Origin of the sequence: Variovorax sp. S12S4 (genome assembly GCF_023195515.1) — a bacterium.
GTDB lineage: Bacteria > Pseudomonadota > Gammaproteobacteria > Burkholderiales > Burkholderiaceae_C > Variovorax.
On sequence record NZ_JALPKR020000002.1, the window covers coordinates 1,155,001 to 1,211,851 of the forward strand.

The 56,851-nt window shown below is 67.0% G+C and carries 47 protein-coding genes and 2 pseudogenes (2 of these 49 running past the window's edge); 20 read left to right on the top strand and 29 right to left on the bottom strand.

The window, feature by feature from the left end:
* A pseudogene (locus tag M0765_RS29400) lies at positions 1-136 on the top strand (ATP-binding cassette domain-containing protein) (it extends 1,770 nt beyond the left edge of the window).
* A 92-nt stretch (positions 137-228) separates the two neighbouring features.
* Positions 229-1,962, top strand: coding sequence for a phospholipase D family protein (locus M0765_RS05955; protein WP_258502546.1), 1,734 nt, complete (start codon positions 229-231; stop codon positions 1,960-1,962).
* A gap of 26 nt (positions 1,963-1,988) precedes the next feature.
* On the opposite strand, the gene M0765_RS28985 is transcribed toward M0765_RS05955, so the two are convergent.
* The 4 genes from M0765_RS28985 to M0765_RS05980 form a co-directional block, all read right to left on the bottom strand.
* Positions 1,989-2,897, bottom strand: a complete 909-nt coding sequence (locus tag M0765_RS28985) for a copper chaperone PCu(A)C (protein WP_274708761.1) — start codon at positions 2,895-2,897, stop codon at positions 1,989-1,991.
* A 37-nt stretch (positions 2,898-2,934) separates the two neighbouring features.
* Complete coding sequence (locus M0765_RS05970; protein WP_258502547.1) at positions 2,935-5,217, bottom strand: TonB-dependent receptor; 2,283 nt, start codon at positions 5,215-5,217, stop codon at positions 2,935-2,937.
* 115 nt (positions 5,218-5,332) lie between these two features.
* Entirely contained in the window at positions 5,333-5,704 is a 372-nt protein-coding gene (locus tag M0765_RS05975) for a DUF2946 family protein (RefSeq protein WP_258502548.1), read from the bottom strand.
* Positions 5,705-5,715: 11 nt separating this feature from the next.
* A complete protein-coding gene (locus M0765_RS05980; RefSeq protein ID WP_258502549.1) occupies positions 5,716-6,966 on the bottom strand; it encodes a TraB/GumN family protein in 1,251 nt (416 codons plus the stop codon).
* A gap of 64 nt (positions 6,967-7,030) precedes the next feature.
* Between M0765_RS05980 and M0765_RS05985 the strand changes: the two genes are divergently transcribed.
* Positions 7,031-7,444 carry a VOC family protein gene (locus M0765_RS05985; protein ID WP_258502550.1) on the top strand — a complete coding sequence of 138 codons (414 nt, stop codon included), beginning with the start codon at positions 7,031-7,033 and terminating at the stop codon, positions 7,442-7,444.
* Between the two features lie 101 nt (positions 7,445-7,545).
* On the top strand, positions 7,546-8,595 hold the full coding sequence (locus M0765_RS05990) for a toxin-antitoxin system YwqK family antitoxin (protein ID WP_258502552.1): 1,050 nt from the start codon (positions 7,546-7,548) through the stop codon (positions 8,593-8,595).
* Between the two features lie 27 nt (positions 8,596-8,622).
* Here M0765_RS05990 and M0765_RS05995 read toward each other — a convergent pair whose 3' ends face one another.
* The 3 genes from M0765_RS05995 to M0765_RS06005 are packed head-to-tail and all read right to left on the bottom strand — an operon-like array spanning position 8,623 to position 11,626.
* The gene (locus tag M0765_RS05995) at positions 8,623-9,597 is read right to left on the bottom strand and encodes a Bug family tripartite tricarboxylate transporter substrate binding protein (RefSeq protein ID WP_258502553.1); all 975 of its coding nucleotides are present in this window, start codon (positions 9,595-9,597) and stop codon (positions 8,623-8,625) included.
* A 5-nt stretch (positions 9,598-9,602) separates the two neighbouring features.
* Positions 9,603-9,833 carry a hypothetical protein gene (locus M0765_RS06000; protein WP_258502554.1) on the bottom strand — a complete coding sequence of 77 codons (231 nt, stop codon included), beginning with the start codon at positions 9,831-9,833 and terminating at the stop codon, positions 9,603-9,605.
* A complete protein-coding gene (locus M0765_RS06005; protein ID WP_258502555.1) occupies positions 9,830-11,626 on the bottom strand; it encodes an FAD-dependent monooxygenase in 1,797 nt (598 codons plus the stop codon). Before M0765_RS06005 ends, M0765_RS06000 begins: the two co-directional genes overlap by 4 nt.
* 82 nt (positions 11,627-11,708) lie before the next feature.
* Between M0765_RS06005 and M0765_RS06010 the strand changes: the two genes are divergently transcribed.
* Positions 11,709-12,542, top strand: a complete 834-nt coding sequence (locus tag M0765_RS06010; protein WP_258502556.1) for a helix-turn-helix transcriptional regulator — start codon at positions 11,709-11,711, stop codon at positions 12,540-12,542.
* On the opposite strand, the gene M0765_RS06015 is transcribed toward M0765_RS06010, so the two are convergent.
* Positions 12,499-13,578, bottom strand: a complete 1,080-nt coding sequence (locus M0765_RS06015) for a fumarylacetoacetate hydrolase family protein (RefSeq protein ID WP_258502558.1) — start codon at positions 13,576-13,578, stop codon at positions 12,499-12,501. The two genes, M0765_RS06010 and M0765_RS06015, sit on opposite strands and share 44 nt — an antisense overlap.
* A 133-nt stretch (positions 13,579-13,711) precedes the next feature.
* Here M0765_RS06015 and M0765_RS06020 point away from each other — a divergent pair, with 133 nt between their 5' ends.
* Both M0765_RS06020 and M0765_RS06025 read left to right on the top strand, forming a co-directional pair.
* A complete protein-coding gene (locus M0765_RS06020; RefSeq protein WP_258502559.1) occupies positions 13,712-14,917 on the top strand; it encodes a DUF3108 domain-containing protein in 1,206 nt (401 codons plus the stop codon).
* A gap of 97 nt (positions 14,918-15,014) precedes the next feature.
* Positions 15,015-15,326 carry a BTH_I0359 family protein gene (locus tag M0765_RS06025; RefSeq protein ID WP_093017097.1) on the top strand — a complete coding sequence of 104 codons (312 nt, stop codon included), beginning with the start codon at positions 15,015-15,017 and terminating at the stop codon, positions 15,324-15,326.
* Between the two features lie 68 nt (positions 15,327-15,394).
* On the opposite strand, the gene M0765_RS06030 is transcribed toward M0765_RS06025, so the two are convergent.
* Positions 15,395-16,456 (bottom strand): AbrB family transcriptional regulator, encoded by a 1,062-nt coding sequence (locus tag M0765_RS06030; RefSeq protein WP_258502561.1) that lies wholly within the window; start codon positions 16,454-16,456, stop codon positions 15,395-15,397.
* Between the two features lie 61 nt (positions 16,457-16,517).
* Between M0765_RS06030 and M0765_RS06035 the strand changes: the two genes are divergently transcribed.
* Entirely contained in the window at positions 16,518-17,357 is an 840-nt protein-coding gene (locus M0765_RS06035; RefSeq protein ID WP_258502562.1) for a ChaN family lipoprotein, read from the top strand.
* 17 nt (positions 17,358-17,374) lie between these two features.
* On the opposite strand, the gene M0765_RS06040 is transcribed toward M0765_RS06035, so the two are convergent.
* Positions 17,375-18,709, bottom strand: coding sequence for an aminotransferase class III-fold pyridoxal phosphate-dependent enzyme (locus tag M0765_RS06040; protein ID WP_258508142.1), 1,335 nt, complete (start codon positions 18,707-18,709; stop codon positions 17,375-17,377).
* A 121-nt stretch (positions 18,710-18,830) separates the two neighbouring features.
* Positions 18,831-20,759 (bottom strand): YadA-like family protein, encoded by a 1,929-nt coding sequence (locus M0765_RS06045; protein WP_258502563.1) that lies wholly within the window; start codon positions 20,757-20,759, stop codon positions 18,831-18,833.
* Positions 20,760-20,890: 131 nt separating this feature from the next.
* Here M0765_RS06045 and M0765_RS06050 point away from each other — a divergent pair, with 131 nt between their 5' ends.
* Entirely contained in the window at positions 20,891-21,886 is a 996-nt protein-coding gene (locus M0765_RS06050; RefSeq protein WP_258502564.1) for a response regulator transcription factor, read from the top strand.
* Positions 21,887-21,934: 48 nt separating this feature from the next.
* Positions 21,935-22,780: a formyltetrahydrofolate deformylase gene (gene purU, locus M0765_RS06055; RefSeq protein WP_126748312.1), complete on the top strand. Its 846-nt coding sequence runs from the start codon at positions 21,935-21,937 to the stop codon at positions 22,778-22,780.
* Between the two features lie 19 nt (positions 22,781-22,799).
* On the opposite strand, the gene M0765_RS06060 is transcribed toward purU, so the two are convergent.
* From M0765_RS06060 to M0765_RS06075, 4 genes and pseudogenes are all read right to left on the bottom strand, one after another.
* The gene (locus M0765_RS06060) at positions 22,800-23,177 is read right to left on the bottom strand and encodes a hypothetical protein (RefSeq protein ID WP_258502565.1); all 378 of its coding nucleotides are present in this window, start codon (positions 23,175-23,177) and stop codon (positions 22,800-22,802) included.
* Positions 23,178-23,297: 120 nt separating this feature from the next.
* The gene (locus M0765_RS06065; RefSeq protein ID WP_258502567.1) at positions 23,298-24,266 is read right to left on the bottom strand and encodes a GDSL-type esterase/lipase family protein; all 969 of its coding nucleotides are present in this window, start codon (positions 24,264-24,266) and stop codon (positions 23,298-23,300) included.
* A gap of 424 nt (positions 24,267-24,690) precedes the next feature.
* A pseudogene (locus M0765_RS06070) lies at positions 24,691-27,989 on the bottom strand (carboxyl transferase domain-containing protein).
* 11 nt (positions 27,990-28,000) lie between these two features.
* Positions 28,001-29,641, bottom strand: a complete 1,641-nt coding sequence (locus M0765_RS06075; RefSeq protein WP_258502568.1) for an AMP-binding protein — start codon at positions 29,639-29,641, stop codon at positions 28,001-28,003.
* A gap of 86 nt (positions 29,642-29,727) precedes the next feature.
* Here M0765_RS06075 and M0765_RS06080 point away from each other — a divergent pair, with 86 nt between their 5' ends.
* The 3 genes from M0765_RS06080 to M0765_RS06090 all read left to right on the top strand — a co-directional run bounded on the left by M0765_RS06080 (position 29,728) and on the right by M0765_RS06090 (position 35,373).
* Positions 29,728-30,432, top strand: a complete 705-nt coding sequence (locus M0765_RS06080; protein WP_258502569.1) for a TetR/AcrR family transcriptional regulator — start codon at positions 29,728-29,730, stop codon at positions 30,430-30,432.
* A 66-nt stretch (positions 30,433-30,498) separates the two neighbouring features.
* Entirely contained in the window at positions 30,499-31,746 is a 1,248-nt protein-coding gene (locus tag M0765_RS06085) for a branched-chain amino acid ABC transporter substrate-binding protein (RefSeq protein ID WP_258502571.1), read from the top strand.
* 405 nt (positions 31,747-32,151) lie between these two features.
* Positions 32,152-35,373, top strand: coding sequence for a bifunctional cytochrome P450/NADPH--P450 reductase (locus tag M0765_RS06090; RefSeq protein ID WP_258502572.1), 3,222 nt, complete (start codon positions 32,152-32,154; stop codon positions 35,371-35,373).
* Between the two features lie 15 nt (positions 35,374-35,388).
* Here M0765_RS06090 and M0765_RS06095 read toward each other — a convergent pair whose 3' ends face one another.
* The 5 genes from M0765_RS06095 to M0765_RS06115 all read right to left on the bottom strand — a co-directional run bounded on the left by M0765_RS06095 (position 35,389) and on the right by M0765_RS06115 (position 39,872).
* Complete coding sequence (locus M0765_RS06095) at positions 35,389-36,162, bottom strand: esterase/lipase family protein (RefSeq protein ID WP_258502573.1); 774 nt, start codon at positions 36,160-36,162, stop codon at positions 35,389-35,391.
* A 93-nt stretch (positions 36,163-36,255) separates the two neighbouring features.
* Positions 36,256-36,891, bottom strand: coding sequence for a TetR/AcrR family transcriptional regulator (locus M0765_RS06100; RefSeq protein WP_258502574.1), 636 nt, complete (start codon positions 36,889-36,891; stop codon positions 36,256-36,258).
* Between the two features lie 41 nt (positions 36,892-36,932).
* Positions 36,933-37,406 (bottom strand): phasin family protein, encoded by a 474-nt coding sequence (locus M0765_RS06105; protein WP_258502575.1) that lies wholly within the window; start codon positions 37,404-37,406, stop codon positions 36,933-36,935.
* Between the two features lie 77 nt (positions 37,407-37,483).
* The gene (locus tag M0765_RS06110) at positions 37,484-38,038 is read right to left on the bottom strand and encodes a hypothetical protein (protein ID WP_258502576.1); all 555 of its coding nucleotides are present in this window, start codon (positions 38,036-38,038) and stop codon (positions 37,484-37,486) included.
* A 139-nt stretch (positions 38,039-38,177) separates the two neighbouring features.
* Positions 38,178-39,872, bottom strand: coding sequence for a WS/DGAT/MGAT family O-acyltransferase (locus M0765_RS06115; RefSeq protein ID WP_258502577.1), 1,695 nt, complete (start codon positions 39,870-39,872; stop codon positions 38,178-38,180).
* A 184-nt stretch (positions 39,873-40,056) separates the two neighbouring features.
* On the opposite strand from M0765_RS06115, the gene M0765_RS06120 reads away from it, so the two are divergent.
* Together M0765_RS06120 and rocF are read left to right on the top strand one after the other, a co-directional pair.
* A complete protein-coding gene (locus M0765_RS06120; RefSeq protein ID WP_258502578.1) occupies positions 40,057-42,108 on the top strand; it encodes a prolyl oligopeptidase family serine peptidase in 2,052 nt (683 codons plus the stop codon).
* On the top strand, positions 42,105-43,028 hold the full coding sequence (gene rocF / locus M0765_RS06125) for an arginase (RefSeq protein ID WP_258502579.1): 924 nt from the start codon (positions 42,105-42,107) through the stop codon (positions 43,026-43,028). Before M0765_RS06120 ends, rocF begins: the two co-directional genes overlap by 4 nt.
* Positions 43,029-43,056: 28 nt before the next feature.
* Here rocF and M0765_RS06130 read toward each other — a convergent pair whose 3' ends face one another.
* From M0765_RS06130 to M0765_RS06145, 4 genes are all read right to left on the bottom strand, one after another.
* Positions 43,057-43,752: a DUF2242 domain-containing protein gene (locus M0765_RS06130; protein ID WP_258502580.1), complete on the bottom strand. Its 696-nt coding sequence runs from the start codon at positions 43,750-43,752 to the stop codon at positions 43,057-43,059.
* Between the two features lie 98 nt (positions 43,753-43,850).
* Positions 43,851-44,504 carry a nucleoside/nucleotide kinase family protein gene (locus M0765_RS06135; RefSeq protein WP_258502581.1) on the bottom strand — a complete coding sequence of 218 codons (654 nt, stop codon included), beginning with the start codon at positions 44,502-44,504 and terminating at the stop codon, positions 43,851-43,853.
* Between the two features lie 30 nt (positions 44,505-44,534).
* Positions 44,535-45,806, bottom strand: coding sequence for a Glu/Leu/Phe/Val family dehydrogenase (locus M0765_RS06140; protein WP_258502582.1), 1,272 nt, complete (start codon positions 45,804-45,806; stop codon positions 44,535-44,537).
* Between the two features lie 159 nt (positions 45,807-45,965).
* On the bottom strand, positions 45,966-48,944 hold the full coding sequence (locus M0765_RS06145; protein WP_258502583.1) for an L-glutamate gamma-semialdehyde dehydrogenase: 2,979 nt from the start codon (positions 48,942-48,944) through the stop codon (positions 45,966-45,968).
* Positions 48,945-49,032: 88 nt separating this feature from the next.
* Here M0765_RS06145 and M0765_RS06150 point away from each other — a divergent pair, with 88 nt between their 5' ends.
* Complete coding sequence (locus tag M0765_RS06150; protein ID WP_258502584.1) at positions 49,033-49,506, top strand: Lrp/AsnC ligand binding domain-containing protein; 474 nt, start codon at positions 49,033-49,035, stop codon at positions 49,504-49,506.
* Positions 49,507-49,519: 13 nt separating this feature from the next.
* Here the strand turns inward: M0765_RS06150 and M0765_RS06155 are convergent, their stop codons facing one another.
* Positions 49,520-50,221, bottom strand: coding sequence for a YggS family pyridoxal phosphate-dependent enzyme (locus M0765_RS06155; RefSeq protein ID WP_258502586.1), 702 nt, complete (start codon positions 50,219-50,221; stop codon positions 49,520-49,522).
* Between the two features lie 51 nt (positions 50,222-50,272).
* Between M0765_RS06155 and M0765_RS06160 the strand changes: the two genes are divergently transcribed.
* The 3 genes from M0765_RS06160 to M0765_RS06170 all read left to right on the top strand — a co-directional run bounded on the left by M0765_RS06160 (position 50,273) and on the right by M0765_RS06170 (position 53,468).
* A complete protein-coding gene (locus M0765_RS06160) occupies positions 50,273-51,316 on the top strand; it encodes a type IV pilus twitching motility protein PilT (protein WP_258502587.1) in 1,044 nt (347 codons plus the stop codon).
* 27 nt (positions 51,317-51,343) lie between these two features.
* Complete coding sequence (locus M0765_RS06165) at positions 51,344-52,480, top strand: PilT/PilU family type 4a pilus ATPase (RefSeq protein ID WP_157616144.1); 1,137 nt, start codon at positions 51,344-51,346, stop codon at positions 52,478-52,480.
* Positions 52,481-52,559: 79 nt separating this feature from the next.
* Positions 52,560-53,468: an NAD(P)-dependent oxidoreductase gene (locus M0765_RS06170; protein WP_157616145.1), complete on the top strand. Its 909-nt coding sequence runs from the start codon at positions 52,560-52,562 to the stop codon at positions 53,466-53,468.
* A gap of 71 nt (positions 53,469-53,539) precedes the next feature.
* Here the strand turns inward: M0765_RS06170 and M0765_RS06175 are convergent, their stop codons facing one another.
* The 3 genes from M0765_RS06175 to M0765_RS06185 form a co-directional block, all read right to left on the bottom strand.
* Positions 53,540-54,304: a BON domain-containing protein gene (locus tag M0765_RS06175; RefSeq protein WP_258502588.1), complete on the bottom strand. Its 765-nt coding sequence runs from the start codon at positions 54,302-54,304 to the stop codon at positions 53,540-53,542.
* Complete coding sequence (locus M0765_RS06180; protein ID WP_258502589.1) at positions 54,301-54,945, bottom strand: SIS domain-containing protein; 645 nt, start codon at positions 54,943-54,945, stop codon at positions 54,301-54,303. The genes M0765_RS06175 and M0765_RS06180 overlap by 4 nt, the downstream gene beginning before the upstream one ends.
* Positions 54,946-55,036: 91 nt before the next feature.
* Positions 55,037-55,402, bottom strand: coding sequence for a YraN family protein (locus tag M0765_RS06185; RefSeq protein WP_258502590.1), 366 nt, complete (start codon positions 55,400-55,402; stop codon positions 55,037-55,039).
* A 45-nt stretch (positions 55,403-55,447) separates the two neighbouring features.
* On the opposite strand from M0765_RS06185, the gene rsmI reads away from it, so the two are divergent.
* Positions 55,448-56,407, top strand: a complete 960-nt coding sequence (rsmI, locus tag M0765_RS06190) for a 16S rRNA (cytidine(1402)-2'-O)-methyltransferase (RefSeq protein WP_258502592.1) — start codon at positions 55,448-55,450, stop codon at positions 56,405-56,407.
* Positions 56,408-56,409: 2 nt separating this feature from the next.
* On the opposite strand, the gene M0765_RS06195 is transcribed toward rsmI, so the two are convergent.
* A protein-coding gene (locus tag M0765_RS06195) for a glutathione S-transferase (RefSeq protein WP_258502593.1) crosses the window boundary here: on the bottom strand, positions 56,410-56,851 show its 3' portion. It continues 287 nt past the right edge of the window; the window shows 442 of its 729 coding nt (coding positions 288-729); the start codon falls outside the window, past its right edge; the stop codon is at positions 56,410-56,412.

Below are 56,851 nucleotides of genomic sequence, written 5' to 3' on the forward strand. Positions count from 1 at the left end.
GCTCGAACTCGACGGCGGCGCGATTTATGCCACGGACGCCTCGCGCGCCGCCGAACTGAGCCAGCGCCACGCCCAGATCGACGACGAGTTGCTGGCCGCCCTGGAACGCCAGGAAGAACTGTCCGCCGGTCGCTAGTTCGTTAGTTCTACATGGAGCTGTCACGCCGTCCCACGCCGGGACGGCGCCGACTGAGCTATATATGCGGCTCCAAATTCCCGGAAAGCCGCATGTCTTCCATCTTCGCGTTCTTCGGCCGGTCCGTCGTGCTCCTGGCCATCGTGCTGCAAGGCGCCTGCGCGCAACTGCCGGAGCATGTCGACCGGCCAGTGTCCAGCGCACTTCCCTCGCCGAGCGGCACCGCCCTGGAAGCCCTGGTCCAGCAGCGGCGAAAGGCCGACGCGGCGCGCTTCGAGTCGGGCTTCCTGCTGCTTGGCGGCCCTCCCGCCGCTTACGGTAGCCGGCTCGCGCTGATCGAAGGCGCGCAGAAGACGCTCGACCTGCAGTACTACGCCATCCATGCCGACGCCAGCACCGGCCGGCTGTTGCGCGGCATCCGGTCCGCGGCCCAGCGCGGCGTGCGCGTGCGCATCCTGCTCGACGATTTCCATAGCACCGGCCGGGATGCGCTGGTGCTGGGCCTGGCCTTCGTGCCCAACATCGAAATGCGGCTGTTCAACCCGCTCGCGGGCGCGCGCGGCTCGTCATTCGCACGCCTTCTCAATTCGGTCGGCGATGCTTCCCGCATCCAGCAGCGAATGCACAACAAGCTTTTTCTTGCCGACAACGTGCTCGGCGTGACCGGCGGCCGCAACCTGGGCGACGCCTATTTCGGCAATGCGCTGAAGGGCAACTTCATCGACGTCGACATTCTGGCGGCCGGCCCCATCGTGCAAGACCTGTCGCGCAGCTTCGACAGCTACTGGAACAACGAACGCGCCTACCCCGTGCAATCGCTGGTCAAGCGCGAAGAATTGAAAGCCATCCGCGAGCGCGCGGCGCAGGCTGACCGCGAGCTGGCCGACGAATCGGCCCGCGCGCAGAACCCACCGCCGACAACCACCGACGGCGAACCGAAACCCGGCACGGCGCCCACGCCCGCGCAACTCGCCCGCGCCTGGGACGAAAAGCCGCTTGATCTGAAGACCGCCCGCTTCGTCTGGGCGCCCGCGGTCATGCTTGCCGACCAGCCCGGAAAGATTCCGGCTGATAGGGGCCCCGAGCAGACAAAGGCGCCCGGCCTGGTGGTGAGCCAGCCTGGCGACGCGGCCGGCTCCTCGCGGCGCGCGGCATCGCTCCAGGCCAGCTCCGACATTGCCGCGGGCAGCGACACGGTCGTCGAAGGTCTGCTGCAGCTGATTGGCCAAGCGCGCAGCGACTTGCTCATCATCTCGCCCTATTTCGTGCCCGGCCCCGACATGAAGCAAGCCTTCGCGGCAGCCCGCGGACGCGGGGTTCGCATCCGGGTGCTGACCAATTCGCTCGCGTCGAACGATGCGCCGGTGGCGCATGTCGGCTACGCGCGCCATCGCGAAGACCTGCTCAAGCTCGGCGTGGAACTCTACGAACTGCGCAGCGAGCAGGCCAGCGTCAGCAACGCATTCGGGTCTTCCGGCAGCGGCAACCTGGGCGAGTCGCGCTCCATGCTGCACTCGAAGGTGCTGGTGATGGACGGCCGGCTGCTGGTGGTCGGATCGATGAATCTCGACTTGCGCTCTCAGTTGCAGAACACCGAAATCGCGCTTCTGGTGCGAAGTGCCGAGCTCTCCCGCGCAGCCTCCGAGCAGATCGAGCGCGGCATGCGCGAAGGCTCGTGGCGCGTCGAACTGAACGATCGTTCATTGCTCTGGCGGGCGCCCGAGGGCAGCGGGCTGAAGGACACATCCACCGAGCCCGACGCCAGCCTGACCCTGCGCCTGCTGCTCAGGCTCTTCGGTCCACTGGCGCCCGACCAGTTGCTGTAAGCGCTTCCCGCCGGGCGCCGGGCGGGTCAGTGCTTGTGCTGGTGAGCCGGTGCCGCCGCATCGGCACCTTCGGGCGCGCCCACCGGCAGCTTCAGCTCGAGCGAGGTCTTCTGCCCCTTGGCATCTTCGAAGCGGAGCGTCACCGGAACGGTCGATCCCTTGGTCAACGGCTGCTTCAGGTCCATCATCATTACGTGGTAGCCGCCCGGCTTGAGTTCGACGGTCTGGCCCGCGGGAAGATCGAGGCCGCCCGGCAGCTCGCGCATCTTCATGGTGTCGCCTTCCATCTTCATCTCGTGCACCTCGGCCACGCCGGCCGCTGGCGTCGCAATGCCGACCAGCTTGGTGCCCGTGGGCGCGGTGAGCTTCATGAAAGCACCCGTGCCGCTCTGGCCCGGCACCGACTGGCGCACCCAGCCGTCGCGCACGTCGACCGTGGCCACGCCCTGCGCCACCACGTCGAGCTTAGCGGCGGGCGTCTTGAGCCCCGCGGTCGAGTTGCCTGTTGCGGGCACTTCGGCCCAGTCGATGCTGCCCACGTCGCAGGTCTGCAGCACCTTGAACCACAACGGTCCGGGCGTGCCGGGCACCTTGCCGCGCAGCACGAATTCGGCGCGTTCGCTGGCGGGCAGCGCGGTTTGCGCGCTTTCGGCGGTCCAGCGCACCTCGCCGTCGCCGGCGTTCTTCTGCACATCGAGCTTCCAGCCCTTGCGCGCCTGCGCGTCGCTCAGGACAAATCCCTTGGGCAGGCGAACGGCCAGGCCCGTGGTGGCCTTGGCGCCTTCGCAGGCATGGCCCACGCGGAACGCCGCGTTGTAGTCGCTGCCGACGGTCGCTCCGCCTCGCGGCAGGGTGACGTGGGCAAAGCCTGTGGTCGCGCTGGCGAGCATGGCACATGCGGCAACGGTCTCGAGGATGATGCGCGGGTGGTTCATTGAGGAAACTCCTTGAAGAAATTGAGAAAAAAGAAAATCAGAGGTCGAACTTGAGCTCGGCCACGAAGGTGCGTTGCGTATAGGGATGGAAAGCCCAGTACTTGTTGTTGTTCAGGTTGTCGATGCCCACGGCGGCGCTCCATTGCCGGTCGAAGCGGTAGCGAATGCGTGCGTCGACCACGAAGAACTTCGAAAAGCCCATGTACGCCGCGCCGTTCGTGTCGCTGTTATCGAGCGTGCCGTACTGCGTGCCGCTGTAGCGCGCGCCCACCGTGTAGCTCCATCTCGCGTCAGGCCGGTAGGTGGCGAGCAGCGTGGCACGCACCTTCGGCACGCGCGGCTGGTCGCGGCCCACGCTGGCGGCAAAACCGCTGTTGGCGGCAATCCTCGACCGCGTCAGCGTAAGGCTGCCGCCCAGGTCCAGCCCCTTGATGCCCACGTCCACCGCATTCAGTGCCACCTCCAGGCCGCGCGTGCGAATTGCATCGACGTTCTGCACCGTGCTCACCAGGTTGGTGAGCGCCTGGCTGTAGAGCGCATCTTTCGTGTTCTCGAAGAACAGCGAGGTGCGCAGCACGCCGTCGACGCCCCAGCCCTTCAGGTCGCGCTCGGCGCTGAGCTCGGTGGTCCACGAGCGCTCCGGCCGCAGGTTCGGGTTGGTATTGACGATGCGGTTGCCTTCGATCGACCCCTGGTAGAGCTCGCTCACGGTCGGCATGCGCACCGCGCGGCCGGTCGAGGCCTTCAACAACCAGTCGGGCGTGGCCTGCCAGGCGATGGCCGCCTTGGGCGAGTCGTAGCTGTTCTTGCGCGGCGCAAAGTCGAGCAGCCTCGTCGCATTGCCGAGCTGGCCGCCGTAGGCTTCCCACCGTTCATGGCGCAGGCCGAGCGTGGTCTTCCAGTTGTCGGCGAAGCGCCAGGTGTCCTGCACATAGAACGACTGCAGCCGCGTGTTGCCGTTGAAGGCAGAGAACGGCGTCACGGGCGGCCCATCGATCCAATCGAGCGTGTTGCCGACGCTGGTGCGCAGCCGCGCCGTGTCCTGCTGAAAGCCGAACTCGACCACATGAGCGCCCACGCCGTCGGCAGAGCCGGTCGGGCGCCAGGTGCCCGCGGCCTTGAATGTGTGCCAGCCGGAACCGCCCATGTCGGTGGTGCGCCCGGGGCCGCCGTTGAAGGCGCCCGGCAACGGTGTGGTCGGCGTGCGCGAGGTGTCGCTCGCATAGTCGAACAGGCTCGCGGCCACCTCCCAGTCGAACACACCGCCGGCGTGGCTCTTGACCGAGAGGCCATGCATGTAGTGCGTGAGCGCGGTCTCTGTCGGCGCGAGCGCGGCGCTCGGCGCGTCGAGGTTGTAGCTGCGCCCGCCGATGTTCACGCGCCCTGAATACACCGGCCGTCCGAGCGCATCGCGCAGGTAGGTGTCGACGCTGCCGTGCGTCGTGTTGTTCCACGCGCCAAGGGTGTAGGTCGCCCGCACCGTGGGCGAAAAGTCGTAGGCCACCTTCAGCTTGGCCTGCTCCTGCATGGTGTCGTAGATGGTCGAGCCGCCCACCAGCCACCATGGCTGGTTCGACGGGTTCAGCCCCAGCACCGCGCCCGTCACCGGTGTGCCCGCATTGCCCACCGTGCCGGCGCTCACCAGCCGGTTGCCGAACACCAGCGCCTGCCCTTTGCTGTGGGTGCGCGACGCGCTGAGCCACCAGGACCAGTTACCGCTGCGGCTCCCCAGCGACAGGTCGAACTGCTGCCCGGCCGGCGACGAGCGGCTGTTGTACAGGTCGAAATTCGAGGCAAAGCCGCTGAGCTTGACGTGCGCTTCGAGCCTGGTGGGCATGCGCGTCACGTAGTCGACCACGGCCCCGACCGAGTTGCCCGGATAGGCGGCGGAGAAGGGCCCGTACAGCACGTCGACCCGCTCGATTTCTTCCGGCGACACCATGCCCCAGCGCGGCGCGTAGGTGGCGCCGTTGCCCAGCGGGTTCGACAGCATGATGCCGTCGGCGAACACCAGCGACCGAGCGCTGTTGCCCGTGCCGGAGGCGCGCGTGGCAAGCACCGCATGGTTGAAATCGCCGATGTAGCGCTTGCGCACCACAAGGCTGGGCAAATATTTGAGCGCGTCCTCGCTGTCGGTCGCATTGACCGTTTCGGAGATCTGCTCGCCCGTCACACCTTCGATGGTGGCTGGGATCTGCGTCGGCAGCGAGGTCGGGCGGCCGTCACTGACCGTGACGGTGCCGAGGGTGCGCACGCCGCCGCTCTCGGGCGGCTCGGGTGCTTCTTGCGCCCACAAGGGCGCGCCAAAGGGGAATGCCATGGCAATTGCCAAGGCCCGGGAATGCTTTTTCACTGGAAACCTGCTCCACGAACTTCAAGCCAGACAGGCCGCACGCACCTGTCGATCGGCGCATGCGGCTACGGTTTTGAAAGCTTCAGGAGAAGGTGGGCGGCCCGCGCGCCGGCAATGGCGCGGCGGTGGCCGCGGCAAGGCGCGCGGCGGGAATGGACTGGACCACGCGGCCCAGCGGCAAGGGAAGATCGAAACCGGCGGGGTCCGCCGAAGGAGGCGGTGCGCCGGTGAGCACGCACAGCGGGCAGTCCATGTGCGAGGCGCCCATTTCCTGCACGCCGTCTTCGGTGTGGACCACCACCTTGACCGAGCCGACGCTCGAGCACACCAGTTCCACGGCCTGTGGGTGCACGATGGGCGACGCCACCGCCACGCCGAGCGAAAGCACAAACCACAGCAGCACCCATCGGCCGACGAGGCCAAGGAAGCGGGGGTGGTTTCGCAGCAGGTGCATGGTGTTGGCGATTATCGGCGCTGTTTGGTCTTCGTGGCCGGCACGCGTTGCGCGGGCTTGGCGCTGGGCTTGGAACCCTTGGCACTGCTGCTGCTCTTTGCGCTACTGCTCTTGGCAGTCTGGCTGCCGCGCGCACCGCGGGCGTCACGGGTATTGCGGGCATTGCGAGCGCCCCTTGCATTCCGGCCCTCCGCCTTGGGCGGTGTCACAGCCGGTGCTGCCGGCACCGCGAGCGGCGGCTGCGCGGACAGCGGCACCGCGGCAACCGTGAACCCCCGGGCCGCCAGCAGCGCAGGCAACCCTTGCGGGCCCACCATGTGCAGCGCACCCACGGCCGCAAACACGCGCCGCCCGCCCGCGTGCATGCGCTCGATGCCGTCCGCGAGCCCCGGATTGCGGTCGTCGAGCAGGCGCTTCATCAGCCGCCGTTCGGCCGGCGTGTTGATGCAGTTGCACCACTCGGGATAACGGCCCAGCTTGTCCGCATCGCCACGGGCCCAGACCTCGGCCAGCTCCTTCATCTGCGTGCGCAACTGGCCCGACTCCAGTTCGTCCAGCGCAGCATCGATCTGTTCCGCCTCTTCGGCTTCGGAATCTCCCGTGAGCATCTTCAATTGCGAGGCCGCGCTTTCCAGCGCGAACACCGGCTTGCTGTTGTTCCGCGCCGAGACGGCCAGCGTTTCGTCGACGCCGAATTCCGGGTACAGGCCATCGGCACGCGCCACCAGGCCCGCCAGCGCAGTGACCTGCAGGATGGGCTGCAGCTCTGACATGGTTCCGGGCGGCACGCAGGCGGCTTCATTCTGGCGCGCCAGCCGCTGCGCACGCTGGCCGCTCAGCAGCCGCGCCACCAGGGCCGGATCCGCCGGCTGCGTCATGGCGCGCATGGTCGCCGGATCGCGCGCGTCGAGTTCCAGCGCGAGCGCGTCGCTTTGCTCCAGCGCCTTTTGCACGGTGGGGCCCGGCCGCACCCACTCGGCTCGGCCGAGATGAATGGTTCCGTAGAGCCAGGAGGTACGCCCGTCCCGGTCGGCGCGCCACAGCAGGCCCCGGTCGACCGCATTCCATTGGCCGACCGCAGAGCCCGGCTTGCCGAGGCTGGCAATGGCCGAAGGCGGGCAGGCGGCATGCGCCGCCACCGCGAGAAGGGAACAGGCACCCGCCAGCACAAGGCGCGGCAGGCGGGCAAGAAACCACTGGCGCGCGGGCGCCTTCAAGTCGAAATTGCGCCCGGGCGCAAAGAGGGTCCGGAGTATCCGCAAGGCTTGCTCCACGATGAAAGAAAGTCCGGCATTCTCACAGCACCGCTGCCCATAATCCGGAACCATGCAGAGCATCTTCCATCTTGCCTTTCACGTTCGCGACCTCGACGCGGCCCGCCGCTTCTACGGAAATGTCCTCGGCTGTGCCGAAGGCCGCAGCACCGACACCTGGGTCGACTTCGACTTTTTCGGCCACCAGATCTCCCTGCATCTTGGCGAACCCTTCGCCACCACGCGCACCGGCCGGGTCGGCAACGCCATGGTGCCCATGCCGCACTTCGGCATCGTGCTCGAATTGCCCGACTGGCAGGCGCTTGCAGAACGGCTCAAAGCCGCCAACACCGACTTTGTGCTGGAACCCCAGGTGCGTTTCGAGGGGCAGCCGGGCGAGCAATGGACCATGTTTTTCTGCGATCCCTTCGGCAACCCGATCGAGGTCAAGGGATTCCGTTCGCTCGCCGCGCTGTACGACAAATGATTCGCCGGCGCGGGGCCGCAACGGCGACCTTGTGGTTATTCACGCTCTTCACTGCCGGCGGCGCGCATGCCGCGCTCGACTGTGAACTCAACGGACGCCGGGTGAACCCCTCCGACGGCAGCACGCTCCTCGGCGCGACAGGCCTCATGCGCTGCAAGGACCGCGCGACCGGCGAGCCCCAGCGCGAGCAGCAGGTGCAGAACGGCGCCTTCACCGGCCTGTCGCGCTTCTATGAAAAAGGCAAGCTCGCCAGGGAGCACATCCTCAATGCCGGTGGAAACATCCATGGCCTCGCCCGCGAGTACGGGCCCGAGGGGCAAGTCTTGCGCGAGGCCACGTACGACGACGGCCAGGAGCGCGGGCTGGTTCGCAGCTTCTATCCCGGCGGCCGGCTGCGCCGCGTCACTTTCTATCCCAGCACGGGAACCGACCGTGCCTTCATCGAGTTCACCGAGCGCGGCCAGTTGTCCGCGCTGCGCTGCGGCGAAACGCCCATGCTCGCGCCGGTGGCCGACGACGCCCGGCTGTGCGGCTTCACCGGCGGCCCCTCGCAGGTCCAGCTGTTCGACGCGCGCGGCTTCCTGCGTTCACGGCTGTCGTACATGCTCGGCAAGCGCGTGCGGTCGCAGGACTTCTACGACAACGGCAAGCCCTCGGTGCAAGACGAGATCAACGGCAACCAGCGCACCGAGCGCCACTTCTCATCCGAAGGGGTGAAGCGCCGCGAAACGGTGTGGCTGCTGGTCGAACGCAGCGCGGTGCGGCAACGCGAGCAGGAGTTCTCCGAAAAGGGCTCGCTGATCCGCGACCAGCGCTGGAACCCCGCGGGCGAGCCGATGCGTGACGACAGCTACTACCTGCATGGCCAGCCCCGCAGCAAGTCCGCCTACAGCGGCTCCGGCGATGCGCGCGCGGTCGAGATCACCGAGTTCTACGAGAGCGGCCAGCGCGCTGCGCATGGGCGCTATCGGGTGGCGGGCCGCGGCCGGCAAGTGCCGGTCGGCAAGCACCAGCGCTTCAGCGAAAAAGGAACGCTGCTCGCCGAATCGAGCTTCGATGCCAGGGGCCGCGTGACGCGCGAGCGCAGCTGGGACGAAAACGGCGAGCTGCAACGCGACGAGCACGTGCTGGAAGACGGCTCCAGGAAATAGCCCGCCGCTGCGAAGCGCGCGGCGAGCTCAGTCCAGCTTGATGCCGGCCTGCTTGATGATCGGCCCCCAGCGCTTCGACTCGGCGCGCGCCAGCGCTTCGAACTGCGCGGGCGTGCCCGGCATGGCTTCCATGCCGAAATCATCGAAGCGCTTTTGTACCGCCGGCGTGCTGAACGCGCGGTTCAGCTCGCTGTTGAGCTTGGCCACCGCGGCGGGCGGAAGGCCGGCCGGGCCCAGCACGCCCTGGAACGCGAACACCTCGGTATTGGGCACGCCCACTTCGGCCAGCGTCGGCACGTTGGGCAGCAGCTTGTTGCGCGCGCCGGAGCCAATGGCCAGCACGCGAACCTTGTTGCCCTGCATGATCGGCAGGCCCGAGGCCAGGTCCAGGAACATGCACGGCACCTGCCCGCCCATCACGTCGGCCATCGCCGGGGCGGCGCCACGGTATGGAATGTGCGTGATGAAGGTGCCGGTGCGAACCTTGAACATCTCCATGGCCAGGTGATGCGGCGATCCGTTGCCCGGCGAGGCGTAGTTGACCTTGCCCGGATTGGCCTTCACATACGCCAGGAACTCCTTGAAGTTCTTGGCCGGAAAGTCCGGGTGCACCACCAGCGCCAGCGGAAACTTGCCGATCGCGCCGACGTAGGTGAAGTCTTTTTCCGGATTGAACGGCAGCTTGCCGAACAGGTGCTCGTTGAAGGCCAGCACGGCGTTGTCGGCCGACATCACGGTGTAGCCGTCGGGCTTGCTCTTTGCGACCAGGTCGGCGCCGATGTTGGTCGAGGCGCCGGGCCGGTTGTCGATAACGATCTGCTGGCCCAGCGCCTGGCGCATGGCCTCGGCGAGCGTGCGCGCAATCACGTCGGTACCGCCGCCCGCGGGATAGGGCACCACCCACTTGATGAGTTGCGTGGGGTAGTCCTGCGCGCTGGCGAACGGGCTTGCGGCCATGGCGGCGCCCGAAGCGAGCGTGGCCAGAAGAGTGCGGCGGTCCATGTGGATCAGTCTCCGGTTTGTTGTGATTGGGTTGCGGACAGCGATGGTACGGGCAGCGCGTCCAGCGCGTCGGCCAATGCGCGGCGGCAACGCGCCTCGTCGCCGACCTGCTCGAACAGCAGCAGCGCGAGCCGCGCGAGAAACAGCGATTCGCGTTCGGGGCCGGCTTCGGTGATGGCGCGCGCGCACTCCGCGTAGATGCGGTCCCGCGCGTCGGGGGCGAGCGATGTGGTCATGCGGCAATCTCCTTTAAAGCAGCGGCGGCGGAGCGGCCCAACGCGCCGGTCAGCGCGCCGCCCGGCAGGTTTTGCCAGCGCGCGGCCACATGGCCGTCGGGCCGCAGCAGATAGAAGGCGCCGTCACGTGCGCCCACCGCCTCGAACACCGCCGCGTCGGCATGTGCATCGGCGCCATCGACGCCGGCACCCGCGATGACGCGAACCGCGAACGGCAGATCGCCGCGCAGCGCCTGCGCCACCTCGTCTTCCGGCAGCAAGGCGGTACCGGCCCGCGGCCGCAGCACGAGCAATGTGAAGACCGGAGCGATCCAGTCGGTCAGGTGCCCCTGCTCAAGCTGCTGCTCGGCCATCACCTCCCCGGGCAACGGGCCTGCCGCCAGCACATCGCCTTCGCTGGAAAGCGCCGAAGCCGCATAGCGCACCGCCTGCGTCTGCCGCGGATTGATCAGCTGCGCAATGCCGCGATGCGCCTCCGACAGCGACAGCGCCGCTTCGCGCATCAGGTCGAAGCCGCGGGAAGGCGGCGACATGAATTCGGTGCTGCGCATCGCGTTCTCGGCATTGACGTGGAAGGCTTCGATTCGCTCCTGCGAATACGAGTCGAGCAGCGCCGCATCCGATAGGCCGCGTGCCACGAACGCCAGCTTCCAGGCCAGGTTGTCGGCATCGTCGAAGCCCGAATTGAGGCCGCGCACACCGAAGATCGGCATCGCATGCGCCGCATTGCCGGCAAAGAGAACGCGGCCGTGCCGGTAGCTCTCGAGCGTCATCGCGCCCGCACGGTAGACCGAGGTCCACACCGTCTTCCACGGCAGGTGGCCTTCGCCAATGGCGTCCAGATGCCGCTGCACGAACTCGGCCACGGCCGCCGGCGTCAGCGCTTCTTCGGTGCTCTGGCCGGCACGCAACTGGTAGTCGATGCGCCAGATGTCATCGGGCTGGCGATGCATCAGCACGGTCGAGCCCGGGTTCCACGGCGGATCGAACCACGCGCGCCGTTCGGTCGGATGCTTGCTGTGCAACTCGATGTCGATGATGACGTAGCGCCCCTCGTAGCCCGTGCCCTCGAGCGAAAGCCCCAGCGACTTGCGCACGAAGCTCTGGCCGCCGTCGCAGGCCGCGAGCCACTGGCCCTGCAATCGGTAGGCGCGTTCGGGGTTGCGCACGTCGAGCGTCACGCCGTCTTCATCCTGCGCAATGCCGACGAGTTCGGTGCCCCAGCGGATGTCGATGAGCCCCGGCGTCGCCTCGTTGCGGCGAAAGATTTCTTCCAGCAGATAGTGCTCGGCGTAGTACTGCTCGAGGTTGATCATTGGCGGCAGCTTCTGCCGCTCGTCGTGCGGCATCTCGAAGCGGAACACCTCGGCCGTCTTGTAGAAGCTGCGCCCGCTGGTCCACGGCAGGCCCTTGGCCAGGAACGCCGGAAGCGCGCCGAGCCGCTCCATGATCTCCAGGCTGCGGCGCGAGATGCAGGCCGCGCGGCTGCCCACGCACACCGTGTCGTCGGCCTCGAGCACCACGCAGCGCACGCCGTGGTTCGCGAGCCCCAGCGCCAGCGCCATGCCGACCGGCCCGCCGCCCGCAATCACCACCGGATGGCGCCCCGGCTCCACGCCGCCCTGCTCCAGCGGCGGCGTCCACGGTTTGTAGCGCGTGTAGTGAAAGGCACCGACCGAAGGCGGCAGCCCGGTCGCGCTGGGCATCGGCGGCACGGGGCCGCTTGCGGCATCGGCGGCAATGGCGCCGGGGGCGGGAGCGGGCGCCTCGGCCGCAATGGTGGGGTTCGTCATGCAGCGGGATTGTCCCGATGCGGGGCCACGCCCGTTGTCATAACTTTGTACGACGTATTTACCCTGAGTCTGGTCTGCTCCCATGAGACGCTGGCGCATTCAACCCACTGCCGACACCACGCTGCCCGCGGCCATCGTCCGCGACGTGCTGGCGGGCATCGGCACGCCGCATCTCGCAGCCAACTGCCTTGCGGCCATGCACCGCGTGATGCCAGCGACCTTCTGCACCGTGTTCGCGGTCGATGCGACCGGCCGCATCGAGGCCGTGTCGGCGGCCAGCAGCTACGGCACCACGGCCGAACGCACCGCCGAGGGCTATGTGGCGCAGCGCTTCGACCTGCTCGACCCCAACATGACCTGGCTCGCGAAGCGCAAGCTGCCCAAGCGCGCGCAGCTGTGGCTGGGCCACCAGCGCGCCGAGGAGGTGGCCGACCCCGCCTACCGCGCCGCCTGCTACGGCGACGTAGGCATTCGCGAACGTGCGTCGGTGCTGCTGCTGACACCCACCGGCCAGCGCGTGGCGGTGAGCTTCTACCGGAGCCTGGCGCAGCCTGAATTCGACGAGCGCGACTTCGCGGCAATCGAGAGCCACGCCACCCTGCTGGCCGAGGCCACGATGGCCCACGGCCGCAGCACGGTGGCGGCAGGGAACACGGTGGCGCCCTCCCTGGCCTCGCGCCTGCTGACCTTGAGCCTGCGGGAGCGCGAAGTCATCGGCCACCTGATGGCGGGCAGCACCGCCAAGCAGACGGCGCGCGAGATCGGCATCGAGCTGACGACGGTGCGCACCCATCAATACCGGGCGTTCCGGCGGCTGGGCATACGGACACAGAAAGAGCTGCTGCGCGCCGCGGCCCCAAAAGTTCTTGAGCCTAGTCTTCAGCCGTATCGGCGGACTGGTCGGCCTGGGAATTGACCAGCGACACCGGCGCCACCTTCGGCCGCCCCGCCACCGACACCACCTCCTGGTCGATCGCGCCGAACAGCGAGTGGCCGTCGAGCCCCTTCATCTCGATGCGGATCGTGTCGCCGAACTTCATGAACTCGGTCACGGGCTCGCCGCCCTGGATGGTTTCGATGCAGCGCTTCTCGGCAATGCACGAATAGCCCTTGGGCCAGTCCATGCGGCCGTTCTTTTCCACGCCCTTGTTGCTCACGGTGCCGCTGCCGACGATGCTGCCGGCGCGCACATTGCGCGTCTTGGCGATGTGGGCGATGAGCTGGCCGAAGTGAAAGGTCATCTCCGGCCCGGCGTCGCACATGCCGACCTTGCGGCCGTTCCAGCTGCTTTGCAGCGTCAGGTGCACCCGGCCGTTCTGCCAGGCCTCGCCGATTTCGTCGAGCGTCACGGCCACCGGGCTGAAGGCGGTGGCGGGCTTGCTCTGGAAGAAGCCGAAGCCCTTGGCGAGCTCGGCCGGAATCAGGTTGCGCAGGCTCACGTCGTTGGCCAGCATCACCAGCCGGATGCCGTCGAGCGCCTGGTCGGGCGTGGCGCCCATCTTCACGTCGCCGGTAATCACCGCGATCTCGGCCTCGAAATCGATGCCCATGGCTTCGTTCGGCACCACGATGTCGTCGGTCGGGCCGAGAAAGTCGTCGCTGCCGCCCTGGTACATCAGCGGGTCCTGATAGAAACTTTCAGGCACTTCGGCGTTGCGCGCCTTGCGCACCAGCTCGACGTGGTTCAGGTACGCCGAGCCGTCGGCCCACTGGTAGGCGCGCGGCAGCGGCGCCATGCACATCGAGGGATCGAACGGAAAGGAATGGCGCGCGCGGCCGTTGTTGACCGCGTCGTACAGGTCCTGCAGCTGCGGGCTCATGAAGCCCCAGTCGTCCAGCACCTGCTGCAGCCGGCTGGCAATGCCGGTGGCGTAGTGGGCGAGCGTGAGGTCGCGCGAGACGACGACGAGCTGGCCGTCGCGGGAGCCGTCCTTCAGGGTGGCGAGTTTCATGGTGGCAATTGCGTGATGAAGGACACGGGGCGAACACGAGAGCCGGCGCCGCGCCCACTAAACTGGGTGAACGGGCGGCAGTGTACCGAGGTGCTCCTTGTGAACCTCGACGCCCGCGCTCACTCCACACCTCATGCCGACGCTTGCCGCCTCCCCGTTTTCGCCCCTTGCGCCCCCGGCACGCCCCTCGTGGCGGGCGCTCGCCGGGCTGACGCTGGCGGTGGGGCTGGTTCACGTTCTGCTGCTGGGGCTGGCGCCCACGGCCATCGGCCCGGATCCCTCGCCTCTTGCGAACAAGTTCACCACCCGGACGATCGTGATCGCGCCGCCCGCACCGGAAAAGCCGGCCGCTGCCGCCGCAGCTGTCGCCCCGGCTGAAGCCAAGCCACCGCCGCCCGTCAAACCGCGTCGGCCGCGCGAGCCTTCCGCGCCCAAGCCGCCGACGGCGCCCGAGCCCATGCCAGTCCCAGCACCCCAGGTTTTCGAAGAGCCTCCGCCGGAAACGCGTGCTCTCACGGCGCAAACCGCTATCGATTCAGGAGCAGCCGCTCCTGAGCCGCCGGCAAGCGCCCCGGCAGGTGCTGCGCTGGGCGGCGCGGGCAGCACAAGCAACGCCGGCATCGGGGACGGAGGAGCCGGAGGCGCCGCGAGCGCAACGGCCGGCAATGTCGTCGGCCCGGAGGCGCTGCGCATTCCCGGCTCGGTCAAGCTCGCCTTCGCGGTCACCGGCCAGCAGGGCTCATCGCCAATGCAAGGCGTTTTCGGCGACCTGGCCTGGCTGCAGGACGGCAGCAGCTACGACGCGCGGCTTTCTCTCAAATTCCTGTTCAGGACAATCCGCAGCCAGCACAGCACCGGCAAGATCGGCCCCACCGGCATCGAACCGGACCGCTTTTCGGAGGCCCGCAAGGGCGAGGTGGCTTCGCACTTCCTGCGCGACCAAGGCCAGGTGATGTTCAGCAACAACGCGCCCAGCGTGCCCCTGCTGCCCGGCGCGCAAGACCGGCTCAGCGTGGTGATGCAGCTCGGTGGCATGCTGGCGGGCGACCCGGGGCGGTATCCGGCCGGGAGCCGCATTTCCATCCAGACGGTCGGGCCGCGCGATGCCGGCGTCTGGGTCTTCAACATCGAAGGCGAAGAGCAAATGACCGTGCCGGCCGGCGACTACGCGGTGCGCAAGCTCACGCGCAGCCCCCGGCGCGAGTTCGACGACAAGATCGAAATCTGGCTCGCGCCGGCCCTTGGGTACCTGCCGGTGCGGATGAAACAGACACAGGCCAACGGCGATTTCGCCGACATGCAGTTGCGCGAATCCCTTCCGGCGGGGCCCTCGAACTAGCGCGAAAGTGGAGGAAACAAGCATAGAAATTAATGCGTTTTCTCTACAAAAAGACAACCGAGCTTGAAACTGGCGCGTTGATTGCTATCTAACCCCCATGAACGCCATCGACATCCTCACAGGCCCCGCAATGAACATGCTCTATGACTCAGAGTCCTTCGTCGTCGTGCACGTGCAGCCGAACGAAAGCGACACACCCGCCCAGCCCAATGTGCCGGTCCTGGAACGCCACGGCTTCGAGATCGTCGACAAGCGCTCGGGCAAAGAGGTCTACCTCGACGGCTCGTGGGCCGAACTGTTCCAGCAGCAAATTGCCGCCTGGCAGCTCAATACGCCCACCCAGGAAGAGGTCGAGGACACGCTCGAAGGCTATGCCGAGCTGGCTCACACGCCGGTGCTGGTGCACTGAGCCCGCCCGCCCCGGATAAAAAAGCGCCTTTCGAGGCGCTTTTTTTGTGCCCACTCAGCCGTGGCCGCTCATTTCCGACCGTAGATCCACCGGTACATCGGCCCCACCAGCAGCAGCACCGCCACCAGCCGGCACACCTGAAACGCCGTGACCACCGGCACCCCCAGCTGCAAGACCTTGGCGGTGATCGACATTTCGGCAATGCCGCCCGGCGAAGTGCCCAGGATCATCGTGGCGGGGTGCAGCCCCGTCGCCCGGGCCAGCAGCCATGCGGCGCCTGCGCACACCACCAGCATGACGACCGTGCCCAGCGCCACCGAACCCAGCCAGCGCGGCGCCGTGTACAAGAACTCGCGGCTGAAGCGCACGCCCAGGCTCACGGCAATCACCAGCTGCGCGGTGTTCGACATCCAGGTGGGCACGGCCGACAGCGCCTGGCCCGCGATGGTGAACCCCATGGCAACCACCAGCGGCCCCATGAACCACGGGTTGGTGCGGCCCAGCGCACGCATCGCAAGGCCGCCGATGCCGGTGGCCAGCGCAAGCAGCAGGAGCCCGCTCGCATTCACCTCGCGCACCATGGGTGGATTGATTTCGAGCCCATGCAACCCGCTCCACTGCATGGCGAACGGAATGGTGATGGTCACCACCACCAGGCGCAGGCTGTGCGCGGCCGCCACCAGATCGGTACGCGCGCCGGCCGATTCGGACAGCAGCGTCATCTCCGACGCGCCGCCGATGGCGCCGGCGAAGTAAGTTGTCGCTCTCATCGATTTCGCCGGTACATGCGGCATTCGCTTGGCGTGCAGCCCATGCAACCAACGCCCGAAGCCCCAGCCGAGCAGCAAGGCCCAGGCAATGGCGAGCGCAATGGCCCACCAGACGCCGGCCACCAGCGCCACCACCTGCGGCGTGAAGTAGAGGCCCAGCGCGGTGCCGATGGTCCATTGCCCGCCGTTGCGCAGCGGCGTGTAGCTCGCGGTGGGGGCGCCGGCAATCGATGCCAGCGACACCGCGAGCAGCGGGCCGATCATCCATGGCAGGGGCGTGTGCAGAGCCAGGCAGACTTCCGCCGCGGCGAGTGCAAGCAACAGCGTGGCCAGCACGCGAACCGGAAAGCGAAGGGACACCACAGGAAAAAAGCGAAATTGGACGGCAAGGCGTGCGGGCGCCAACGCATAGTATGGCGCGATGCAATCCCAACCCTTCCCCGCGCGGGCTCCCCGATTCCTGGTCCCCCTGCTCGCCGCCGTCGTGCTGGCAGGGTGCTCCGCCTTTTCGCCCGGCCCTGATGCGCCCGTGGCAAAGCGCGCCGCGGCGCTGCTGCCGGCGGACGCGCTCATCCTGGGCGAGCAGCACGATGCGGCCGAGCACCACGCCATCGAGCGGGAAACCGTCGAGGCGCTGGCGAGCCAGGGCAAGCTGGCCGCACTGCTGCTCGAAATGGCCGAGGAAGGCAAGAGCACCGCGCGTCTCGACCGCACGGCCACCGAAGCGCAGGTGCAAGCCGCCCTCGGCTGGAACGACAAGGCCTGGCCCTGGCGAAGCTATGGTCCGGCGGTGATGGCCGCCGTGCGCGCCGGCGTGCCCGTCATCGGCGCCAACATGCCGCGCGCGCGAATGAAGAACGCCATGGCCGACGTCTCGCTCGACGTGCAGCTCAACGGCGAGGCCTACACCGCGCAGCAGGACGCCGTGCGCGAGGGCCACTGCAAGCTGCTGCCCGAAGCCCAGATCGTGCCCATGACGCGCATCCAGGTCGGGCGCGACCGCGCCATGGCGCAAGCCATCGTCAAGGCCCGGCAGCCGGGCAAGACGGTGCTGCTGATCAGCGGCGCGGGGCACGCCACCAAGGTGCTGGGGGTGCCGCAGCACCTGCCGACCGATGTTTCGGTCAAGACGGTGCGGCTGCAGGCCGGCGGCGATTCACCCGAGTCGAACGAAGACAACAAGGGCGCCTACGACGCCGTGTGGCGCACGCCCGCCCTGCCGCCCAAAGACTACTGCGCGGGCATGCGGGCACCCGCGTAGCCTGGGCGCCCGGCGGCTCAGGCGAATTTCTTGATCGAATCCGCCAGCGCATTGACCAGCGTGTCGATGTGCTGCTTTTCGACGATGTAGGGCGGCGCAATCACCAGCACGTCGCCCGCGGGCCGCACCAGCGCGCCCTTGTGGAAGCAGTCCAAAAAGATGTCGTAGGCGCGCTTGCCCGGCGTGCCCGCAATCGGCGCAAGCTCCACCGCCGCGGCGAGGCCGAGGCTGCGGATGCCGATCACATTCGGCAGGCCCTTGAATGCGCTGTGGAACGCATCGCCCAGCACCTTGCCCATTTCGCCTGCGCGCGCAAACAGGTTTTCTTCCTTGAACAGGTCGAGCGTGGCAATGGCCGCGGCGCAGGCCACCGGGTGGCCCGAGTAGGTGTAGCCGTGGAAGAACTCCACCACGTGCTCGGGCGCGTCGGTCTTCATCATCGCGTCGTAGAGCTTGTCGCGGCAGATCACGCCGCCGAGCGGAATGACGCCGTTGGTCACGCACTTGGCAAAGTTGAGCATGTCGGGCACCACGCCGAAATAGTCCGACGCGAAGTTGGTGCCCATACGTCCGAAGCCCGTAATGACCTCGTCGAAGATCAGCAGGATGCCGTGCTTGTCGCAGATTTCGCGCAGGCGCTTCAGGTAGCCCTCGGGCGGCAGGTACCAGCCTGCGGAACCTGCCACCGGCTCCACGATGATGGCGGCGATGTTGCTCGGGTCGTGCAGCGGAAGAATGCGCGTCTCGAGCTCGACCAGCGGGTCTTCGGCCCACACCGGCTCTTCATTGTGGATGTAGGCGTGGTTCACCGGATCGTGAATGAAGCGCATGTGGTCCACGCGCGGCAAGAAGGCCGAGCCGAACACCTTGCGGTTGCCCGGAATGCCGCCCACCGACATGCCGCCGAAGCCCACGCCGTGATAGCCCTTCTCGCGGCCGATGAACACGTTGCGGTGCCCCTCGCCGCGCGCACGGTGATAGGCCAGCGCCACCTTCATCGAGGTGTCGGCCGCCTCCGAGCCCGAATTGCAGAACAGCACCTTTTTCAGGTCGCCCGGCGCCAGCGAGGCGATCATCTCCGCCGCCTTGAAAGCCTTGTCGTTGCTGACCTGGAAAGCGGTGGCGTAGTCGAGCGTGTCGAGCTGCTTCTTGATCGCCTCGTTGATCGGCTTGCGGTTGTGGCCCGCGCCCACGCACCACAGCGACGAGATGCCGTCGATCACCTTCTTGCCGTCGTGCGTGGTGAACGTCATGCCGTCGGCCGCCACGAAGACGCGCGGGTCTTTCTGGAAGTGGCGGTTGGGTGTGAAGGGCAACCACTGGTTGCCCATGTTGAAGTCCTGGTAGGCCATGCGTGCTTCCTTCTTGGTCTCGGTGGATGCTGGCCGCCCTTGCGGCGGCCGCCCGTGGCATTCTTGCACTTTTGCCACGGGCCCGCCTCATGGCCTGGCTCTGCCGGCGCTCAGCCCCCGATCACCATTGGTAGCCCGCCTGCAGCCTGCCGCCGAGCTGCGCGCTGTTGCCCGCCGCCGCGCTCAGGCCCGCGCCCACGCTCCAGCGCTCGTCGAGCTGATAGGCAAAGGCCACGCCCAGCGCCGACTGCCCTGCGTAGTGCCCCACCGCCGCGCCCAGCCATTTGCGTCCGGGCGCGAGCATCGGGATCGACGGCATCGCCATGGCCTGCGCCACGCCGCGCGCGGCAAAGTCGCGCGCCTGGCCGTAAGACACGGCCACCGCGCGCTCCATCTGCGCAAGGTTGACCGCATCGCTGGCCGCCACGCCGGGTGCCACGTTGGTGATCTGCCGCTGGTAGCCCGTGGCCGCGTTGCCCACGCTCACGCTGTCGGGCCGGTCGGCCACCGATCCCTGGCCCAGCGCCACCGCATTGCTCGCGCTGGCCGTGCTGCCGTCGCCCAGCGCCATGGCCCCGGCCGCAAGCGCCTTGGCGTTGCGGCCCACGGCAAGCGCACCGTTGCCGGTGGCCTGCGAGCCATTGCCGATCGCCGCCGCACCCGCGCCCTCCGCACGTGCAGCCGCCTGGCCCTGCACCGAGCATTGCAGGGCGCCGCCATTGACGGTGCAGACACCCAACTGGCCATTGACCATGGCCTGTATCTGCACTGCCTGCTGCTCGATCTGCTGTGTGTTCTGCGTGATCTGCTGGGTGTGCTGCGTGATCTGTTGCGCGTGCTCTGCGATCTGTTCGGTGTGCTGAGTGATCTGCTGGGTGTTCTGGGTCACCTGCGTCGTGATCTGCTGCACCTGCGTGCCCTGCTGGCTTGCCAGGTTCAGTGCCTGCTCGGCCGTGCTCCTTACCGCATAGAGCTGGCTTCCGTTGACCGCATCGGTCGAGGTCGCTGTTACCGCGCCGGCGGTAACGCCGCTGATGCGCCCAGCGTTGGTAATACCGCCGCCCAGGTTGTCGATGCTGCCGGAGGTCAGCCGCCCCGCCACCGAAGCATTGCCGTTCACGGAAAGACCGCCGGCGTCGACGTGGCCCGCCGCGCTGATGCCGTCGATGTTGATCAGGCTGCGGCGGTCCGTCGTGCTGCCGAACGAAACGACGTTCTCGCGCCCGCCGTCCGTGCTGCCAGCGCCGATGGCGACCGACCCCGCACCGCTCGAGCTGCTGCCCGTGCCCATTGCCACGCTGTTGAAACCCGATGCGAAGCTTGCCGTTCCGATGGCCAAGGCACCCATGTCGGTCGCCCTTGCGCTGGCGCCAAACGCCAGCGCGAAATCGCTCGTGGCGCGGGCTTCGCGGCCGAGCGCCATTGCGCTGCGTCCCGAGGCGGTAGCCATGTCGCCCAGCGCCGTGCTGCTGTCGCCGCTGGCCTCGCTTTCGCGTCCGAATGCGGCAGATCCGTCACCAGATGCCAGCGCGCGATAGCCCACTGCCGATGCCGCCTCGCCCGTGGCGTTGGCCACGTTGCCCACCGCGGTGGCCGAGCCGCTCGAGGCCACGGTGTTCGAACCTATGGCCGTGGCCGAGTTGGCAGTCGCACTGCTGTTCGAGCCCATTGCGGTGGCGCCGTTGCCGGTCGCGTTGCTGTTCGCGCCGACTGCCGCGGCCGAAACGCCCGCCGCAGTGCTGCCGCGCCCGAGTGCTGTCGCCTGGCCGCCGCTTGCGCTGCTGTCGCGCCCTAGAGCCGTGTTCGCGCTGCTCAGGTCGATGCCGGCCTGCGCGCCCGATCCGCCCGCCATGTTGCTCTGGCAGTCCTGCTGCACGATGTCGCGATGCGCGCTGAAGCCCGAGTACGCGCCCGGGTCGGTGCTGCTGTAGAGCGTGCCGCCGGGGCAGGTGTTGGGGTTGAGCACCTGCGCACCTGCCGGTGCGGCCGCCGCCGCGCAAAAGGCCAATGCAATGCCGGCCCCCAGCCGGCGCCTGCTTCGAAAGCGCATGGTTTCTTCTCCTCGGTCTTGTGTGTGTGAATGCCGCCCGTCCGAAGCCGGAATCGTCCTTCGCGCCCGCCCCCGCCGCCTACCATGGGTTGTGGTAGCCTCCGCCGCCTCGCGATTCGACAAACCGTTCGATGGCGCCCAAGTCCCCGTTCTCTCTCACCGATCCGGACTCCGCGGCACTGGGCCTGCTGCGCCTTGCGCGCACTACTGCCTGCGAGCGCTTTCCGAAGAAACTGCTCGAACGGCTCGTCGGGCTGATGGGCGCCGACCATGGCGCCATCAACATCTGGCATCCGCGCAGCTTCGTGGCCTCGGTAGGCGTTGGCTACGACCTGTCTGGAATGAGCGCCGACTGGTATGCCATCGGCGGCGCCGAGCTCGACTTCACCACCCCCGCCATGCACGCACAGCCCCTGCGGGCGGTGTGCGTGAACGACGACGACCCCCGCTGGAAGCAGAGCCATCCGTCGTGGCGCAGCTTCCAGGCACGCTACGGCATTCACCATCAGCTGGGCGTGTCCATTCCGTTCGAAGGCAGCGAGACCTTCGCGCATTGCTACCTGAACCGCGGGCCCGCATCGCCGCGCTACGGCACAGCCGAGGTCGACGCGCTCACTGCGCTTGCGCCCGGCATCGGCGAGGCCCTGCTCATCAACCGCCTCTACGCCGGTGCGCACCAGGGCCTCGAAGACACCGGCAGCGGAGACCAGCCGCTGGCCGTGACCGACAACGAAGGCTGGATCCTCTTTCCCAATGGCGACTTCTGCCGCGCGTGGCCGCGGCTCGCCGCAATGGCGAAGGTGTCGGAACCGCGCCTGCCCAAGTCATGGCTGGAGGGCGAGCGCGGCGCAATCCGCAAGCTGCATGCGGCCGGATGGCAGTGCGAAGTCACACCCGCACATGGCGGGCTGCGTGTGGCGCTGCGCCGCAATGCGCCAGGCACCGGCGCCATGCTCACGCCGCGGCAAACCGAAATAAGCCGCCTCTATTGCGCCGGCTATTCGGGCAAGGACATTGCCACCCGCCTGTCCGTGTCGCCCGCCACCGTGCGCGTGCACTTGCGTGAAACCTATTCGAAGCTCGGCGTCACGAGCCGCAGCGCATTGCGCAGCGCCCTGGGGCTTTGAACGCGGCCGGCGCCGGGCCTCGGCGCGCGCTGCGACAATCGGGGCCTCATGAGTGCATACATCCTGACCCTTTCCTGCCCGGACCGCGTGGGCATCGTGCATGCCGTTTCGGGCTTTCTGCTCGAGCGCGGCGGCAACATCGAGGAAGCCGCCCAGTACAACGACCACGACACGGGCCTGTTCTTCATGCGCGTGCGCTTTGCCTGCAGCGACCACACCGAGGCGGCGTTGCGCGAACAGCTCGCCACCTTCGGCGCGGGCTTCGGCATGAACCTGCAGCTGCACGCCGCCGCCCAGCCGATGAAGACGGTGATCCTGGTCAGCAAGGAAGGCCACTGCCTGAACGACCTGCTGTTCCGCTGGAAGAGCGGGCTGCTCGCCATCGACGTGCGGGCCATCATCTCGAACCACCGCGACTTCTACCAGCTGGCCGCCAGCTACAACGTGCCGTTCCATCACATTCCCGTGACGGCCGCCACCAAGGCCCAGGGCGAGGCAAAGCAGCTTGAAATCATCGAGGCGGAAGGCGCCGAACTGGTGGTGCTCGCGCGCTACATGCAAATCTTGAGCAACGACCTGTGCAACAGCCTGGCCGGTCGTGCGATCAACATCCACCATTCGTTCCTGCCCAGCTTCAAGGGCGCCAAGCCCTACTACCAGGCGCACGACCGCGGCGTGAAGCTGATCGGCGCCACGGCCCACTACGTGACGGCCGACCTCGACGAAGGCCCGATCATCGAGCAGGACGTGGCGCGCGCCGACCACACCGATACGGTCGAAGACCTCACGGCCCGCGGCCGCGACACCGAAAGCCAGGTGCTGGCCCGCGCGGTGAAGTGGCACAGCGAACACCGCGTGCTGTTGAACGGGCACCGCACGGTCGTGTTCCGCTAGCGGCGCCCCTGCGCCTCAATCAGTTGCGGTTGGGGTTGTTCGGACGACGGTCATGGCGGTTCGGTACGCCGTCGCCGTCACGGTCCCACTGGCCGCGGCGGTATTCCCAGCGGCCGTCGCGTTCGCGCCATTCAGGCGCACGGTAGGCATAGCCAGGGCGGGCACGCACATACATGCCGCGGACCCACACATGGCGTCCACCTCGCCATTCATAGTGCCCCGGGGCCCACACGTAACCACGGCGCGGCGGCGGCGGGCGCTCGTAGCGCGGCGGCGGAGGCGGCACCTCGACGTAGACGCCGGGCTGCGCATGGGCGGCTGTCGGCACCATGAGCGCGCCTCCCGCGGAGAGCAGCGAAGCGGCACCGATCGAAAGCGTGATTGCTAGTTTTTTCATGGGTTGGCCCTCATGAGTTGTTGGAGACTTCATGCTGCCGGGGCCATGTGAACCCCCTGTAAGCCCTACACCGGACTTTGTGTAAACGTGTATCGCGAAAAGTAGTGCTTTGGTTAGCGCTTACTCTTGCAATTCGCGAAGATCCACCGCGGCTGCCATGGCGGCATGGCCCGCTTTGTTGGGATGCAGGTGATCGCCGTTGTCATACAGGGGATTGAGCGCCAGGGGATCGGCGGGGCTGCGAAGCACCGCGTCGAAATCGATCACCGCATCGACGTCCTGCCGGCTGCGGATCCAGCGGTTGACCTCCGCGCGCATCGCCTCGGAAGCGTCGCTCCAGTAGGGCGTGTTCTTGAACGGCGGCACGGTGCCGATCAGCACTTTCACGCCCTTGGCGCGCGCCTGCTTGATCAGCTGCTGCAAGCCTTCGGTGATGCGCTGCGCCGTCGGCACTTCGTGCTCCGGCGTGGGCAGCCGCGCCATGCCGACCAGCACGCTGCGGCCGATGTCGTTGGTGCCCAGCAGCACGACGACATGCGTCACGCCCGTCTGCCCAAGCGCATCGCGCGAAAAGCGGGACAGGCCGCTGGGGCCGATGCCGTCGGTCAGCAGGCGGTTGCCGCCAATGCCCGTATTGATGACGGACACCGGCTGCGTCGCCAAAGGGCTGTTGCGCAAACGCGTGGCAAGCAGATCCGGATACGCGCCCTCGCCCGCCTCGCCGCCGCCGGCGGTGATGGAGTCTCCGAAAGCGACCACCACGCGCACCGGCTGCGTGGTCATGACATCGAGGCCGGTCACGATGTGATTGAGCGGCAGCGGCGCGGCCCCTTGCAATTTGGGCGTGCCGACTGCATTGCCGCCCACCACCCAGCTCGTGTCGGACACCTGTGTGTGAACGGTCGCGTAAGGCACCGTCCGATCGAAGAAGGCGCTCACCGCAACGGCCTGTCCGGCTTCGACTTTCAAGTCGGCACCGTCGCTCCATGCATCGGCGCCCGGCGCAACCACCACGCTGTCGCGGCCGCCGAAGCGCAGCATGCGCAGCGTCGCCGGCGACACCGCGTCCGCGCCGGTGCTGAGCCCCACGCTCGCGGCCGCGATGCGCAGCGGGGCCTTGCCGAACCTGTTGGAAAAGCGGATGCGGATGCGCTCGCCCCCAACGCGGTCTCGAATTGCTGGCGCAGCGTCTGCCCGCGGAACAGGTCACCTCCGGGCTTGGGGGCTGCGGCCTTGGCGAGAGGATTCGCCGTCAGCTCACGAAAGTCCACCGGCGCAACGGCCCAGCTGGTCACCCAATGTGCTTCTACCGGCTGCTTCGGCCTTTCATCCGGCTGAACGGCCTGCACGGCCACAGCAGCGGCCAGCAGCAACAGCCCGACCGCAGTCACGCCATGCCGCAAAACACCTTGGCAAAGAACAGAAAGCCAATGCGAACCCAGTTTCATGCGCGCAAAGCGACTCAGTTTACGGAGCCTCCTTGCCCTCTCGTGTGACGAGGTCTAGTGCATCGTTACCAAGTGTCTACATACGGCGAGGCAGCTTCGACCGACCGGCCGGCCGATGCAAGTCCACGCACCAGCCAGGTGCGCGTTTCGGCAGGATCGATTACCGCGTCGATCTCCAGCGTTTGCGCCATGTGAATCGCTTCGCCGTTGGCGTACTGCTGCGCGACGAGCTTCTTGAACAGTGCATCGCGCTCGGCACCTTCGGGCACCGCGGCCAACTCCTTGCGGTAGCCCAGCCGCACCGCGCCTTCGAGCCCCATGGCGCCGAACTCGCCCGTGGGCCATGCCACCGTGAACACCGGGGCGTCGAAGCCGCCGGCCGTCATCGCCTGCGCGCCCAGGCCATAGCCCTTGCGCAGCACCACGGCAAAGAACGGCACGCGCAGGTGTGACGCCACCATGAACATGCGGCACACGTGGCGCACCTGCGCCTGCGCCTCGATCTCCGGTCCGACCATGAAGCCGGGCGTGTCGCACAGCGAGACGATCGGCAGCCCGTGTGCGTTGCACAGCTGCATGAAGCGCGCGGATTTGTCGGCCGCCTCCACGTCGATGGCGCCGCCCAGGTGATGCGGATTGCTGGCCATCAGCCCCACCGGCTTGCCCTCGATGCGCGCCAGCGCGGTAACGATGCCCGCGCCGAAACCGGCACGCAGCTCGAGCAGCGAGCCGGTGTCGGCCACGCCGCGCATGGCGGCGCGCACGTCGTACACGCGCAGCCGGTTCTCGGGCACCACATGGCGCAGCGCGCGTTGGTCGGCGCAATGCCAGTCGGCCACGGGGCCCTGGAAGTACGAGAGGTATTGCTTGGCCGCAGCCACCGCGGCAGCTTCGTCCTCGACCAGAATGTCGATCACGCCGTTGCGCGACTGCACGCTGCTCGGGCCGATCTGCTCCGGCGCAAAGCTGCCGAGCCCGCCGCCCTCGATCATTGCGGGGCCGCTCATGCCGATGTTGCTTGCCTTGGTGGCAATGATCACGTCGGCGCAACCCAGCAGAGCCGCATTGCCCGCAAAGCAGCGGCCATGCACGATGCCCACCACCGGCACCTTGCCCGACAGCGCCGCAAACTGGCTGAAGGTGTGGTTGTTAAGGCCCGCGACGATCGGCATGTCGGTATCGCCCGGCCGCCCGCCGCCGCCTTCTGCGAACAGCACCACCGGCAGCTTCAGCTGGTGCGCCACCGCCAGCAGCCGGTCTGTCTTGTGATGGTTGCGCATGCCTTGCGTGCCGGCCAGCACCGTGTAGTCGTAGGCCAGCACGGCGCAACGCGACTTCTCGGGGCCGAACAGCTTCGCGTTGACGCTGCCAAGCCCCGTCACCATGCCGTCTGCGGGCGTGTTGGCGATCAGGTCTTCGAGCGTGCGGCGCCGCGTTTGCGCGGCAATGGCGAGCGCACCGTATTCGATGAAGTTGCCCGGATCGGATGCGATCTCACACAGGTCGGCGATGTTCTCGCGCGCGGTGCGCCCGCCCTGCGCATGCCGCCTGGCCACGGCGGCCTCGCGGTTGGCGTCGAGTGTGTAGGCATGCCGGTCGATCACCTTCTGCAGATCAGGGCGGATCGCGTCGAGATCCTGCCCGGCGTGAGCCTCGGCCTCGACCGCCTGCGCATCGACAGGCTCCAGCCGTACCAGCGACTGGCCTTCGACCAAGTAGTCGCCCGGTTCGGCCAGCAAGGCGATCACCCTGCCCGCAGCGGGCGCATGCAGCAAGTGCTCCATCTTCATGGCTTCGAGCACACCCAGCTGAGCACCCGCGGGCAGCACATCGCCCAGCGCGACTTCGAACTGCACCAGCTTCGCGGGCATGGGCGCCTTGACCGTCAGCCCGTCTTCGTCCTCCGAAGAACTTGCCGGCGCCGTGTTTCCTGCTTCCGATGCGTTCTTTCTCGGGCTCTTCTTCTCGAACGCAACCGCCGAGGCGAGCAGGTCGCCAAGGTGCGCTTCCACGAAGCGGGTGTGCACCGCCTGGCTAGCGAACTCGGGCCGTGCCGCAATGGCGCGCAGCAATGCAAGGTTGGTGGCAATGCCATCGATATGGCATTCGTCCAGCGCGCGAAGCGAACGGCGCAACGCATCGGCGAAGTGCGGCGACGGCGAATGCACGATCAGCTTGGCAAGCAGCGTGTCGTAGTGCGGCGATGGGGCAAGGCCTGCGTAGCCGTGCGTGTCGATGCGCACGCCCGGCCCGGCCGGCAGGTCGAATCGCGCGAGCGTGCCGCCGGATGGCCGAGCGTTGCCGTGCGCATCGAGCGTCTCCGCGTTGATGCGCCATTGCACCGCAAAGCCGCGCTGCGGCGCGGTGCGGTCCGCATCAATGCCCAACGCGTTCAGCGGCTGGCCCGCGGCCACCGCAATCTGCAGCTGCACCAGGTCGAGCCCGCTCACGGCCTCGGTCACCGTGTGCTCCACCTGCAGCCGGGGGTTGGCTTCGATGAAGACGAAGGGCAGCGTGGCCGATTCCGTATCGACCAGAAACTCGAAGGTGCCCAGGCTGCGGTAGTTCACGGCCTTGGCCATGCGCAGCGCCGCATGCGTGACCTGCGCGCGCAGCGAATCGGGCAACGAAGGGCTGGGTGCAATTTCCACCAGCTTCTGGAAGCGCCGCTGCAAAGTGCACTCGCGCTCGCCGAGGCTTGCCACGGCCTGCCCGTCGCCCAGCACCTGCACTTCGATATGGCGGGCGTTGCGCATCAGGCGCTCCACATACACGCCCTCCACGCCGAACGCCGCCTTGGCCTCCGACATGCAGCGTGCATGTGCCTCGGCCAATTCTTCGGCATGGAGCACGGCGCGCATGCCGCGCCCGCCGCCGCCTCCGATGGCCTTGATCATCACGCCCGCGCCTTGCGCCTGCTGCTCGGCAAAAAGGCCTGCGCCTGCGCGAGCGTTACCGCGCCGGTGCTGCCCGGCATCACGGGCACGTCGCATTGCGTGGCGAGCGCACGCGCACGCGCCTTGTCGCCGAACAGCGCCAGCTGCTCGGGCGCCGGGCCGATAAAGACCAGCCCGGCGTCTGCGCAGGCCTGCGCGAAGTCGGCGCGCTCGCTCAGAAAGCCGTAGCCGGGGTGCACCCCATTGCAGCCCTGCGCTCGTGCAGCAGCGATCAGCGCGCCGATGTCGAGGTACGCCGATGGGCCGGTTGCGTCAAGTGCGACGGCGGCATCGGCCAACTGCACGTGCAGCGCCGATGCATCGTCGCGCGCATGCACCGCCACGCTGGCAATGCCCAGGTCGCGCAGTGCGCGCACCAGCCTCACGGCAATCTCGCCGCGGTTGGCAATCAGGATCTTGGTGAACAAGAGAGAACCTTTCAGGCTTTGTCTTTCAGCAGGCGCCGAAGCACCTTGCCCGCGCCCGTGGTCGGCAACGCGTCGATGAAGCTCACGGTCCGCGGCGCCTTGTAGCTCGCCATGTTGTCGCGCGACCAGGCAATGAGCGCGTCGGCATCGAGCGCAGCGCCGGGCTTGCGCACGATGAAGGCCTTCACCACTTCGCCCTTTTCCGAGTCGGGCTGCGCGATGACTGCGGCCTGCGCCACCGCGGGGTGCTTGATGAGGATGGTCTCTACCTCTTCGGGGAACACGCTGTAGCCCGAGACCTTGATCATTTCCTTGAAGCGGCCGATGAAGGTGAGATACCCGTCCGCATCGAGCTTGCCCATGTCGCCAGTGTGCACCCATTTGCCGCGCAGCGTGGCGGCGGTAGCCTCGGGCTTGTTCCAGTAGCCCTTGAAGCAGCCGGGGCTGGTCAGCACGATCTCGCCGACCTCGCCTGTGGGAACGTCGGCTTGCGTGTCGGGGTCGACGATGCGGATGGTCACGCCGGGCACCGCAATGCCCTGCGTGCCCCACCGGGGCGCGTGGTGCGGCGTGTAGGTGTCGCACGTGTGGGTTTCGCTGAGGCCGTAGGCGGCCTCGAACGAAACGCAATGGGGTGCATGCGAGCGCCACTGCGCGGCCAGCGGCTCGGTAAAGGTAATGCCGAAGCTGGTGACCGGATTTCGCTTCAGGCTCGAGAGATCGAAGCTCGCGATGTCGGGCACCTGCATACAGGCCACATTCATCGGCGCGATGCTGTACCACCAGCTCACCTTGTGCTGCGCAATGGCTTGCAATGCGGCGCGCGGATCGAAGCGATGCAGCAGCACCGATGCGGCGCCGCTGAGCACCGGCACGTTCACGCCCATCAGCATGCCGGCGATGTGATAGAGCGGTGCAATGGAAAGCAGCACGTCATCGCCAGTCACGCCATTGCAATCGGCAGCAGCACGCGTCTTGAAGAGCGCGTTGCCGTAGGTGAGCATTGCGCCCTTCGGCAAACCGGTGGTGCCCGATGTGTAGGTCATGAGCGCCACGTCGTCCAGGCCGATGCTCACGGGCTGCGGTGCGGCGCCGCTTCGCATCACGGAAAGAAAGTCTTCGCAGCCTTCAGGCACGCTGCGAACGGATCCGCGTTCGGCAAGCAGCTCGGCCGGCAGATCGAGCACGGGATTGGCAGGCAGCAGGTCGGCGTAGTGCACCACGAACACATGTTCGATCGCACTCTCGGGCTGAACCTTGCGCACCACTGGCAGCAGCGGCGCGGCCGCGACGATCACGCGTGCCTTCAGGTCGTTGACCTGGTAGGCCAGCTCGTGCTCCTTGTTGAGCGGGCCGCTGGGGCAGACGATGGCGCCGATTTTCTGGATGCCGAAGTGCGCCACCAGGTACTGCGGGCAGTTGTTGAGAAAGAGCACCACCGGCTCTCCCTTCTTCATGCCGATGGTTTGCAACCGCGCCGCGAAGGCATCGCTCGCAAGGTCGAGTTGCGCCCAGGTCATGGCATGGCCGTACCAGATGCACGCCGCGCTGTCGCCGCGCTCACGCGCATGGGCGCGCAGGTATTCGTGCAGCGGTTGCTGTGGACGGGGTGGAAGCTCGCTCAACCCGCGAGCCGTTGCGGTTGTCTCCATGGCGTCACTTTCTCAGGGTTATCGATAGCCGCCTGCGCGGGGCCGGCGCTTGCCAATGAGTGCATGGTGCACCAACAATCCTACCCATGGGTATAACTTCGGCGACACGGCACAAACCCTCTGGCGATGCCGATGCTTCGGCATCCACCACGGCACAGCCGCATCTGCCCCAAGGCACGGGCCGCCAGCGAGCGGCCACGCAGGGCACCGACCTGCAGCGCGAGCGCATCCTGCAGGCGGCGGCGCAGCTTTTTGCGGCGCAGGGCTATGCCAACACCACCATGGCGCAGATCGTTCGCGCACTGGGCGTGACCAAGCCATTCGTGTACTACTACTTTCGCGACAAGCAGGAGATCTTCGAGACGCTTTCCTGGCGCCCCGCGGTCGACTGCTTCACCGCGCTCGACTTTGCGGCCAGCGATCCGCGGCGAGCGAGCGAAAAAGTGATCGAAGGCATCGAGCGGCTGATTCGCGCGACCGTTTCGCACCACCCCTGCGCTTTTTTTGCGTACCGCGAGCCGCAGGTGTACCGGCCCGAATACATCGCCGCTCAGAAAAAGCTCGCGCACCACTTTTACGACTTGCTGTGCCCGCTGCTCGAAGAAGCGCGGCGCGATGGCGACCTGGACTTCACCGAAACCAAGATCACCGCGCTGGCCGCCTGCAGCCTGCCGGGTTTCCTCTACAGCTGGTACCGGCCCGACGGCCGCCTTTCGGCCGACGAAGTGGTCGCCGAACTCACGAAGCTGGCAAGCCGTGTGATCGGCCTTCGCGCCAAAGAAGCGCATTGAAGCGAAAGGCGCGCACGGCGCCCTCCGCGGAAGTTTCTTTTCAAACAACATCGGAGACACACTGACATGAAATCCAGGCACGCCCCCATCGCCCTTGCGGTGCTGCTGGCCCTTGCGGGTACGGCACAGGCGCAGCAGCAGACTTACAAAATTGCGTACATCGATCCGCTCTCGGGCCCGTTCGCAAACGTGGGCGAGCTGATGCTGACGCACACCCAATACGCCATCGAAGAGATCAACGCCAAGGGCGGCGTGCTCGGCGGCACCAAGCTGCAGTTGCTTCAGTTCGACAGCAAGCTCTCGGCGCAAGAAAGCCAGAGCGCATTGCAGGCGGCCATCGACCAGGGCGCCAAGGCCATCGTCACGGGCGGCTCGGGCTCGTCGGTGGTGGCGGCGCTCGTCCAGTCGGTCACACGCTGGAACCAGCGCAATCCGGGCAAAGAACTGATCGTGCTGAACCATTCGTCGATCGACCCCGAGATGACGGGCAAGACCTGCAGCTTCTGGCACTTTCAGACCGAGGCGAACACGGCGATGAAGATGAAGGCGCTGGCCAACTACATCAAGAAGACGCCCGAGGTGAAGAAGGTGTACCTGCTGAACCAGGAATATGCGCACGGCAAGCAATGGGCAAGCTACGGACGGCAGCTGGTAGGCCTTGCGCGGCCCGACGTTCAGTTCGTCGGCGAAACGCTGCATCCGATCGGCCGGGTGAAAGACTTTTCGCCGTATGTCGCGAACATCAAGCAGAGCGGTGCGGACTCGGTGATTACCGGCAACTGGGGGCAAGACATGACGTTGCTGCTCAAGGCCGCGGGAGACGCGGGCTACGACCTGCGCTATTTCAATCACAGCGCGGGTTCGGTGCCGGGAACGGTGCTGGCGGTGTCACAGGCCAAGCTGGGGCAGCTGACCTGGGTGGCCGAATGGCATCCGGGCCAGGCCGATACGCCGCGCGCGGATGCGCTCGCGAAGGCCTACAAGGCGAAGACGGGCAAGGACTTTCTCGCGCCGCGCATCGACTTCACGCCGCGTCTCCTGGCTGCGGCCATCAACAAGGCGGGCAGCACGGACACAGTGAAAGTGGCGCGTGCGCTCGAGGACCTGAGCTTCGATTCGGTGGTGGGGCCGGTGCGCATGCGCGGCGAGGACCATCAATTGCTGTTGCCCCAGGTGGTCAACACGATTGCGCCGGTGGATGGCAAGAGCGTGAAGGTGGGCTGGGAAGGGACCAACTACGGGTTCCGGACAGACGCTGTGTATACCGGGAACGAATTGGCTCAGGGGACTGACTGCAAGATGGTTCGGCCTTAGTGGGTTGAGTTGAGCGTTTTTCAGGGCGCGTGCAAAGGCCACCGGGTACTCCCCCTCCGCGAATGTCCCCGGGGCTGCGCCCCTCCTCCTTTATTTCGCTGCGCGGAGCACCCGATGCCCTGTGCACTTGGGCACGCTGCGGTGTATCGCTGATCGACGACTGCTCTGGATCACGCACACGTCGATGGGGTGCCTTGCGCAGCGAAATAAAGGAGGAGGCCGCAGGCCGGGGGACATTCGCGGAGAAAGGTACCCCGTCGGCAGGTGCGCCGCCCTGAACGAGCAACGCCCCAACACCGAACCAGCCTAAGGGAAACCCCGTCTGCCTCGCTCTCACGCCCCCGAGATACTCCGGAAGTCACACCCGGACACCCCGAAGCGGGTCCACTCCAAAGGCGCAAACCCATGGCAGGCAAGAACTCGCTCTATCCGATTCCGCATCCGGCAAAGAAGCCGTTCGTCGGCAACCTGCTGTCGATCGGGTCCGACTCTCCCGTGCTGGACATGTGGCGGATCGCGCAGGAGCTTGGCGGAATCTACTGGCTCGACATGCCGGGCATGCCGGTGATCGTGGTGTCGTCGCCCGCGCTGGTCGACGAGCTGTGCGAAGAGGCGCGCTTCGACAAGAGCACGCGCGGTGCGCTGCGCCGGTTGCGTGCCGCGTCACACGGGCTCTTTACCTCCGATACCCACGAAGAAACCTGGTCCAAGCCGCACAACATTCTGTTGGCCAACTTCAGCCAGCGCGCAATGCAGGCCTACCACCCGATGATGCTGGACATTGCGAGCCAGCTGGTCACCAAATGGGAGCGCCTGAACTTCGACGAAGAGGTGGACGTGGTGCGCGACATGACCGCGCTCACGCTCGACACCATCGGCCTTTGCGGCTTTGGCTACCGCTTCAATTCGTTCTACCGCGAAGGTTTTCATCCCTTCGTCGATGCGATGGTGCGCACGCTCGAGACGGTGCAGAACCGCCGCGGCCTGCCGCTCGAGGAGTTCATGCTCAAGAAGGAGCTTGCGCAGCAGCGCAAGGACATCCGCTACATGCACAAGATGGTGGAGGACATCATCGAGGAGCGGCGCGCGAGCGGCGCCGACATCGCCACCAAGCCCGACCTTTTGAGCTACATGATCGCCGGCGTGGACAAGAAGAGCGGCGAGCAGCTCACCGACAAGATGATCCGCGACGAGTGCATCGAGTTTCTTATCGCGGGGCATGAGACCACCAGCGGCCTGCTCTCGTTTGCGATCTACTTCCTGCTCAACAACCCCGAGGCCATGGCCAAGGCGCAGGCCGAGGTCGACAGTGTGCTGGGCGGCGACACCTCGCAGAAGCCCACCTATGCGCAGGTGAACCGGCTGACCTACGTGCTGCAGGTGCTGAAGGAGTCGCTGCGCCTGTACCCGACCGCGCCCGCGATCTCGATGCGCGCGAAGGAAGACACCACGATTGGCGGGCAGTACACGATCAAGAAGAACAACATGGTCATCATGCATGCGCTCGCGCTGCATCGCGACAAGGGCATCTGGGGCGAGAACGCAGACCAGTTCAACCCCGACAACTTCAGCCGCGAAGCCGAGCGCGAGCGGCCGGTCAACGCCTTCAAGCCCTTCGGCAACGGGCAACGCGCCTGCATCGGGCGGCAGTTCGCGCTGCAGGAGGCGGTGCTCACGCTGGGCATGATCCTGCAGCGCTTCAACCTGGTCGATCACACGGGCTACAAGCTCAAGATCAAGGAGGCGCTGACGATCAAGCCCGAAGGCTTCAAGATCAAGGCGCTGCTGCGCGACCCGGCCTCGCGTCCACGCGGCAACGGCGAGATTGCCGCCACAACGCCGGATGCGCCGGCCAAACCCGCGGCACGCAAGCCGCAGGCCGCGCGCCACGGCACATCCCTGCTGGTGCTGCAGGGCTCCAACCTGGGCACGGCCGAAGACCTGGCGCGCCAACTGGCCGAGGCCGGCGAGCTGCGCGGCTTCTCCACGCAAGTGGCTTCGCTCGACGACTACGCTGAGCGGCTGCCGGCGAACGGCGCGGTCGCCATCGTCTGCGCCTCCTACAACGGCGTGGCGCCCGACAACGCCGCCGAGTTCCATCGGTGGCTCGACAAGGCCGACGACTCGCTCAACGGCGTGCGCTTCAGCGTGTTCGGCTGCGGCAATACCGATTGGGCCGCCACCTACCAGGCGGTACCGCGGCGCATCGACGAGCGGCTCGGGGCGCTCGGCGCCACGCGCGTGCATCCGCGCGGCGAAGGCGATGCGCGCGAGGACATGGACGGGGCGTTCCAGGACTGGAGCGATGCGCTCTGGCCCGAGCTGGTGAAGACCTTCGGCATCCAGGCCGGCGCCGACACACCCGCCGAGGCCGAGCCGCTCTACACACTGGAAGAGCTGCCGCCGCCGCAGAAGAACGCGCTGGTCGATGCGCTCGGCGCGGTGGCGCTGCGCGTGGTGGAAAACCGCGAACTGCAAAGCCCCGGCGGCGATGCGGGGAGCAGCCGATCCACGCGCCATGTCGAGTTGATGCTGCCCGAGGGCCTGAACTACGTGCCCGGCGATCACCTGAGCGTGGTGCCGCGCAACAGCCCCGCGCAGGTGGAGCGCGCGATGGCACGCTTCGGGTTCGACCGCTCCGCGCATGTGCGGCTGCATGCTGCTGCGGGCCGCAAGGCGGCCCTGCCGGTCGACCAGGTGGTGGCGGTCGACCGCCTGCTGGGCGACTACGTCGAGCTGCAGGACGTGGCCACGCGCAAGCAGATTGCCACGCTCGCCGCCTACACCGAGTGCCCGTTCACCAAGCCCAGGCTCATGGCGCTCTCGGGCAGCGACGAGGCTTCGCAGGCCGCCTACAGGGCCGAGGTGCTGCACAAGCGAAAGTCGCTGCTCGACCTGCTCGAGGAGCACCGCGCGTGCCAGGTGCCGTTCGCGGTGTTTCTTGAAATGCTGTCGCCGCTCTCGCCGCGTTACTACTCGATTTCTTCTTCGCCCTCGATGACACCGGGGCGATGCAGCGTCACGGTGGGCGTGGTGAGCGCACCGGCGCTCTCGGGCAATGGCACCTTCGAGGGCGTGTGCTCCAACTACCTGGCGCGCGCCGAAGCCGGCGACACGGTGCACGGCGTGATTCGCGAAACCACGGCCGAAGGCTTTCGCCTGCCGGAGGATGCGCAGCGCCCGCTCATCATGATCGGCCCCGGCACCGGCCTTGCGCCGTTTCGCGGCTTTCTGCAGGAGCGGGCATCACGGGTCGAGCGGGGCGAAGCGCTGGGCGATGCGATGCTGTTCTTCGGCTGCCGGCACCCGGAGCAGGATTTCATCTACGCGGAAGAACTCAAGGCTTGGTCGCACCGCGGGCTGATGAAGCTGCACACGGCCTTCTCACGCTCGGGCGAACGCAAGGTGTATGTGCAGGACCTCATCCGCGAGCAGGGCGCTGCCGTGTGGAAGCTGCTCGAAGCGGGGGCGGTGATCTATGTGTGCGGCGACGGCTCGCGCATGGAGCCCGACGTGCGCCGCACGCTGGCCGACCTGGCCCGCGAGCATGGGCACGACAGCAACGCGTGGATGGACAGGATGATTGCCGACCAGCGCTACGTGCTCGACGTGTGGGCCGGGGCCTAGCCCCTGCGGCTCAGCTCAGACCTCGCGGTCTGGATCGGGATAGACCAGCGGCCCGAGCAGGCCGCGGTTGAAGGGCTTCCACTTGCCCTCCGGCTGCGCAAGGCGGTCGGCCACCGCGTAGAGCACGGCGGGATGGCCGCCGAGCCCCAGATGGCTTGCCACCACCTCGATGTTCTCGGCCTTGGGGCCGGGCTTTTCAAGGCTGCAGCGCCACGCGACGACACCGTCGGTGCGGCTGAAGATCGACGTGGTGGGCACCGGCGGCGTGGGCTGCACGAACTTCATGCGGCGCGGGTCGTGCGAGCTCTGGCCGCTCACGCCTTCGTACACCCGCCAGGCGTTGGTGGCGCGCGGGCTGCCGGAGAACGGGCTGCCCAGGGTGATGACGTTGCGCACCAGGTCTGGCTGTGCGGATGCGAGAAGCCGCGCATAGATGCCGCCAAGGCTCCAGCCGATCACGCTGACCTTCTGGCCGCTCTTTTCATGCAGCGACTTGAGGAGCGCCAGCATGCCGTCTTCCACGCCTTCGCGCGGGCCGAAGTTGCGGCCCAGGCCCCAACCGTGCGCGTCGTAGCCGCGGCTGCGCAGGTAGCGGCGCAGCAGCAGCGTGGAGCCATCGCCCGCCACGAGCCCCGGCAACACGATCACCGGGTGCCCGTCGCCGCGAGGCGTGAGCTGCAGCAGCGGCCACATCGCCACGCCGGCACCTGTTTCCCAGAGTGCGCGTGCTTCGGCCAGCATCAGCAGGCCCGATGGTGGCGCAATGTGGTCTCGGGTGGCGGTGGTCATGAGGGCGGAATTCCTGTCTATTTCTGTTTCGCTGTTGTGTGGGACGAGCATGGCGAACGAAAGTTTCGCCACCTCGTCGGACAACTGCGATGTTTATCCGAGGTATTTGCCCCGCAGGTAATCAAGGTAAGCCCTCGATTCGCTGGAAACATACGGGGAAATCAAGGTGAGCGTGTAAAAAGCCGCCAATCCCGGGTCGGCCTGCGCCAGCGCATCGCGCCCCGGCACCAGGCGCTCGAACGAGAGCCAGCAGGTGGTGGTGAAAACCATCTGCAACGCCAATATGCGCGCCTGCTCCGCGCTGGTCTGGATGACGCCCGAGGCCACCAGCCCTTCGCAAAGCGCCTGGGCCGCCAGCAGGTTCTGCGCAGTGAGCGCCTGCGCGCGCTGGCCCAGCGCAGGGTATTCGCCGGCCAGGAAAGCCATGTCGCGGTAGATGAAGCGGTATTCGTCGATGGCTTCGAAGCGCAGGTGCAGCGCAAGCCAAAGGTCGTCGATCGCGGCAATCGAATCCGAAGATCCATTGAGCACTTCGAGCCGCTGCTCGAAGCGCCGGAACAGCCACTCGACGATCAGCTGCTTGGCCTTGAAGTGATAGTGCAGGTTGCCCGGACTCATGCCGAGCTCGGCCGCAATCTTGTGGGTGGACACCGCCGCAAGGCCTTCCGCATTGAACAGCGCAAGGCTGGCCTGCAGGATGCGATCGCGCGTGGTGTTGGAACTGGCCACAACCGGCTGGTGCGTGCGTCGGTGTTCGCTGGGCTTGGGGCTCAGCGCTTGCCGCTGCCGCGCGGGCTGGCGTTCTTTGGTTCGAGCTCGGCAAGGCGTTCGCGCAGCCGGGCCACTTCCGCACGCAGTGCCTGCACTTCTTGCACGCTGGGCATGCCAAGCCGCTCCAGGGCGGTGGCCACGCGCTGGTCGAACACGTCTTCGAACTTGCGCAGGCCAAAACTGTCGAGGCTCGGAAAGCCGCGCGTGAGCGGCGCCTTGGTGGCGCCGGCGGTTGCGTCGAACTTGCCCTGGCCGATACCGAGCAAGCCTTCGATCACGTTGGCCTGGCGCTTGGCGACGTCGTCGCGCACATTGCCAAGGGCTTTCAGGCCCGCGCGAAGCAGGCCCTCGGCGCCGCCGGTCTTTTCGGCGGACCGGGGCTTGGGTGCAGCAGCAGATTTCTTCTTTGCCGCCGCAGCCGTTTTCCTGGCTGCAGGCGCTTTTTTGGCCGCGGAGGCTTTCTTCGCAGGCACCGCCCTCTTCTTCGGATCGTCAGTCGAGTCAGTCGAACGGGGTCGGGTCGCCATGCGTTGTTTGCTCCAGGGTCAGGTCAGGCCGCCTTGCGGGCGGCGGTGCGGCGAACCGGCTTCTTGGCGGCGGCCGCCTTGGCCTTCACGGTGCGCACGGGCTTGGTTTCTTCGGTGCCGCTCACGCGCACTTCGATCTGCTTGGCACCGGCCGCGACCTTGTCGGCGATTTGCACCGACACATTGGCGATCGGCTGGTTCAGCGCGTTGAAGGTCTTGACAACCGAGGTGACCACAGGCGACTCGACACCTGCCACGCGGCCGGCCACGGCTTCGATGCCGCTGGTGGTGCCCGCGGCCACGCGGTCCATCACCGAAACGATGCGGCCGGTGTCGATGTCCAGGCGGTTGGTCAGGAAGCCATTGATCTTTTCCTGCGCGCCGATCAGGTTGGCCTTGACCTGCTCGCTCACCAGCGGAATCTGGCGGCTGCCCAGAAATTCGCTGTAGCGCGAAGCAGCACCGCCGAGCAGGCGATGCACGCCGGCGCGGTAGGCACCCACCAGGGTCTTGCCGGCGTCGTTGTACTGGCCGATGACGTGGATGGCGGCGGAAGAGAAAGAAGCTTGCGTGGTCATGTGACGATTTCCTGGAAGTTGAACGTTCGCGGGATTCGCGATGGGGTGATCTTCTTCCGGAGTGCCTAGGCCTGAAAAGCTAGAACTGTGGGAAAACTAGTCCAACTGCCCCAATTTCCGGCCAGGGGCCTGCCGATCATCATGCCGCAGCAGCCGCCCTGGCGCGCTTGGCAGGTGGCGCGGCGGGCTTGCGGGGCGCGACCTTGCCCGGGGCCGTCTTGATCGGCGCCTTCCTGGCGGGCGCCTTGGCGACCGTTGTCTTTGCCGCCGCCGGCTTCTTCGCTGCCACCTTCTTTGCCGCGGGCTTCGGCACGGCCTTCGGAGCAGCCTTCGCAGCGGGCTTGGCCGCAGCCTTCACGACAGGCGCCGGCTCAGGGGCAGCCGCAGCCTTCGCGAGCGCCGCACCCGCAGCCGCCGGATGCGTCTGCGTCAGGTCCATCAGTAGCTTGTGCTCGGCCAGCATGTAGTCGCCGATCTCGGTGATGTCCGGCACCGCCCGTCGGCAGGCGATGAGGCCGTAGTCCATGCGCCCGTTGTAGCTCTGCACGGTTACGTTCAAAGCCGTGCCGTGGCTCGCAATGGACACCGGGTAGTAGCTGGTGACCAGTGCGCCCGCAAAGTACATCGGGAACGGCGCGCCCGCCACGTTCGAAATCGCCACGTTGGCCGCCGGCGGCAGCAGGTTCACCAGGCCCGAGCGGCCGACCATCGACGCGATGCCCGACACCAGCCAGGGCGCCGCAAAGGTCGGAAAGTCGTCGAGGATCATGGCCTTGAAGCGGTTCATCGTCGACTTCGACGCGTTCGACGACGCATTGATGGCCTTCAGCCGCTGCACCGGGTCCGTGATGTCGGTGGCCAGGCTCACCAGGATCATGCTGGCCTGGTTGTTGGCCGTGTCGTCGCCCGCTTCGCGCAGGCTCACGGGCACGCCGGCCACCAGCGGCTTGGCGGGCAGTTCGTTGTTGTCGGCCAGGTAGTGGCGCAGCGCGCCGGCCACCGTGGCCATGACCACGTCGTTGAGCGACACGCCGAAGTGCTTGGCAATGTGCTTGGTCTCGGCCAGTGAAATGGTGCGGCCCGCAAACGTGCGCTGGTTGGTGATCGACACGTTCAGCGAGGTGCGCGGCGCAAACAGGTTGAACTTCTTCGGCGCGGTGGCGGCGTCTTTCTCGGCCGCCTTTTCGTCGGGCTTGGCAAGTCCGCCGATCGCCCGCGCAATGGCCGGCGCCATCTTGAAAAGCTTGACGTACTGCTGCGCCGTGTTGCGCAGCGCCGCCGTCGCAAGCTCGGCCATGCCAAGCTGGTAGCCGCTGCTGCGCGGGCGTGCGCGCGGCGGCTTCACCACGCGCCCCGTCGCCTCCAGGTCGAAGATGGCCTTGCCCAGCGCCACGCCGGCCTGTCCGTCGATGCCCGCATGGTGCACCTTGGTGTACAGCGCCACCTGCCCGCTCTTGAGCCCGTCGATGATGAAAAACTCCCACATCGGGCGGCTGCGGTCGATGAGCGTGGAGTGCAGCCGCGCCACGTATTGCTGCAACTGCCGGTTGGTTCCGGGCTTGGGCAGCGTGATGTGGCGCACGTGGTAATCGATGTCGATGTCGTCGTCCTCCACCCACACCGGGTTGGTCATGTCGAAAGGCATGAGCGCGAGCTTGCGCGTGAACACGTCGGCCAGATGGATGCGGCTGGCCATGAACTGCTTGGCGTCTTCGTAGAAGTCGCCCTTGTAGCCCTTGGGCAGATCGAGCACGTTGAGCGAGCCCACGTGCATCGGCATCTCGGGGGTCTCAAGGTGCAGGAAGGTGGCATCAAGACCGCTCAGGTGTTTCATGTGACATGTCTCCTTGTGTGCGCAGGCGCCGTTCGGCAGGATACCCGTGGGCAGCCTCTCCAATAGGGGCGAATCCGTCGAACGCGGGTTTGTCCCGAGCCCATGCACGCGCTATGAATTCAATAGCTTCCGCCCTGCCGGCGGGGACATGCACGCTTTCACACCGGATTCGTACACTGCGGCCATGACCTCAACTTCTTCTTCCATGCAGACCGACGAGTTCCTGTGGCTCGAAGACATCGACGGAGCCGAACAGCTCGACTGGGCCCGGCAGCACAACGCGAAGACGGTGCAGCGCTACGCGCAGTCGCCCGCCTTCGAGCGGCTGGAGAAAGGCATTCTCGAAGTGCTCGATTCGGACGACCGAATTCCGATGGTGCGCAAGATCGGCCCGCTGTTCTACAACTTCTGGCGCGACAAGAAGAACCCCAAGGGCCTGTGGCGCCGCACCACGCTGGCCGAATACCGCAAGCCACAGCCCGCCTGGGAGACCGTGATCGACCTCGACGCGCTGGCCGAAGCCGACAAGGAGAACTGGGTGTGGCACGGCGCGCAGTGCCTGCAGCCCGAATACAAGCGCTGCCTGGTTTCGCTCTCGCGCGGCGGTGCCGACGCCAACGTGGTGCGCGAGTTCGACTTGGAGCTCAAGCAGTTCGTCGAGGGCGGCTTCACGCTGCCCGAGGCCAAGAGCAACGTGGCTTGGAAGGACATCGACCACCTCTACGTGGCCACCGACTTCGGCCCGGGCTCGATGACCAGCTCGAGCTATCCGCGAATCGTGAAGGAATGGAAGCGCGGCACGCCGCTGGAGAGCGCATTGACCGTGTACGAAGGCGGCGCCGACGACATGACCGTGAGCGCCTGGCGCGACACCACGCCAGGCTTCGAGCGCGACTTCGTCTCGCGCCAGATGGACTTCTACGACAGCGAAACCTGGTTGCGCCATGCCGACGGCCGGCTCGTGAAGATCGACGTGCCCGACGATTCCAACGCCGACATCACCCGCGAGTGGATGCTGGTCGAGCCGCGCAGCCCCTGGACCGTGGGCGGCACCACCTACAAGCCGGGCTCGCTGCTGGCCGCGAAGTTCGACGACTACATGGCGGGCAAGCGCGAGCTCACCGTGCTGTTCGAGCCCAATGACACCACCGCGCTCGACGACCATTCGTGGACCCGCAACCACCTGATTCTCAATGTGATGCACGACGTGGTGAACAAGCTCGAAGTGCTCACCCCGCTGGCCGGTGAATGGAACCGCGAGAGCCTTGGCGGCGCGCCCGAGCTTTCGACCATTGCGGCCGGTGGCATCGACGAAGACGAGAACGACGACTATTTTCTGACCGTGAGCGGCTTCCTGCAGCCGACCACGCTGTACATGGGCACCATCGGCAAAGGCGAGCCCGAGCCGCTGAAAGACAGCCCCGGCTTCTTCGACGCCTCGCGCTACCGCGTGAGCCAACACTTCGCCACGTCGAAGGACGGCACGCGCGTGCCGTATTTCGAAATCGCGCCGAAGAACCTGCAGGCCAACGGCAAGAACCCCACTCTGCAATACGCCTACGGCGGCTTCGAGATATCGCTGCAGCCGAGCTACAGCGGCGCCATCGGCCGCGCATGGCTCGAGCAGGGCGGCGTGTACGTGGTTGCCAACATCCGCGGCGGCGGCGAGTACGGCCCGCGCTGGCACCAGGCCGCATTGCAAGAGAACCGCCTGCGCACCTGTGAAGACTTCGCGGCCGTTTCAGAGCACCTCGTCGCGCGCAACATCACCTCGCCGCGGCACCTGGGCGCGATGGGCGGCAGCAACGGCGGCCTGCTGATGGGCAACATGCTCACGCTGTACCCGCAGCTCTACGGCGCCATCGTGAGCGAGGTGGCGCTGCTCGACATGAAGCGCTACACGCACCTGTCGGCCGGTGCCTCGTGGATTGCCGAATACGGCGACCCCGACCAGCCGGAAGAATGGGCGTGGATCAAGGCCTTCTCGCCGTATGAGAACGCGAAGAAGGGCCAGCCCTACCCGCCCGCGCTCTTCACCACATCGAACCGCGACGACCGCGTGGGACCGGTGCATGCGCGCAAGATGTACGCAAAGCTGGCCGCCATGGGCTACGACGCCAGCTTCTACGAGAACATGGAAGGCGGCCACAGCGCGGCAACGGACAACAAGGAGTCCGCCTTCATGGACGCCTTGGGCTACGCCTACCTGTGGAAGCACATCGGGCCATCGACATGAGCAATGACAACGGCATCACCCTCGAACTGATCGGCGCACCCACCGACATCGGCGCCAGCGTGCGCGGCGCCGGCATGGGGCCCGACGCCCTGCGCGTGGCCGGCCTGCCGGAGGCGCTGGCGCGGCAGGGCTTTGCGGTGCTCGACCGCGGCAACCTCGCGGGCCCGGCCACACCGTGGACCGCCCCTGCCAACGGCCTGCGCCACCTGGACGAAGTGATTGCGTGGAACCGCTCGGTCTATGCCGCGGTCGACACGGCACTGGGCCTCGGCCATGTGCCGCTCATGATGGGCGGCGACCATTGCCTGGCCATCGGCTCCATCAGCGCCGTGGCCTGGCATGCGCGCAAACGCGGCAAGAAGCTGCGCGTGCTGTGGCTGGACGCGCACTCCGACGTGAACACCGAAACCACCAGCCCGAGCGGCAACCTGCACGGCATGCCGGTGTCGTGCCTGCTGGGCCACGGGCCCGCGGTGCTCACCGGCTGGAGCGGCGAGCGCGCGGCGCTGGAGCACGACGCCATCCGCTTCATCGGCATCCGCAGCGTCGATGCGGACGAGAAGGAGGCCATTCGCACGCTGGGGCTCAACGTGTTCGACATGCGCCACATCGACGAGCACGGCATGCGCACCACCATGACCGAGGCGCTGCAGGACGTGGACGAAGACACCCACCTGCACGTGAGCTTCGACCTCGACTGCCTCGACCCGAACATCGCGCCCGGCGTGGGTACCGGCGTGCGCGGCGGCCCCACCTACCGCGAGATGCAGCTGTGCATGGAGATGATTGCCGACACCGGCCGACTCGGCTCGCTCGACGTGGTGGAGCTCAACCCCGCGCTCGATGTGCGCAACCAGACCGCCGAGGTGGCGGTGGAGCTGATCGAGAGCCTGTTCGGAAAGTCGACGCTGGTGCGCTGACCGCCCTGGCGCGGGCGTGGGCGCGCGGTCAGCCCGGGCTGGGCACCGGCTTCACCGGAAAGGTGGTGGCGGGCGCTCCCGGGTTCAGCGGCGCGGCCGGGCGCGGCGCCTCGGGCGCCACGCTGGGCGCCTCGGGTTCTTCTCCGCCCTGGCCTTCGAGAAAGCGGTCGAGCAGCGCGAAGAACCGGTCGTAGAACAGCTCGTCGGTGAGCGTTTCGCTCGCCACCTTGACCATGGCGTCGTCGCTGCCGGCAAAAGGCAGCGAGAGCGAGCCGATGGCGCCCACGCCCAGGCTGGCCGAGTTGTTGACCTTCTTGATGCCGTAGCGGTCTTGCAGCGCGGTGGCAAAGGCCACGGTGCTGCGCTTGCCGGACTTGCCGCCTTCGCGTGCGCACACCACGCGAAACTCCACTTCCACATGCACCTCGGCCGCCGGCTGGAAGCTCTTGCGGCCCGTCACCAGGTCGGTGTTGGCCGCGTTGATCATGTAGCCCTGGCTCAGCAGCGCGCGGCGCGCGGCCTCGCAGGTCTGGGCTTCGGTGGCGGCGTAGGTGCGCGTGTGGGTGGTGGTGGAGTCGAACTCCTCGGTCTCGTAGGAAACGCGGCGCGAGCTGCTGCTGCCGCAACCGGCAAGCACCAGGGCGGACAGCAGCCCGAGCGCGAGAACCTTGAAACGAAGAGCAGAAAAGACAGAAGAAGAGAAATTGGGGTGCATGGTCGTCATGAAGCGGCGGCGAATGCTAACCGGCTGGCATTGCAGCGCCGCCGGCGAAGCTTCGAGCATTGCGCCGCGCCAGTGTTCCCGGCAGCGCAAGAGAATTTTCAGGACCAGTGCAGCACGAAGTGCGCGCGCCCGCGCGTTGCGGCAATGAGCCGCGCATTCGGCGCATCGGTGGCGGCCACCCAGTCGCGCGCGGCCTCGGAGCTGCGGCCGAACTGCTGGTGGCGCTTCAGCAGGCGCTCTTCACGCACCGCATCGTCGATGTCCACATACCAGACCTCGTCGAGCATGCTCGCGGCGCCCGCCCAGGGCCCGGCATCGTGCAGCAGGTAGTTGCCCTCGGTGATGACCAGCTGGGTCTCTGGCAGCACCGCGATGGCGCCGGCAATCGGCTCCTCGATCTCGCGGCGGAATTCGGGCGCGTACACGATGGGATCGCCCGGCCCCTGCCCGCGCAGCCGCTGCAGCAGCGCGACGTAGCCGGCGCTGTCGAAGGTGTCGGGGGCGCCCTTGCGCCCGGCGCGGCCGAGCCGTTGCAGCTCGACATTGGCCAGGTGAAAACCGTCCATCGGCACGACCTGCGCGCGGTCTGCGCCTGCAGCCCGGAGCAACGCCGATGCAAGCGTGGACTTGCCCGCGCCGGGCGCGCCGACGAGGCCGAGCAGCTTGCGCTGGCCGCCGGCCATCAGGGCCTGCAGGCGGGCCAGGCCGTCTGCGGGAATCGAGGGGAGTTGTTGCTCGGGGGTGGTGCTCATCCCCCGAGCGTACAACCTTGCTTCAGCGAATCAGGGGTACAGGCCGCGTTCCTGGCGAGCCATCAGGATGCGCTCGCAAGCCACCGCGTAGGTGGCGGTGCGCAGCGTGATCTTGTGCTTGTCCGCCGTGTCCCAGATCTGGTTGAGCGCGTTCATCATGATGCGGTCGAGCCGCACGTTGATCTCGTCCTCGTCCCAGAAGAAGGACGAGAAGTCCTGCACCCATTCGAAGTAGCTCACCGTGACACCGCCGGCGTTGCAGATCACGTCGGGCACCACCAGCACGCCGCGTTCGGCCAGGATGTCGTCGGCCTGCGATACCGTAGGGCCGTTGGCGCCTTCGAGCACCAGCTTGGCCGATGTCTTCTGCGCGCGCTCGGCCGTGATCTGGCCTTCGAGCGCGGCCGGAATCAGGATGTCGCACGCCGTGTCCCAGAAGGCTTCGTTCGGCACCACGTCGCCGCCCTTGAAGGCGACCACGCCTTCCTTGTTGGCAACGGGAATGAGCTTTGCCAGGTCGAGGCCGTTGGTGTTGACGATGGTGCCGGTGTGGTCCTGCACCGCGACGATCTTGGCGCCCGCTTCGGCAAAGAGTTCGGCCGCAACCGAGCCCACGTTGCCAAAGCCCTGCACCGCAATGCGCGCGCCGCGCAGGTCCATGCCCAGGCGGCGAGCCGCCTCGCGGCCGGTAACGAACACGCCGCGGCCCGTGGCCTTGACGCGGCCGAGCGAGCCGCCCAGGTGCAGCGGCTTGCCGGTAACCACGCCCGTGGCGGTGCCGCCCACGTTCATCGAATACGTATCCATCATCCAGGCCATGATCTGGCCATTGGTGTTGACGTCGGGTGCGGGAATGTCGGTGTGCGGGCCGATGATGATGCCGATCTCGCTGGTGTAGCGGCGGGTGATCTTTTCGAGCTCTTGCAGCGAGAGCTTCTTCGGATCGACGCGGATGCCGCCCTTGGCGCCGCCGTATGGCAGGTTGACCGCGGCGGTCTTGATGGTCATCCAGGCCGACAGGGCCATCACTTCTTCGAGCGTGACGTCGGGGTGAAAGCGCACGCCGCCCTTGCCCGGGCCACGGCTCATGTTGTGCTGCACGCGGTAGCCCTCGAAGTGGGCGATGGTGCCGTCGTCCATCTCGATCGGCACGTCGACGATCAGCGCGCGCTTGGGGCGCTTGAGCGTTTCGACCCAGCGGGCCAGCGGGCCGAGGTACGGCACCACGCGGTCGACCTGCGAGAGGTACGTGCCCCAGGGGCTGTTGGCGGTCGGATTGACGAAGGAGAGCTTTTCACTCATGAGAGAACCCTTGGTTTGAACGGATGGCCGCAACGATAGACCTCTCGCGCCCGGTGCGCCATGGCTTATGCGCGCCGCGAAGGCGGTTATGCAAGAGAGGTTTGACCCTGCGGGCGCCCGTGCCGGCCCGGCGAAAACAAAGGCGCTCCTTCCGCCGCGCTAGGCAACGGCGCTCAGCAACGCGGCATTGCCGCCGGCCGCCGTGGTGTTGACCGTGACCGTTTGCTCGGCGCAGAACCGATACAGGTAGTGCGGCCCGCCGGCCTTGGGCCCCGTGCCGCTCAGCCCTTCGCCGCCGAAAGGCTGCACACCGACCACCGCGCCAATGATGTTGCGGTTCACGTAGATGTTGCCCACATGCGCGCGCGAGGCCAGCGCCTGGGCGCGCGAATCGATGCGGGTCTGAATGCCGAGCGTGAGGCCGTAGCCCAGCGCGTTGATGCGATCGATCACCTCCGCGGGGTCGCTCAGCGCGCCATGGCCCCAGCGCGCAATCTGCAGCACCGGGCCGAAGATCTCGCTGGTCACGCTTTCGATGGAAGACACCTCGTAGGCCTGCGGCGCAATCAGGTTGCCTTCCGCATCCGTTGAAGAAGAAGCCGGCGCAAGAAGACGCTTGGCCTCCGAATCCAGCCGCTTCAGGTGGCGCCGGATGTTGTCGGCCGCTTCGCTGTCGATCACCGGCCCCACGTCGGTCGACAGCAGCGCCGGGTCGCCAGCCACCAGTTCCCCGGCCGCGCCGCGAATCATTTCGATCACCGCGTCCGCAACGCCGTCGTGCAGCACCAGCAGCCGCAATGCCGAGCAGCGCTGCCCAGCCGAACGGAATGCACTCTGCACCACGGCATCGACCACCTGCTCGGGCAGCGCGCTCGAGTCGACCAGCATCGCGTTGATGCCGCCGGTCTCCGCAATCAGCGGCACGATGGGGCCGTCCTTGGCGGCAAGCGCGCGGTGAATGATGCGCGCCACCTGCGTCGAGCCGGTGAACACCACCCCTGCCACGCCCGGCGCGGCGACCAGCGCGGCACCCACCGTTTCACCCGGGCCGTGCAGCAGTTGCAGCGCATCGGCCGGCACGCCGGCGGCGTGCAGCAGCTTCACGGCTTCGAGCGCGACGGCGGGCGTTTGCTCGGCCGGCTTGGCGAGCACCGTGTTGCCGGTGGCAAGCGCGGCCGCCACCTGGCCCATGAAGATTGCCAACGGAAAATTCCACGGGCTGATGCACACCCAGGGACCGCGCGCGGTGAGCCGCAGTTCGTTGCTCTCGCCCGTGGGGCCGGGCAACGCCACGGGCTGCATGATGCGCTCGGTTTCGTCCGCGTAGTAGCGCAAGAAGTCGATGGCCTCGCGCACTTCGGCTACTGCATCGCCCCAGGTCTTGAACGCCTCTTTCACCAGCAGCGCGCAGAAGCGCGGCAGTTCCCGCTGCAGTGCATCGGCGGCTTGGCGCAGCGTGGCGGCGCGAGTCTCGACCGGCGTCTTGCGCCAGTGGCGAAAGCTGGCTGCACTGGCGGCAACGGCTTTGGGCGCGCTGGCAGGGTCGAACTCTTCGACCCGGGGCACGGCGGTGGCATCCAGTGCCGCAAGCAACGGCGCGCGCATCGATTCGACGGCAAGGTCCACGCCCTCGCTGTTGCGCCGCGCAGGCGGCGGGCCGAAGAGCGCGGGCGGCAGCGGCAAGGCGGGATTCGATGGTTCGAGCCAGAGCGGGGACATGAGCAGCTCGTCGATGTCCACGTCTTCGTCGCCCAGCTGGTTCACGAACGATGAATTGGCGCCGTTCTCGAGCAGGCGCCGCACGAGGTAGGCGAGCAGGTCCTTGTGCTGGCCCACGGGCGCATACACGCGCACCGGCGCGGCGGTGCTCTTCATCACTTCGCGGTAGACGCCCTCGCCCATGCCATGCAGGCGCTGCAGTTCGAAAGGTGCCTGCGCCGCCTCGGCCATTTGCAGGATGGCGGCGATGGTGCCCGCGTTGTGCGTGGCGAACTGCGGATAGATCGCATCGGGCGCCGAAAGCAGCGCGCGTGCGCAGGCCAGGTAGCTGATGTCGCTGTGGTGCTTGTGCGTGAAGACCGGGTAGTGCGGCAGACCGAGCTCCTGCGCACGCTTGATCTCGGCGTCCCAGTAGGCGCCCTTCACCAGCCGGCACATCAGGCGCAAGCCGTGTTTGCGCGCCACCGACGTGACATGCTCGATGAGTTCGAGCGCGCGCGTCTGGTAGGCCTGCAGCGCAAGGCCAAAGCCGCGCCACTGCGGCTGTTCGGCGGCCACGCGCGCGGCCAGCGCCTCGAACACATCGAGCGAAAGCTCCAGCCGGTCGACCTCTTCGGCGTCGATGGTGAGGTTGAGGTTGGCAGCCGCTGCAAGCTCGCACAGCTGCCACACGCGCGGCACCAGCTCGCGCATCACTCGCGCGTGCTGTGCATATTCGTAGCGCGGATGCAGCGCGCTCAGCTTGATGGAAATGCCGTCGTTGTGCTCGGGCGCACGCGCCGCATCGGCGCCGGCCGCAATGGCGCCGATGGCGTGCGTGTAGCTGTCGAGGTAGCGCAGCGCATCCGCATCGGTACGCGCGCCTTCGCCGAGCATGTCGTAGCTGAAGCGCAGTGCGCCTTGCTTGCGGTGCGCCGAGCGGGCCTCGTCCATGGCCTCTGCAATGGTCTGGCCCAGCACGAACTGGCGGCCGAGCAGTTGCACCGCACGCAGCGTGGCGGCCACCACCGTGCGCGCGCCCAGCTTGGCCATGAGGCCGGACGGGTGGTCGCCTTCGGGCAAGAACTTCTTCGACATCGCGATGGCGGCGGAAGACAGGCGCGACAGCGTGGAGTCGGCCGTGCCTTCGAAATCGGCGCGGCCCAGCTGATCGGCCGTGAGCGCAATGGCCGTGGCGGCATCGGGCACGCGAAGCAGCGCCTCGGCCAGGCGCATGAGCGCCAGGCCCTCGGCACTGGAAATCGGGTATTCGCGCAGCAGGCTTTCCATGGCCCAGAACGGCGGCGGGTGGCGGCGCACCGCCTCCACCCACGGCCTAGCGGCAATGGCCGCCGCAGCCCAATCGAGTGCGCCTTCGAGCGAGGCGAGCCGGTGAGATACGACATCCGCTTCAGGGCGGTAAGGGGTGGGCAGGTGCATGGCAGTTCCTTGGTTCTATCCCCTATGGTCTTTGGATATAGGCCGAATCTTTTGCCAAAAAACAAGGTGCGAACCGGATAATTCACCAATGCCCGACCTGGACCTGGACCGCATCGATCTCCGGCTACTGAAGATTCTTCAGGAAGACGGCCGCATCACCAACCTCAAGTTGGCCGAGGCGGTGGCGCTCTCGCCCACCGCGGTGCTGGCGCGGGTGCAGCGGCTCACGCGCGAGGGCTTCATCCAGGGTTACGAGGCGCGGCTCGATCCGCACAAGCTCGGGCGGGGCCTTACGGTGTTCGTGGAAATTCTGCTCGACCGCACCACCCCCAACGTGTTCGACCAGTTCAAGGCCGCCGTTCACGCGCGCGACGAAATCATGGAATGCCACATGGTTGCGGGCGGTTTCGACTACCTGCTCAAGACCCGCATGGCCGACATGGCGGCGTACCGCGACTTTGCCGGCACGGTGCTGTGGCAACTGCCCGGCGTGCGAGAGACGCGCACCTACGCGGTGATGGAAGAAGTGAAGAGCAGCGCGCGGCTGCCGCTCGCGCTGTAGCTCACCGATAGGCTCAGGCCGGTTTGCGAGGGCGCCCGCCGAAGATGGCCGTGCCGATGCGAACCATCGTGCTACCCGCGCTGACGGCCGCCTCCAGGTCGGCACTCATGCCCAGCGAAAGCGTGTCGACTTCGATGCCCGCGGCCCGAATGGCGTCGTAAACCTCGCGTGCGCGCAAACACAGTTCGCGCTGCGCGGCGAAATCCGGCGCCGGCTCGGGAATGGCCATGACCCCGCGCAGCTGCAAATGTGGCAAAGCCGCCACAGCGCGCGCAAGCGGCAAAGCCTCTTCCGGAGGCACGCCGGACTTGTTGGCGCCGCCGTCCACATTGACCTGCAGGCACACCTGCAGCGGCGGCAAATGCGCCGGCCGCTGGGCCGAAAGGCGCTCGGCAATCTTGAGCCGGTCGATGCTGTGCACCCAGTCGAAATGCTCGGCCACGGGCCGCGTCTTGTTGCTTTGCAGAGGGCCGATGCAGTGCCACTCGAGCTCCGCGCGCAGATCCGAAAGCGCCTCGATCTTGTCCAGGCCTTCTTGCACATAGTTCTCGCCGAAGGCCCGCTGGCCCGCCCCGTGGGCTTCGCGCACGGCCTCCGGACCGAAGGTCTTGGACACCGCCAGCAGCCGGACTTCGGCCGGGTTGCGCCCCTCGGAGGCGCAGGCCCTTTCGATCCGGTTCTTTACTTGCTGGAGGTCGTCGCCAATCATCGTCATAATCGTCCAAAATCGTATCAAAACGTCACCGAACTCGAGCCGAGGATCCCCGTGGACATTACCCAACTGCTGGCATTCAGCGTCAAGAACAAAGCATCCGACCTGCATTTGTCGGCCGGCCTGCCGCCCATGATTCGCGTCCATGGCGACGTGCGGCGCATCAACGTCGATGCGCTCGACCACAAGGCGGTGCACGCCATGGTGTACGACATCATGAGCGACACCCACCGCAAGCACTACGAAGAGTTTCTGGAGGTCGACTTCTCGTTCGAGATCGACGGCCTGGCGCGCTTTCGCGTGAACGCATTCAACCAGGCACGCGGCGCGGCCGCCGTGTTCCGGACCATTCCTTCGAAGATCCTGACGCTGGAGCAGCTCAACGCGCCCAAGATTTTCGCGGAACTGGCGCTCAAGCCGCGCGGCCTGGTGCTGGTGACCGGCCCCACGGGCTCGGGCAAGTCGACCACGCTGGCCGCCATGGTCAATTACCTGAACGAAAACGAGTACGGACACATCCTCACGGTGGAAGACCCGATCGAATTCGTGCACGAGTCGAAGAAGTGCCTGATCAACCAGCGCGAAGTGGGGCCAATGACGCTGTCGTTCTCGAACGCGCTGCGCTCTGCCCTGCGTGAAGACCCGGACGCCATCTTGGTGGGCGAGCTGCGCGACCTGGAAACCATTCGCCTGGCGATGACCGCGGCCGAAACGGGCCACCTGGTGTTCGGCACGCTGCACACCTCGTCGGCCGCCAAGACCATCGACCGGATCATCGACGTGTTCCCGGGCGAAGAAAAGGAAATGATCCGCGCCATGCTGTCGGAGTCGCTGCAGGCCGTGATCTCGCAAACGCTGTGCAAGACCAAGGACGGCCAGGGCCGCGTGGCGGCGCACGAGATCATGCTGGGCACGCCGGCCATCCGCAATTTGATTCGCGAAGCCAAGGTGGCGCAGATGTATTCGGCCATCCAGACCGGCCAGGGCTCGGGCATGCAGACGCTGGACCAGAACCTGACCGACCTCGTGCGCCGCAATGCCATTTCGGCGGCGGAAGCACGCGGCAAGGCCAAGATCCCAGAAAATTTCCCTGGCTGATCCACAGCCCTTCGGAGTACCGACATCATGGAACGCGATCAAGCCAGCCAGTTCATCAACGACCTGCTCAAGCTCATGGTGAGCCGGAACGGCAGCGACTTGTTCATTACGGCGGACTTTCCGCCCGCCATCAAGGTCGATGGCAAGGTCACCAAGGTGTCGCAGCAGGCGCTGGGCGCGCAGCACACGCTGGCGCTGACGCGCTCGGTCATGAACGACCGGCAGACGGCTGAGTTCGAGCGCACCAAGGAATGCAACTTTGCGATTTCGCCCACCGGCATTGGCCGTTTCCGCGTGAACGCGTTTGTGCAGCAGGGCAAGGTTGGCATGGTGCTGCGGACCATTCCGGCCAAGCTGCCGACCATCGACGGCCTGGGCATGCCGCAGGTGCTGAAAGACGTGTCGATGACCAAGCGCGGCCTCACCATCATGGTGGGCGCCACGGGCTCGGGCAAGTCGACCACGCTGGCGGCCATGATCGACTGGCGCAACGAAAACTCCTACGGCCACATCGTCACGGTAGAAGACCCGGTTGAGTTTGTGCACCCGCACAAGAACTGCGTGGTAACGCAGCGCGAAGTGGGCATTGACACCGACAGCTGGGAAGCCGCGCTCAAGAACACGCTGCGCCAGGCGCCAGACGTGATCTTGATGGGCGAAATTCGCGACCGCGAAACCATGGAGCACGCGGTGGCTTTTGCCGAAACCGGCCACCTTTGCATGGCCACGCTGCACGCCAACAGCGCCAACCAGGCGCTGGACCGCATCATCAACTTCTTTCCCGAAGAACGCCGCGCGCAGCTGCTGATGGACTTGTCGCTGAACCTGCGTTCGCTGATTTCGCAGCGCCTGATTCCCACCGAAGACGGCCAGGGCCGCGTGGCCGCAGTCGAAGTGCTGCTGAACACGCCGCTCATCTCAGACCTGATCTTCAAGGGCGAAGTCGGCGAGATCAAGGAGATCATGAAGAAGAGCCGGAACCTCGGCATGCAGACCTTCGACCAGGCGCTGTTCGACCTGTTCGAAAGCCACTCGATCACCTTTGAAGACGCGATTCGCAACGCCGACTCGGCCAACGACCTGCGGCTGCAGATCAAGCTCAACAGCCAGCGCGCGCGCAGCACCGACCTGTCGGCCGGCACGGAGCATTTCGCGATCGTTTAGACGCCCCCGAAGCGCCTTCGGTGCGCTGGGTGAATCCGCTGCGAGACGAAGGCCGCTCATTGGCTTTAAGCTCTCGCCCATGAGCAGCATCAACACCCGAACCTACGAATCCACCCCCGCGCAGACGGTGGCCTTTCTGGGCCTTGGCGTCATGGGCGGGCCGATGGCCGGCCACCTGGCCAAGGCCGGACATAACGTCACGGTCTACAACCGCACACCGGCCAAGGCCGAGGCATGGGTTGCCGAATTCGGCCCGCCGGGCCGCTACGCCGCCACGCCGCGCGATGCCGCCGCCGGCGCCGACATCGTGTTCAGCTGCGTGGGCAACGACGACGACCTGCGCTCCGTGGTGCTGGGCCCCAACGGCGCCTTTGCGAGCATGAAAAAAGGCGCCGTGTTCGTCGACCACACCACCGCTTCGGCCGACGTGGCGCGCGAACTGTCGAGCGCGGCGCAGGCGCTGGGCCTGCATTTCATCGACGCACCGGTTTCCGGCGGCCAGGCCGGCGCGCAGAACGGTGCGCTCACCGTGATGTGCGGCGGCGACAAGGCCAGCTTCGAGCGCGTGAAGCCGGTGATCAACGCCTTTGCGCGCGCCGTTACGCTGCTGGGCGCCAGCGGTGCCGGCCAGCTCGCAAAAATGGTGAACCAGATCGCCATTGCCGGCCTGGTGCAGGGTCTCTCCGAAGCCATTGCCTTCGGCCAGCGCGCCGGCCTCGACATGAAGGCGGTGCTCGAAGTCATCGGTAAAGGCGCAGCGCAAAGCTGGCAAATGGACAACCGCGGCAAGACCATGATCGAAGGCAAGTTCGACTATGGCTTTGCCGTCGACTGGATGCGCAAGGACCTGGGCCTGGTGCTCGACGAGGCCAAGCGCAACGGCTCGCGCGTGCCGGTCACCGCGCTGGTCGACCAGTTCTATGCCGACGTGCAGCAGGCCGGTGGCAGCCGGTGGGACACGTCGAGCCTGATCATCCGGCTCAAATAAAAAAAGCCCGCGAAAGCGGGCTTTTTGCTTTGGGCCTGGCTGGCCTGGAGCTAGGGCCGGCGAGAGACAGATCAGCGCACAGGCGAGGTGGTCACGCTGCCCGGCTGGCCGGCCGGCGGCAGCGGCTCCATCGGCGGCAACGGCACGCGCGATGAAGAAGAAGGCGCCGGAGCCACCGAGCTTGGCGCCGGCGCGGGAGCAGCACCCGTGCCGCCGCGCTGGGCCTGGTTGGCCAACTCGGCCTCGCTCACGATCTCGACCACGCGCACCACCTTTTGCACGCCCGAGATGCCGCGCGCGATTTCGGTCGCGCGGTCGGTCTCGCGCCGGGTGGCAATGCCCATCAGGTAGACCACGCCGCGCTCGGTCACCACCTTGAACGAGTTGGCAAAGATGTCCTTGGCATCGAGCAGCGAGGCCTTGATCTTGCCGCTGATGAACACGTCGTTCGAACGGTCCTGGAAGGTGCTGGGCTGGCCGATGGTGAGCTCGTTGACTACCGAGCGCACGTTGTCCACGCGCTGCACCACTTCCTCGACGCGGCGGCGGTCGGCCTCGTTGCCCACGGCGCCGGTCAGCAGCACCTGGCGGTTGTAGCTGGTCACGCTCACGTACATGTTGTCGTTGGCAATCTCGCGCACGCGGGCGGCCGCGCGCAGCTCGATGCCCTGGTCGTCCAGCTGGGCGCCGGAGCTGCGGCGGTCGGTCGCCACCATGCCCACGCCCATTGCGGCCGCGCCGCCCACCACAAGCGGCACGCAGCCGGAAAGCCCGGCAACCAGAACGGCTCCCGAGGCGAATGCAATGGCGAGGCGTTGGAATGGTGTCGTCGTCATGTGGAAGCTTCCTGTTCTCCGAGTAGCTGGGCATCCACGCCGTCGCACAGGCAATGCAGTGCGAGCAGGTGGACTTCGTGGATGCGTGCCGCACGTTCGTGCGACACACCAATCTGAACATCAGTTTCGCGCAGCGCACGCCCAATGGCGCCGCCGGTTCCGGTGCTGCCCGCGGCAGGCGAGGCCGGCTGGCCGATGCTGGCATTGCCGAGCAGGGCCACAACAGTCATGTCGCGCTCATGCGCGGCCAGCACGGCGGCAAGCACCGCAGCCGATTGCCCGCTGGCACTGAGGGCAAGCAGCACGTCGCCGGCCTGGCCGAGCGCGCGCACCTGGCGGGCAAAGCGGTCGGCGTCTATCGCGTTGGCGCTGTCGGCCAAGGGATCGGTGCTGTCGCCGGGCAGCGCAATGGCGCCCAGCTCGGGCCGCTCGCGCTCGAAGCGGCCGACAAACTGCGCCGCGAACTGCGCGGCAAGCAGGCCCGACACGCCCGCACCGCAGGCCAGCACCTTGCCGCCGCTCGTCACGCACGCCAGGATGGCCTGCATGGCTTGCGATATGGGTTTGCTGAGGACTGGGCCGGCCTGGTATTTAAGGTCGGCGCTATCGATGAAATGTTGCTGAATCCGTTGCTCGAGCATGGGGCGGGATGATACCGGGGGGCAATGAAACAAGACGTTTGCGGTGTGGAGCCTTCGGCGCGCGCCGAGTTCCCGCGCCGCCGCCAAGACGCTAGCCCGCGTCGAACGCCCCCTTCAGCCAGGTGATGCGCTCTTCGACCAGCACCACGTCGAAGCGGCACGGCGGCAGCGTGCGCAGCCCGTTCAGGTAGTGCCGCGCCGCAAACACGATGCGCCGCTGCTTCACGCCCGTGATGCTGCCGCCGGCACCGCCATGCGAGGCCGTGCTGCGCTGGCGCACCTCGACGAACACCAGCGTTCCGTCGCGCGGATCGCGCATGATCAGGTCGATCTCGCCGCCGCCGCGCCCGGGCGTTCGATAATTGCGGGCAACCAGCGCGAGGCCGGCGTTCTGAAGATGGTCGAGCGCGGCGTCTTCCGCCGCATCGCCCCGATGCTTCGTCGTGATGGTTTTCATGCTTGGCTCCCTGCCGGCTTCTTTTTGTTTCTTCGGAGAAACCCATTGGCTTCACTAGTACCCGCCGCCTTCGGCGCCGCTCTTGCGGCAGCGCGCGATGCCTCGGGTGCGCAGCATTATCCGCAGGGCACGCTCTACGTGGTGGCCACGCCCATCGGCAACCTGGCCGACATCACCCTGCGGGCGCTGCATGTGCTGCAACTCGTCGACGCCGTTGCCTGCGAGGACACGCGCCACACCCAAAGCCTGCTGCGCGCCTACGGCATCGACCGGCCCAATGCCCAGCTGCTGGCCGTGCACCAGCACAACGAGGCCGAGGCGGCCCAGGCCGTGGCCGCGCGGCTCGCCCAGGGTGAACGCATCGCCTACGTGAGCGACGCCGGCACCCCCGGCGTGAGCGACCCCGGCGCGCGGCTGGTAGCGGCCGTGCGCGCAGCCGGCCAGCGCGTGCTGCCGCTGCCGGGCGCCAGCAGCGTGACCACGCTCATCGGTGCGGCCGGGCTGGTGGCCGATGGCGGCGACGGCAACGCCAGCAGCGCCTTCGTGTTCGCGGGCTTTTTGCCGAGCAAGGCGGGCGAGCGCGACACCGCCGTGCAGGCGCTCGCGCAAGAGCCCCGCGCCGTGGTGCTGCTCGAGGCGCCGCACCGCATCGAAACCCTGGCCCGCGCGCTGGCCGCGCTGGGCGAGCGCCGTATCACCGTAGGGCGCGAGCTCACCAAGCAATTCGAAGAAATCGCGACCGTGCCGGCCAGCGCCCTGCCCGATTGGTTCGCCGCCGACCGCGACCGCACGCGCGGCGAGTTCGCGCTGGTGCTGCATCCCGTAGCCGTTGCGAGCGACGACGGCGCGGAAGGCGAGCGCGTGCTGCGGCTCCTGCTGGCCGAGCTGCCGGTGAAGACCGCCGTGCGCCTTGCGGCGGAGATCAGCGGCGCACCGCGCAATGCGCTGTACGAGACGGCGCTGCGCATTCGCAACGATGCCGGCTCGGCGGACGACGACGAATAGCCTCAGCCGTCCAGCTCCGCATAGCGCCTGAAGATCCCGTCTTCATTGAACGCAATGCGGCGCGGGCTTTGCAGGTAGTCGTGCACGCGCTGGCGGCGTTTGACGTTGTCGTGCAATTTCTCGACCTCCGGCGTGGCAGCCAGCGCCCGCGCGGTGGCCTTCGGGAATGCGTAGCGCAGGCCATCCACCAGTTGGAAGAGCGACAGGTCGGCATAGGTCAGCACATCGCCCACGAGGTGCGACGACCCCGCGGGGTTGCGCTGCAGCACCCGTTCGAACCAGTTAAGGAACTTGGGAATCCGCTCTTCGCGGAAGGCTTGTGCGCGCTGCATGGCCGCGTCGCGCTGGTCTTCGTAGTAGGCGCCTGTTGAGATGGGGTGGTGGGTGTCGTGCGCCTCGGCCACCACGTCGGCGATGGTGAGCTGCAGCTGGTGTGTCCACAGG

Excerpts from the sequence above, each read along its gene's own strand:
- M0765_RS05955 (WP_258502546.1), top strand. The coding sequence starts at position 229 with ATGTCTTCCATCTTCGCGTTCTTCGGCCGGTCCGTCGTGCTCCTGGCC.
- M0765_RS28985 (WP_274708761.1), bottom strand. The coding sequence starts at position 2,897 with ATGAACCACCCGCGCATCATCCTCGAGACCGTTGCCGCATGTGCCATG.
- M0765_RS05970 (WP_258502547.1), bottom strand. The coding sequence starts at position 5,217 with ATGGCATTCCCCTTTGGCGCGCCCTTGTGGGCGCAAGAAGCACCCGAG.
- M0765_RS05975 (WP_258502548.1), bottom strand. The coding sequence starts at position 5,704 with ATGCACCTGCTGCGAAACCACCCCCGCTTCCTTGGCCTCGTCGGCCGA.
- M0765_RS05985 (WP_258502550.1), top strand. The coding sequence starts at position 7,031 with ATGCAGAGCATCTTCCATCTTGCCTTTCACGTTCGCGACCTCGACGCG.
- M0765_RS05995 (WP_258502553.1), bottom strand. The coding sequence starts at position 9,597 with ATGGACCGCCGCACTCTTCTGGCCACGCTCGCTTCGGGCGCCGCCATG.
- M0765_RS06000 (WP_258502554.1), bottom strand. The coding sequence starts at position 9,833 with ATGACCACATCGCTCGCCCCCGACGCGCGGGACCGCATCTACGCGGAG.
- M0765_RS06005 (WP_258502555.1), bottom strand. The coding sequence starts at position 11,626 with ATGACGAACCCCACCATTGCGGCCGAGGCGCCCGCTCCCGCCCCCGGC.
- M0765_RS06010 (WP_258502556.1), top strand. The coding sequence starts at position 11,709 with ATGAGACGCTGGCGCATTCAACCCACTGCCGACACCACGCTGCCCGCG.
- M0765_RS06015 (WP_258502558.1), bottom strand. The coding sequence starts at position 13,578 with ATGAAACTCGCCACCCTGAAGGACGGCTCCCGCGACGGCCAGCTCGTC.
- M0765_RS06020 (WP_258502559.1), top strand. The coding sequence starts at position 13,712 with ATGCCGACGCTTGCCGCCTCCCCGTTTTCGCCCCTTGCGCCCCCGGCA.
- M0765_RS06025 (WP_093017097.1), top strand. The coding sequence starts at position 15,015 with ATGAACGCCATCGACATCCTCACAGGCCCCGCAATGAACATGCTCTAT.
- M0765_RS06035 (WP_258502562.1), top strand. The coding sequence starts at position 16,518 with ATGCAATCCCAACCCTTCCCCGCGCGGGCTCCCCGATTCCTGGTCCCC.
- M0765_RS06040 (WP_258508142.1), bottom strand. The coding sequence starts at position 18,709 with ATGGCCTACCAGGACTTCAACATGGGCAACCAGTGGTTGCCCTTCACA.
- M0765_RS06045 (WP_258502563.1), bottom strand. The coding sequence starts at position 20,759 with ATGCGCTTTCGAAGCAGGCGCCGGCTGGGGGCCGGCATTGCATTGGCC.
- M0765_RS06050 (WP_258502564.1), top strand. The coding sequence starts at position 20,891 with ATGGCGCCCAAGTCCCCGTTCTCTCTCACCGATCCGGACTCCGCGGCA.
- purU (WP_126748312.1), top strand. The coding sequence starts at position 21,935 with ATGAGTGCATACATCCTGACCCTTTCCTGCCCGGACCGCGTGGGCATC.
- M0765_RS06060 (WP_258502565.1), bottom strand. The coding sequence starts at position 23,177 with ATGAAAAAACTAGCAATCACGCTTTCGATCGGTGCCGCTTCGCTGCTC.
- M0765_RS06075 (WP_258502568.1), bottom strand. The coding sequence starts at position 29,641 with ATGGAGACAACCGCAACGGCTCGCGGGTTGAGCGAGCTTCCACCCCGT.
- M0765_RS06080 (WP_258502569.1), top strand. The coding sequence starts at position 29,728 with ATGGGTATAACTTCGGCGACACGGCACAAACCCTCTGGCGATGCCGAT.
- M0765_RS06085 (WP_258502571.1), top strand. The coding sequence starts at position 30,499 with ATGAAATCCAGGCACGCCCCCATCGCCCTTGCGGTGCTGCTGGCCCTT.
- M0765_RS06090 (WP_258502572.1), top strand. The coding sequence starts at position 32,152 with ATGGCAGGCAAGAACTCGCTCTATCCGATTCCGCATCCGGCAAAGAAG.
- M0765_RS06095 (WP_258502573.1), bottom strand. The coding sequence starts at position 36,162 with ATGACCACCGCCACCCGAGACCACATTGCGCCACCATCGGGCCTGCTG.
- M0765_RS06110 (WP_258502576.1), bottom strand. The coding sequence starts at position 38,038 with ATGACCACGCAAGCTTCTTTCTCTTCCGCCGCCATCCACGTCATCGGC.
- M0765_RS06115 (WP_258502577.1), bottom strand. The coding sequence starts at position 39,872 with ATGAAACACCTGAGCGGTCTTGATGCCACCTTCCTGCACCTTGAGACC.
- M0765_RS06120 (WP_258502578.1), top strand. The coding sequence starts at position 40,057 with ATGACCTCAACTTCTTCTTCCATGCAGACCGACGAGTTCCTGTGGCTC.
- rocF (WP_258502579.1), top strand. The coding sequence starts at position 42,105 with ATGAGCAATGACAACGGCATCACCCTCGAACTGATCGGCGCACCCACC.
- M0765_RS06130 (WP_258502580.1), bottom strand. The coding sequence starts at position 43,752 with ATGACGACCATGCACCCCAATTTCTCTTCTTCTGTCTTTTCTGCTCTT.
- M0765_RS06135 (WP_258502581.1), bottom strand. The coding sequence starts at position 44,504 with ATGAGCACCACCCCCGAGCAACAACTCCCCTCGATTCCCGCAGACGGC.
- M0765_RS06140 (WP_258502582.1), bottom strand. The coding sequence starts at position 45,806 with ATGAGTGAAAAGCTCTCCTTCGTCAATCCGACCGCCAACAGCCCCTGG.
- M0765_RS06145 (WP_258502583.1), bottom strand. The coding sequence starts at position 48,944 with ATGCACCTGCCCACCCCTTACCGCCCTGAAGCGGATGTCGTATCTCAC.
- M0765_RS06150 (WP_258502584.1), top strand. The coding sequence starts at position 49,033 with ATGCCCGACCTGGACCTGGACCGCATCGATCTCCGGCTACTGAAGATT.
- M0765_RS06155 (WP_258502586.1), bottom strand. The coding sequence starts at position 50,221 with ATGACGATGATTGGCGACGACCTCCAGCAAGTAAAGAACCGGATCGAA.
- M0765_RS06165 (WP_157616144.1), top strand. The coding sequence starts at position 51,344 with ATGGAACGCGATCAAGCCAGCCAGTTCATCAACGACCTGCTCAAGCTC.
- M0765_RS06170 (WP_157616145.1), top strand. The coding sequence starts at position 52,560 with ATGAGCAGCATCAACACCCGAACCTACGAATCCACCCCCGCGCAGACG.
- M0765_RS06175 (WP_258502588.1), bottom strand. The coding sequence starts at position 54,304 with ATGACGACGACACCATTCCAACGCCTCGCCATTGCATTCGCCTCGGGA.
- M0765_RS06180 (WP_258502589.1), bottom strand. The coding sequence starts at position 54,945 with ATGCTCGAGCAACGGATTCAGCAACATTTCATCGATAGCGCCGACCTT.
- M0765_RS06185 (WP_258502590.1), bottom strand. The coding sequence starts at position 55,402 with ATGAAAACCATCACGACGAAGCATCGGGGCGATGCGGCGGAAGACGCC.